The 57,671-nt window shown below is 65.1% G+C and carries 50 protein-coding genes (1 of these 50 running past the window's edge); 12 read left to right on the top strand and 38 right to left on the bottom strand.

Annotation, left to right across the window (positions count from 1 at the left end):
* The 5 genes from BZL41_RS04435 to BZL41_RS04415 all read left to right on the top strand — a co-directional run.
* Positions 1-808, top strand: partial view of a TrlF family AAA-like ATPase gene (locus BZL41_RS04435; protein ID WP_095598172.1) — the 3' end only. 1,988 nt of this gene lie to the left of the window's left edge; only the last 808 of its 2,796 coding nucleotides appear in the window; its start codon lies beyond the left edge, outside the window; the stop codon is at positions 806-808.
* 1 nt (position 809) lies between these two features.
* Positions 810-2,081: an ATP-binding protein gene (locus BZL41_RS04430; protein ID WP_095598171.1), complete on the top strand. Its 1,272-nt coding sequence runs from the start codon at positions 810-812 to the stop codon at positions 2,079-2,081.
* A gap of 5 nt (positions 2,082-2,086) precedes the next feature.
* Positions 2,087-5,050, top strand: a complete 2,964-nt coding sequence (locus BZL41_RS04425) for an anti-phage-associated DUF1156 domain-containing protein (RefSeq protein ID WP_256578070.1) — start codon at positions 2,087-2,089, stop codon at positions 5,048-5,050.
* Positions 5,051-5,061: 11 nt separating this feature from the next.
* On the top strand, positions 5,062-7,797 hold the full coding sequence (locus tag BZL41_RS04420) for a phospholipase D-like domain-containing anti-phage protein (protein WP_095598170.1): 2,736 nt from the start codon (positions 5,062-5,064) through the stop codon (positions 7,795-7,797).
* 127 nt (positions 7,798-7,924) lie between these two features.
* Positions 7,925-9,688, top strand: a complete 1,764-nt coding sequence (locus BZL41_RS04415; RefSeq protein ID WP_095598169.1) for an ATP-binding protein — start codon at positions 7,925-7,927, stop codon at positions 9,686-9,688.
* Between the two features lie 56 nt (positions 9,689-9,744).
* Here the strand turns inward: BZL41_RS04415 and BZL41_RS04410 are convergent, their stop codons facing one another.
* From BZL41_RS04410 to BZL41_RS04380, 7 genes are all read right to left on the bottom strand, one after another.
* Positions 9,745-10,494, bottom strand: coding sequence for a TIGR03747 family integrating conjugative element membrane protein (locus BZL41_RS04410; protein ID WP_095598168.1), 750 nt, complete (start codon positions 10,492-10,494; stop codon positions 9,745-9,747).
* Positions 10,491-12,653: a type IV conjugative transfer system coupling protein TraD gene (gene traD / locus BZL41_RS04405; protein WP_095598167.1), complete on the bottom strand. Its 2,163-nt coding sequence runs from the start codon at positions 12,651-12,653 to the stop codon at positions 10,491-10,493. The genes BZL41_RS04410 and traD overlap by 4 nt, the downstream gene beginning before the upstream one ends.
* A 4-nt stretch (positions 12,654-12,657) precedes the next feature.
* A complete protein-coding gene (locus tag BZL41_RS04400) occupies positions 12,658-13,191 on the bottom strand; it encodes an integrating conjugative element protein (RefSeq protein ID WP_095598166.1) in 534 nt (177 codons plus the stop codon).
* Positions 13,188-13,805, bottom strand: coding sequence for a lytic transglycosylase (locus BZL41_RS04395; protein WP_095598165.1), 618 nt, complete (start codon positions 13,803-13,805; stop codon positions 13,188-13,190). Before BZL41_RS04395 ends, BZL41_RS04400 begins: the two co-directional genes overlap by 4 nt.
* Positions 13,790-14,509 (bottom strand): TIGR03759 family integrating conjugative element protein, encoded by a 720-nt coding sequence (locus tag BZL41_RS04390; protein ID WP_095598164.1) that lies wholly within the window; start codon positions 14,507-14,509, stop codon positions 13,790-13,792. The genes BZL41_RS04395 and BZL41_RS04390 overlap by 16 nt, the downstream gene beginning before the upstream one ends.
* An 86-nt stretch (positions 14,510-14,595) precedes the next feature.
* Complete coding sequence (locus tag BZL41_RS04385) at positions 14,596-15,243, bottom strand: hypothetical protein (RefSeq protein WP_095598163.1); 648 nt, start codon at positions 15,241-15,243, stop codon at positions 14,596-14,598.
* Positions 15,240-15,812 carry a PilL N-terminal domain-containing protein gene (locus BZL41_RS04380; protein ID WP_095598162.1) on the bottom strand — a complete coding sequence of 191 codons (573 nt, stop codon included), beginning with the start codon at positions 15,810-15,812 and terminating at the stop codon, positions 15,240-15,242. Before BZL41_RS04380 ends, BZL41_RS04385 begins: the two co-directional genes overlap by 4 nt.
* A gap of 219 nt (positions 15,813-16,031) precedes the next feature.
* Between BZL41_RS04380 and BZL41_RS04375 the strand changes: the two genes are divergently transcribed.
* The 4 genes from BZL41_RS04375 (at position 16,032) to BZL41_RS04365 (ending at position 24,610) form a co-directional block, all read left to right on the top strand.
* Positions 16,032-16,847, top strand: coding sequence for a type IV toxin-antitoxin system AbiEi family antitoxin (locus BZL41_RS04375; protein ID WP_012584753.1), 816 nt, complete (start codon positions 16,032-16,034; stop codon positions 16,845-16,847).
* On the top strand, positions 16,844-17,701 hold the full coding sequence (locus tag BZL41_RS04370) for a nucleotidyl transferase AbiEii/AbiGii toxin family protein (protein ID WP_095598161.1): 858 nt from the start codon (positions 16,844-16,846) through the stop codon (positions 17,699-17,701). The genes BZL41_RS04375 and BZL41_RS04370 overlap by 4 nt, the downstream gene beginning before the upstream one ends.
* 97 nt (positions 17,702-17,798) lie before the next feature.
* Positions 17,799-18,029, top strand: a complete 231-nt coding sequence (locus tag BZL41_RS27725) for a hypothetical protein (protein WP_143518017.1) — start codon at positions 17,799-17,801, stop codon at positions 18,027-18,029.
* A gap of 2 nt (positions 18,030-18,031) precedes the next feature.
* On the top strand, positions 18,032-24,610 hold the full coding sequence (locus BZL41_RS04365) for a hypothetical protein (RefSeq protein WP_095598160.1): 6,579 nt from the start codon (positions 18,032-18,034) through the stop codon (positions 24,608-24,610).
* Between the two features lie 187 nt (positions 24,611-24,797).
* On the opposite strand, the gene BZL41_RS04360 is transcribed toward BZL41_RS04365, so the two are convergent.
* The 25 genes from BZL41_RS04360 to BZL41_RS04230 all read right to left on the bottom strand — a co-directional run bounded on the left by BZL41_RS04360 (position 24,798) and on the right by BZL41_RS04230 (position 47,723).
* A complete protein-coding gene (locus tag BZL41_RS04360) occupies positions 24,798-27,068 on the bottom strand; it encodes a helicase-related protein (RefSeq protein ID WP_168190945.1) in 2,271 nt (756 codons plus the stop codon).
* A gap of 99 nt (positions 27,069-27,167) precedes the next feature.
* Entirely contained in the window at positions 27,168-27,473 is a 306-nt protein-coding gene (locus BZL41_RS04355; protein WP_095598158.1) for a hypothetical protein, read from the bottom strand.
* A 101-nt stretch (positions 27,474-27,574) separates the two neighbouring features.
* Positions 27,575-28,684: a DUF6094 domain-containing protein gene (locus tag BZL41_RS04350; protein WP_095598157.1), complete on the bottom strand. Its 1,110-nt coding sequence runs from the start codon at positions 28,682-28,684 to the stop codon at positions 27,575-27,577.
* Positions 28,685-28,748: 64 nt separating this feature from the next.
* The gene (locus BZL41_RS04345) at positions 28,749-29,399 is read right to left on the bottom strand and encodes a hypothetical protein (protein ID WP_095598156.1); all 651 of its coding nucleotides are present in this window, start codon (positions 29,397-29,399) and stop codon (positions 28,749-28,751) included.
* A gap of 84 nt (positions 29,400-29,483) precedes the next feature.
* Positions 29,484-29,849 carry a hypothetical protein gene (locus tag BZL41_RS04340; RefSeq protein WP_009461172.1) on the bottom strand — a complete coding sequence of 122 codons (366 nt, stop codon included), beginning with the start codon at positions 29,847-29,849 and terminating at the stop codon, positions 29,484-29,486.
* An 89-nt stretch (positions 29,850-29,938) separates the two neighbouring features.
* Positions 29,939-30,550: a DUF3275 family protein gene (locus BZL41_RS04335; protein ID WP_031755001.1), complete on the bottom strand. Its 612-nt coding sequence runs from the start codon at positions 30,548-30,550 to the stop codon at positions 29,939-29,941.
* A gap of 55 nt (positions 30,551-30,605) precedes the next feature.
* Complete coding sequence (locus tag BZL41_RS04330) at positions 30,606-31,157, bottom strand: STY4534 family ICE replication protein (protein WP_031755002.1); 552 nt, start codon at positions 31,155-31,157, stop codon at positions 30,606-30,608.
* 344 nt (positions 31,158-31,501) lie between these two features.
* A complete protein-coding gene (locus BZL41_RS04325) occupies positions 31,502-31,867 on the bottom strand; it encodes a DUF3085 domain-containing protein (RefSeq protein WP_095598155.1) in 366 nt (121 codons plus the stop codon).
* Positions 31,868-31,933: 66 nt separating this feature from the next.
* The gene (locus BZL41_RS04320; protein ID WP_095598154.1) at positions 31,934-32,734 is read right to left on the bottom strand and encodes a GTPase; all 801 of its coding nucleotides are present in this window, start codon (positions 32,732-32,734) and stop codon (positions 31,934-31,936) included.
* A gap of 290 nt (positions 32,735-33,024) precedes the next feature.
* Positions 33,025-33,741: an ABC transporter substrate-binding protein gene (locus BZL41_RS04315; protein WP_077566059.1), complete on the bottom strand. Its 717-nt coding sequence runs from the start codon at positions 33,739-33,741 to the stop codon at positions 33,025-33,027.
* 251 nt (positions 33,742-33,992) lie between these two features.
* Positions 33,993-34,385: a hypothetical protein gene (locus BZL41_RS04310; RefSeq protein ID WP_003141051.1), complete on the bottom strand. Its 393-nt coding sequence runs from the start codon at positions 34,383-34,385 to the stop codon at positions 33,993-33,995.
* Positions 34,386-34,410: 25 nt separating this feature from the next.
* On the bottom strand, positions 34,411-34,647 hold the full coding sequence (locus BZL41_RS04305) for a hypothetical protein (RefSeq protein WP_095598153.1): 237 nt from the start codon (positions 34,645-34,647) through the stop codon (positions 34,411-34,413).
* A 781-nt stretch (positions 34,648-35,428) separates the two neighbouring features.
* Positions 35,429-37,444 carry a DNA topoisomerase III gene (locus BZL41_RS04295; protein WP_095598151.1) on the bottom strand — a complete coding sequence of 672 codons (2,016 nt, stop codon included), beginning with the start codon at positions 37,442-37,444 and terminating at the stop codon, positions 35,429-35,431.
* A gap of 292 nt (positions 37,445-37,736) precedes the next feature.
* Complete coding sequence (locus BZL41_RS04290) at positions 37,737-38,120, bottom strand: single-stranded DNA-binding protein (RefSeq protein WP_095598150.1); 384 nt, start codon at positions 38,118-38,120, stop codon at positions 37,737-37,739.
* Positions 38,117-38,665, bottom strand: coding sequence for a DUF3158 family protein (locus BZL41_RS04285; protein WP_095598149.1), 549 nt, complete (start codon positions 38,663-38,665; stop codon positions 38,117-38,119). The genes BZL41_RS04290 and BZL41_RS04285 overlap by 4 nt, the downstream gene beginning before the upstream one ends.
* On the bottom strand, positions 38,662-39,450 hold the full coding sequence (locus BZL41_RS04280; RefSeq protein WP_095598148.1) for a PFL_4669 family integrating conjugative element protein: 789 nt from the start codon (positions 39,448-39,450) through the stop codon (positions 38,662-38,664). Before BZL41_RS04280 ends, BZL41_RS04285 begins: the two co-directional genes overlap by 4 nt.
* Positions 39,451-39,638: 188 nt before the next feature.
* Entirely contained in the window at positions 39,639-40,391 is a 753-nt protein-coding gene (locus tag BZL41_RS04275) for an OST-HTH/LOTUS domain-containing protein (RefSeq protein WP_168190944.1), read from the bottom strand.
* Positions 40,392-40,629: 238 nt separating this feature from the next.
* The gene (locus BZL41_RS04270) at positions 40,630-41,823 is read right to left on the bottom strand and encodes an STY4528 family pathogenicity island replication protein (protein WP_095598146.1); all 1,194 of its coding nucleotides are present in this window, start codon (positions 41,821-41,823) and stop codon (positions 40,630-40,632) included.
* A 2-nt stretch (positions 41,824-41,825) separates the two neighbouring features.
* Positions 41,826-42,386 (bottom strand): DUF2857 domain-containing protein, encoded by a 561-nt coding sequence (locus BZL41_RS04265; RefSeq protein ID WP_016446180.1) that lies wholly within the window; start codon positions 42,384-42,386, stop codon positions 41,826-41,828.
* Between the two features lie 17 nt (positions 42,387-42,403).
* Positions 42,404-44,062 (bottom strand): ParB family protein, encoded by a 1,659-nt coding sequence (locus tag BZL41_RS04260; protein WP_095598145.1) that lies wholly within the window; start codon positions 44,060-44,062, stop codon positions 42,404-42,406.
* Positions 44,055-44,291, bottom strand: a complete 237-nt coding sequence (locus BZL41_RS04255) for a hypothetical protein (RefSeq protein WP_012584779.1) — start codon at positions 44,289-44,291, stop codon at positions 44,055-44,057. The genes BZL41_RS04260 and BZL41_RS04255 overlap by 8 nt, the downstream gene beginning before the upstream one ends.
* Positions 44,275-45,141 (bottom strand): ParA family protein, encoded by an 867-nt coding sequence (locus BZL41_RS04250; RefSeq protein ID WP_095598202.1) that lies wholly within the window; start codon positions 45,139-45,141, stop codon positions 44,275-44,277. Before BZL41_RS04250 ends, BZL41_RS04255 begins: the two co-directional genes overlap by 17 nt.
* A 40-nt stretch (positions 45,142-45,181) precedes the next feature.
* Positions 45,182-45,400: an AlpA family transcriptional regulator gene (locus tag BZL41_RS04245; RefSeq protein WP_016446183.1), complete on the bottom strand. Its 219-nt coding sequence runs from the start codon at positions 45,398-45,400 to the stop codon at positions 45,182-45,184.
* Positions 45,401-45,518: 118 nt separating this feature from the next.
* Positions 45,519-46,280: an ATP-binding protein gene (locus tag BZL41_RS04240; protein ID WP_168190943.1), complete on the bottom strand. Its 762-nt coding sequence runs from the start codon at positions 46,278-46,280 to the stop codon at positions 45,519-45,521.
* A 531-nt stretch (positions 46,281-46,811) separates the two neighbouring features.
* Complete coding sequence (locus BZL41_RS04230; RefSeq protein ID WP_168190942.1) at positions 46,812-47,723, bottom strand: LysR family transcriptional regulator; 912 nt, start codon at positions 47,721-47,723, stop codon at positions 46,812-46,814.
* A gap of 625 nt (positions 47,724-48,348) precedes the next feature.
* On the opposite strand from BZL41_RS04230, the gene BZL41_RS04225 reads away from it, so the two are divergent.
* On the top strand, positions 48,349-49,257 hold the full coding sequence (locus BZL41_RS04225) for a LysR family transcriptional regulator (protein WP_168190941.1): 909 nt from the start codon (positions 48,349-48,351) through the stop codon (positions 49,255-49,257).
* 516 nt (positions 49,258-49,773) lie between these two features.
* Here BZL41_RS04225 and BZL41_RS04220 read toward each other — a convergent pair.
* From BZL41_RS04220 to BZL41_RS04200, 5 genes are all read right to left on the bottom strand, one after another.
* On the bottom strand, positions 49,774-51,030 hold the full coding sequence (locus BZL41_RS04220; RefSeq protein WP_095598141.1) for an MFS transporter: 1,257 nt from the start codon (positions 51,028-51,030) through the stop codon (positions 49,774-49,776).
* 8 nt (positions 51,031-51,038) lie between these two features.
* Entirely contained in the window at positions 51,039-52,094 is a 1,056-nt protein-coding gene (locus tag BZL41_RS04215) for an alcohol dehydrogenase (protein ID WP_095598140.1), read from the bottom strand.
* Entirely contained in the window at positions 52,091-53,242 is a 1,152-nt protein-coding gene (locus tag BZL41_RS04210) for an FAD-dependent oxidoreductase (RefSeq protein ID WP_174706131.1), read from the bottom strand. Before BZL41_RS04210 ends, BZL41_RS04215 begins: the two co-directional genes overlap by 4 nt.
* 2 nt (positions 53,243-53,244) lie before the next feature.
* The gene (locus tag BZL41_RS04205; protein WP_095598139.1) at positions 53,245-53,913 is read right to left on the bottom strand and encodes a cupin domain-containing protein; all 669 of its coding nucleotides are present in this window, start codon (positions 53,911-53,913) and stop codon (positions 53,245-53,247) included.
* A 95-nt stretch (positions 53,914-54,008) separates the two neighbouring features.
* Positions 54,009-54,290, bottom strand: coding sequence for a hypothetical protein (locus BZL41_RS04200; RefSeq protein WP_095598138.1), 282 nt, complete (start codon positions 54,288-54,290; stop codon positions 54,009-54,011).
* A gap of 213 nt (positions 54,291-54,503) precedes the next feature.
* Here BZL41_RS04200 and gcvA point away from each other — a divergent pair, with 213 nt between their 5' ends.
* A complete protein-coding gene (gene gcvA, locus BZL41_RS04195) occupies positions 54,504-55,430 on the top strand; it encodes a transcriptional regulator GcvA (protein WP_095598137.1) in 927 nt (308 codons plus the stop codon).
* A 53-nt stretch (positions 55,431-55,483) separates the two neighbouring features.
* On the opposite strand, the gene BZL41_RS04190 is transcribed toward gcvA, so the two are convergent.
* The gene (locus tag BZL41_RS04190; protein WP_095598136.1) at positions 55,484-56,185 is read right to left on the bottom strand and encodes a type 1 glutamine amidotransferase domain-containing protein; all 702 of its coding nucleotides are present in this window, start codon (positions 56,183-56,185) and stop codon (positions 55,484-55,486) included.
* Positions 56,186-57,191: 1,006 nt separating this feature from the next.
* Here BZL41_RS04190 and BZL41_RS04185 point away from each other — a divergent pair.
* On the top strand, positions 57,192-57,548 hold the full coding sequence (locus tag BZL41_RS04185; RefSeq protein WP_095598135.1) for a hypothetical protein: 357 nt from the start codon (positions 57,192-57,194) through the stop codon (positions 57,546-57,548).
* Positions 57,549-57,671: the final 123 nt, after the last annotated feature.

Genomic DNA, 57,671 nt, shown 5'->3' with positions numbered 1-57,671 from the left:
GCGCGTGGCGCAGGCGCGTGTCGCCATCAGCCAGGCACGTTCCGCCTTTCTGGGGGATGCGCTGCGTGCCAACGAGTTCGTGCGCATGGAGGTGGTGCCGTACGGCTTCGACGCGAGGATCATCGAGCGCGATCTGCGCGAGCTGCTCGATGTCGCCGGCGACCGCTTCGAAGGGGACATCCTGCAACTGCGTGACGATGAACCGGTGGGCGGTTTGGCCTTTGATCTGGCGCAGGCCGATGACCGTGCGCGAACCTTGCAGGCCATCAAGCAGCGGCTGATCGACATCGATGGCGGTTTCGGCGGTCATTTCCGCAACTACCTGCAGCGCAAGCTGGAAAAGCCCGAGTTCGCCGATCACATTCGCTGCTGGTTCCCGACGGACGACCTGCGCATCGAATACAGCCGCACCGGCAATGGGCGAGACTGGGCCGCCATCTCGCAGGGCTCGCAAGGTCAGCGTTCGGCGGCATTACTTGCGTTCCTGCTCGCATTCGGCGATGAGCCGCTGGTGCTCGATCAGCCCGAGGACGATCTGGACAACCACCTGATCTACGACCTGATCGTGCGCCAGATCCGGGCCAACAAGCTGCGCCGGCAACTGATCATCGTGACCCACAATCCCAACGTCGTCGTCAATGGCGACGCCGAGATGGTCCACGCCTTCGATTTTCGCGGAGGCCAGTGCCGGGTCGTCGAGCGCGGTGCGTTACAAGAGCTGACGGTGCGCGAAGAAGTGTGTCGCGTGATGGAAGGCGGCCACGAGGCCTTTGCACGCCGCTGGGCGCGCTTGGGCCGGGAGCTTTGAGATGCTGGCGACCAGAAGCGAACTCATCGACAAGATCCGCCTCGGCGAAGACAGCTTCCTGGAGCTGAAAGAAGTGCGTTTCGCCGGGGGCAAGATCAGGGGACCCGAGCAGAACGATCTGGCCGACGAGCTGGCGGCCTTCGCCAACAGCCGCGGCGGGGTGTTGTTGCTCGGCGTGCATGACAAGTCGCGTGAGGTCCTGGGCATCCCCGTGGACCGCCTCGATGCGGTCGAAGCCTTGGTGCGCCAGGCTTGCGAAGACTCCATCCGGCCGCCGCTGGCGCCCGTCATCGAACGCACGACCCTGCCCGACGCGGCGGGCGTCGAACAGCCGGTGCTGCGCATGGAGGTCTCGCCCAGCCTGTTCGTCCACCAGAGCCCCGGAGGTTACTTCCACCGGGTAGGCTCCTCCAAGCGCCCTATCCCACCCGAACAGCTTGCACGGCTGTTCCAGCAGCGCAGCCAATCGCGCCTGATCCGTTTCGATGAAACGCCCGTCGCGCAGGCAACGCTGGATGAGCAGGAAGAGGCGTTGTGGCGGCGCTTCGCGAGCAGCGCTACCCGAGAGCCCCCTGAGCGGCTGTTGTCCAAGCTGGCGATGGCGGCGCAGGACGACGCTGGCACCTGGCGGCCGACGGTGGCCGGTATTCTGCTGGCCAGCCGTGATCCCCAGCGCCATATCCCGGGCGCTTTCATCCAGGCGGTCGCCTATGCTGGCGTGGGCGTCACGCCGCAGACCGCAGCCGCCTACCAACGCGACGCGTTGGACATCACCGGGCCGCTGGACCAGCAAATCTTCGGCGCCTGCGATTTCGTGCGCAGGAACATGCGCATGGCGGCCCGCAAGGGGGCTGGCGGCGGACGGGAAGATCTGCCGCAGTACGACCTGTTGGCAGTATTCGAAGCCGTGACCAACGCAGTTGCCCACCGCGACTACTCGATGGCGGGCAGCAAGGTACGGCTCCGGCTGTTCGACGATCGTCTAGAAATCTACACGCCGGGCATGCTGCCAAACACCATGACGCCGGAAAGCCTGCCCTACCGTCAGGCCGCGCGCAACGAGGCGATCACCAGCCTCTTGGCGCGCTGCCCGGTGGAGCGAGACGACGTGGCTGCCCATCGGACCCACATCATGGACAAGCGCGGCGAAGGCGTGCCGATCATCCTGGAGCGCAGCGAGGCGTTGTCGGGCAAGACGCCGGAATATCGGTTGATCGACGACAGTGAACTGCTGCTGACCATCTACGCCGCCGCAGAACCGGAACAAGAGTGATGAGCATGCTCGATGAAACCTTGATGCAACAACCCGAACCAACGGTGACCGGAACCGCCTTGCAACCCCTGGCTCTTAAAGATGCGCCCGCGCTGATCGAGACGGTTTTCCCGGCGCAGAAGGTTTCGTTCGAAGCGCAGAAGGAACGCAAGGCGAATCTCGGCCAGACCCTGACTGGGCTTGGCTCGTACTGGAAAGGCCGCAAGCCGCTGATTCTGGTGCGCGCCATCGTGCTGGGCAGCCTGCTGCCGCCCACGGACGACGCAGAAGCCGACCTCGCCATCTTCGAGAAGCTGATGGCCTTCGACGACGAAGGCTTGGCGCGCCGCGCGCTGGCCGCCAATGCCTTCTCGGCAGCCAAGTTGCAGGAATTGATCCCAATCTCCGACCCGGAACGCTACTTCGGCGGGCGCGGCTGGCGGCGCGACATCACTGACGACGACAAGCTCGTCCTGTACCGGCAGGCACTGGCGACATTGCCCGGCTACGAAGAAAAGGCAGGCATCAGCAAGCGTCCGGAAGAACTGGATCAGGATTGGCTCTATGCGCCGGTGTGGGCGGAGGTCAATTGCCATTACGCGCACTTGGGCGTGAATGTGCAGTCGTTGCCGGAGCTGGTCGAGCAGTTCGGCATCCTGCGCTACGGGCACCGCCCGCGTGTGGGCGACACCTTCAGCGGTGGTGGCTCCATTCCGTTCGAGGCGGCGCGCATCGGTTGCGATGTCTATGCCTCCGACCTCAACCCCGTCGCCTGCATGTTGACGTGGGGCGCTTTGAACATCATCGGCGCCAGCCCGGAGCGGCGAACAGAAATCGCGAAGGCGCAGGAACGTGTCGCCAAGGCTGTGGACGCCGAGATCACCAAGCTCGGCATTGAGCACGACAAGCAAGGCAATCGCGCCAAGTCATACCTGTATTGCTTGGAAGCTCGTTGCCCCGAAACGGGATGGATGATTCCGCTGTCGCCCTCGTGGGTGATTTCCAAGGGCAGGAACATCGTCGCTCGGCTGAAACCGGATCACGGCAACAAGCGTTTCGACATCGAAATCGTCAGCGGCGTTTCTGCCAAAGAAGCGGCAGCCGCCGATCAGGGCACGGTGCGGGAAGGCGACATGGTCTATACGCTGGACGGTAAGACCTATCGCACGCCCATCAAGACGCTGCGCGGCGACTATCGGAATGCCGATGGCAGCACCGGCAATCGCCTGCGCCGTTGGGAGAAGAGCGACTTCAAGCCAAGGCCCGACGACATCTTTCAGGAACGGCTCTACGCCATTCACTGGATCGCCAAGGCCACGCTGAATAAGTCGCGGCAGGAAACCTGGTTCGCCGCGCCGACCGACGCCGATTGGGAACGCGAACGCCGCGTGGAGACACTCGTCGCCGAGAACCTGAGTCGCTGGCAGGACGAAGGCTTGGTGCCGGATATGGCCATCGAGACGGGTGACAAGACCGACGAGTTGATCCGCACGCGAGGTTGGTCGCACTGGCATCACCTGTTCAATGCCCGCCAGTTGCTGTTGATCTCGCGCTACTTCCAGCATCGCACGCCGGAAGACTACGTGTTCAACGCCAAGTCGCTGGATTGGAATTCCAGAATCGCCAACTGGATGAACCATTGGGAGAAGACCAACAACGTCTTCTACAACCAGGCGTTGAACACGTTCTACAACTACGGCATCCGTTGCTTCGCCAGCCATGAAGCGGGCCGGTCGTTCGGCTTCGCAAATGGTCCGCTCCCGAATATTCGCAGTCAGATCAAGTGCCTCGATGCAACGACGTTGCAAGACGATTCCGATGTCTGGATCACCGATCCGCCGTATGCCGATGCGGTGAACTACCACGAGATCACCGAGTTCTTCATCGCGTGGCTGCGCAAGAACCCGCCCAAGCCGTTCGACGAATGGGTATGGGATTCCCGGCGCGCGTTGGCGATCAAAGGCTCGGATGACGATTTTCGCCGTGGCATGGTTGGTGCCTACAAGGCGATGGCCGACCACATGCCCGACAACGGGATGCAGTGCGTGATGTTCACGCATCAGGACACCGGCGTCTGGGGTGACCTGATCGGCATCTTCTGGGCGGCGGGCTTGCAAGTGGTGGCCGCGTGGTACATCGCAACGGAAACCAATGCCGCCATCAAGAAAGGGAGCTTCGTCCAGGGTACGGTGATCCTGATGCTCAAGAAGCGCGCTGCTGGCGAGCGCACCGGTTTCAAGCAGCGCCTACTGCCTGCCGTGCGGCAGGAGGTGGCCAGCCAGATCGAAACCATGATGCACCTGAACGACACGGTGAAGGCGCATCACGGCGAGCCGGTGTTCAACGATTCCGACTTGCAGATGGCGGGCTACGCGGCGGCGCTGAAGGTGCTGACCGCCTACACCCACATCGGTGGCGAGGATGTCACCAGCTTTGCCCTGCGCCCGCGCGCGCGCGGCGAAGTGACCGTGGTGGACGAAATCGTGCAGCAGGCGGCGGAGACCGCGTCCGGCCTGTTGGTTCCCGAAGGGCTGACGGCGGATACGTGGGCCAAGCTCGCAGGGATCGAACGCTTCGTGCTGCGGATGCTGGACATGGAGACTACCGGCGCGCAGAAGCTCGACAACTACCAGAACTTCGCCAAGGCCTTCCGCGTGGAAGACTACAGCCGCGTGATGGGCGACATGCGCCCCAACCACGCGCGCCTAAAGCGCGTCACCGAGTTCGCGTCACGCGATCTCACCGAGTCCACGGAGCTGGGCGCCAGCCGCCTTGGTCGCCTCGTGATGGCCCTGCAGCAGCGCCTCAAGGACGTAGAGGCCCAGGCCATCATCGATCAGATCCGCCATGAGATGGCCGACTTCCTGGAGGTCCGCCCCTTGCTCGCGGACATGCTCGCCTTCATCGAACGCAAGTCGTCGGAGGACGAGGTCCGCACCGCAGCCGAGGTGCTGGGCGCACGGCTTAAGAACCTGCGGTTTGGTGCATAGGAGGTGCGTGGATGACGATCCGGCGCTTCTCCTCGCGCATCCACCGGCTCGATGCCAGCTTCCTGATGGGGCACCTCGCTGGGGCGCGCAGCTACAAGCGCATCGCGGGCTATTTCACCAGCTCCCTGTTCGAGGTGGCCGGTGAAGTGCTGGAAGGTATTCCCGAGGTCCGGATCGTCTGCAACGTCGATATTCATCCGGACGACCTCAAAGTCGCACAATTGCGCGAGAGCAAGATGCTCGGCCGCTGGAACGAGCGGGCTCTGGAGGCCGAGGCGCTGCTGCACCGCGACCGCTACCGGCGGCTGGATGCTTTCCTGCAGAAACACGGCCAAGCCGTGCGGGTGGCGCCGGACGAGATCTGCGGCTTCGTACATGGCAAGGCGGGTGTCATCACCCTGGCCGATGGCCGCAAGCTCGGCTTCATCGGTTCGATGAACGAGACCCGCAGCGGCTGGCAGCGCCACTACGAGATTCTGTGGGAGGATGAGTCGCCGGAGGGTGTGGCCTGGATCGAGGACGAGTTTGAGTTCCTCTGGAATGCGGCCAAGCCGCTGCCGCAGGCGGTGATTCGTGAGGTGCGCCGGCGCGGTTATCGCCGCGAGGTGGTCTTCGACGAGATCGACGAGGACGAGGACCTCGCGCCCGCAGCGCTGATCGAATCCCCGCTCTATCGCGAGGGCCAGCAGCTTCAGCCGTGGCAGCAGGGCTTCCTGACCGAGGTTCTGCGCCACCATCGTCTGCATGGTTATGCGCGCCTGCTGCTTGCTGACGAGGTCGGTCTCGGCAAGACGTTGTCGCTGGCAACGGCGGCACTGACACTTTGTCTGCTGGCGGACAAGGAAAACGGCCCGCGGCGCCCCGTAGTGATCTTCGCGCCAGCCACGCTGACCGAGCAGTGGCAGACCGAGATGTTGGACAAGCTCGGCATCCCGACCGCGCGCTGGGACACTGTGCGCAAGGTCTGGCTCGATGCGGACGAGCGCGCCATCTCGCCGCCCGGGCGCGAGCAGATTGCCCGCTGCCCGTTGCGCATCGGCATCGTGTCCACCGGCCTGATGATGCGTGACTCACTGGAAAAGCAGCACCTCCTGGGCCTGCGTTTTGGCGTCGTCATCCTCGACGAGGCGCACAAGGCCCGTGTCCGCAAGGGCTTTGGCCGGGAGGCGGGGACGCCCAACGAGCTGCTGGCCTTCATGCGCGACATCGCGGCGCGGGCGGATCACGTGCTGCTGGGTACGGCGACGCCGATCCAGACCGATCCGGCCGATCTGTGGGACTTGCTTGGAATCCTGCATCAGGGCAGCGGGCGCTTCGTGCTCGGGCACGATCTGGCGCTTTGGCATCGGGCGGACGAGGTGCTCGATATTCTCGCCGGGAGGCAGGAGGTCGTGGAATCTGGCCATGCCTGGGAGCTGCTGCGTTCACCGCTGCCACGAATGGACTCAACCGCAGAGCCGCGTGCCCGTAGGCTCTTTTCGGCCGTCCGGCAGGATCTGGGCCTCACCGGGAGCGAATGGCAGACCAATCGCCCACTGTCGGACATGACGGTCGAGACCCGCGAGATTCTCGACGAGGAACTCGAAAGGCGCATCGCGGGCGCCACCTTCTTTCAGCGCGAGAATCCCGTCGTCCGCCACGTCGTGCTGCGCAAACGCCAGCAACTGGAAGATGCAGGCCTGCTGGCACGGGTGGGGGTCGATGTTCACCCGGACCGCGCGCTGGCAAAGGAGCCACGCGCCTTCGATGCGCTTTTCGAAAGCAAGGCGCTGCGCACCAGCGAGGATTTCCGTGAGGCCTATGGGCAGGCGCGCTTGTTCGGCAAGGCGCTGACGAAACGCGGAAAGGGTAGCGGGTTCATGAAGAACCTGATGGAGCAGCGCATCTGCTCCAGCATCCACGCCGGCTTGGCAACCGCCAGACGATTGCTCTGCGGCGAGGCCCTGCACGAGGAAGGCGACGAGTTCGAGGCGGACTTGACTGTCGAAACTTCGGAAGAGCGCGAGGCCTTGGAGCGATTGATCAATCGCCTTGAGCGGCTGGATGCGGATCCGAAGATGGAAGCCGTCGTCCATTATCTGGAGAAGGAAAAGTGGCTGGAGCTAGGCGTGATCATCTTCAGCCAGTACTACGAGACCGCGCGCTGGTTGGCCAGTGCCTTGGCTGCGCGTTATCCCGATGAGGCGGTTGGTCTCTATGCGGGGGCCGGCCGTAGCCGTCTGTATCAACGCGGAGACAGCGTCACCGTCGAGCGCGAAACGCTCAAGCGCATGGTGGCCGAGCACGAGATCCGCATCATGGTGGCCACGGATGCTGCCTGCGAGGGGCTCAATCTGCAGACGCTCGGCACGCTGATCAACGTCGATCTTCCCTGGAATCCGACCCGTCTTGAACAGCGCATCGGGCGCATCAAACGCTTCGGCCAGAAGCGTGAGACCGTGGACATGCTGAACCTGGTTTTCGAGCAGACAGTGGACGAGAAGATCTATGAGCGTCTGTCCGAGCGCATGCGCAACCGCTATGACCTGTTCGGCTCACTGCCCGACACCATCAAGGACGAGTGGATCGACGATATCGAGACGCTCGGGGAAAAGCTCGACCAGTACATTGATGCGCAGAAGACCGCGACCGGGTTTGACTTGCGTTACACCGGCACGATGGCGCCGCCCGAGAAGGATTGGCGCGATTGTTCCGAGGTCCTGTCCCGGCGTGACTTTGCGACGCTGATGAGTGCGGGGTGGGGATAGTGGCTCGCGGTGGATGTGTAGTCTGCAAGAACAGATCGCCTCGCGAAAGCGCCGGAGCAGCAAGCTTGCGCCAATCTGTTCGGGTGGCCTTTAGTTCCGCACGGATTACCTTGAATGAGGAGTCTGCATGACCCGCTCTCATCTGCGTTTCCAGGTGGATTCCCGCCTCGCCACATTGCTGAGCCAGGAGTATTCCTCTTCCGAGCGGGCGTTGAAGGAACTCGTTGACAATGCTTGGGATGCCGATGCGGAAAGGGTGTCCATCGCGCTTCCAAAGCCAATGAGCGGAGACCCCATCGTTATCCAAGACGACGGCACCGGCATGACGGAGGAGGAGCTGCGCAGACATTACTTGTCCATCGCAGCGGACCGGCGTTCGCGGCGCGGCGAGCGTACAAGCGGGAAGAATCGTTTGGTCAAGGGGCGCAAGGGTATCGGCAAGTTCGCCGGGCTCATGGCCGCAGCCGTGATGACACTCGAAACCCGTGCGCGCGGCCGATTGTGTCGTATCACCTTGCGGCTGGACGCTCTCTCCCAAGTCGAAGACATTGAACAGTTGAATATCGGCCTGCAGAGCGAGCCTTGCGGGCCGGAACTGCATGGCACGACAATCACGCTGAGCGATCTGCATCAGGGCCTGGCTTATCCGGATGCCAATCGGCTGCGCCAGATCCTTTTGCAAGACTACGGGCGCCAGGATGACTTCGCCATCACAATCGACGGCAAGCGGCTCGACGTCGATGACGTATCCGGAAGCTACTCAGAGCAGGAACAAGAGCTTCCAAGTGCCGGCAAGGTAAAGCTGCGTTTCTCCATCAGCGACGGCAAGTCCGGGTTGCGTCAGCCAGGTATCACTCTGCGTGTGGACGGCAAGGCCGTTGGACGGCCTGGGTTCTTCGGCCTTGATCAACGAGATGACTTTCCATCCAAGCTGCTGCGAAAGCTCTACGGCGAGATCGAAGCAGATGGACTGCGCGACCACATCACGGCGGGCTGGGATGCGGCGGTCGAGAACAGCGAGCTTCTGAGAGAGGTTGAGGGCTACGTCCAGCCCATCTTGCGAGAAGCCTATGAGCAGCAGTACCGGCGCGAAATTCAGTTGGCGCAGGCCCGCTTGCAGAGAGCGATCCTCACGCGCCTGTCGGCTCTGCCAGAGCACAAGCGTGTATTTGCCGACCGCGCGATCAAGAAGATTCTCGACAAGTATTACGGCGAACCGGAGAGCAAAGTCGAGCCGGTGGTAAATGTGCTGTTGGAAGCGATGGAGCGTTCCGACTACCGCATCCTTCTGGAGCACATCGCAGAAGCAACGCCGGGCGATGTCGCTGGGGTAGCCGAGCGCCTGGATGAATTTGGCTTGGCAGAGATGGCCTTCCTTGTACAGCAAGCGACGGCTCGCCAGGTCTTCCTTGATCAACTGGACGCGCTCGCTCGTGACGCCGTTACGACGGAAGCCGTCGTGCACAAAGCTCTGGAGCGAAACCTGTGGGTATTCGGTCCCGAATACTCGCTATTCAGCTCGAACAGTACATTGCGGCGGCAAGTGGAAGATGTCCTCGGAAAGACCTACACAGGTGACAAGGCCGACAAGCGCCCCGACCTGCTCCTCAACGAGAACCTCGGCGGACAGTACCTGCTGATCGAGTTTAAGCGGCCGAGCCATGCTCTGAATCACGGAGATTACGTCCAGGCGATTGGCTATAGGCACGAACTGGCAAAGTATCTCGGTTCCCCGATTCAGGTTCTGCTCGTCGGCGGTAGTCGGTCTTCCGACTTTCCTACAGACAATCGCGAGCCACATGTCGAGGCTCAGATTTTCGGGCAGGTCATCTCCACCGCGCGACGGCAGATTGAGTGGCTGCTGCGCACGGCGGAGACCTGTTCAATCTGATCCACATGTCGTTCCGCACTTGATGGCGCATACTCAATCGCAGTCAAGTACCCAGATCACAAGTACTTCTTGAACGTCGCCGCCGCGATGCACACCGCCACGCCGAGCAGTGCGGCGCTGGGCAGCAGGATCAGCAGCGGGTTCACGCTCACTGGCAATGCGAGGTAGATCACCCAGGGCAGCACGGCCAGCGGCATCAGCGCGGCCTTCGCTCGGTGGTAGATGAAGCCCGACTCGCGGCCGGCGCCGAAACGGCGCACATCCCGGCGCACCAGACCGTCCACCAGCCCGACGAAGGCGGACATCAGGAACAGCGGCAAGGTCAGGCACAGCACCAGCAGCCGCACGAGGAAGACCAGCGTGGTGTAGGCGGCCGCGATCAGGTAGCTCTCCACGTTCACGTAGACCAAGCCGATGTAGTAGCGGAAATCCTTGGTCGGGCGATGGCTGCCGGCGCTGGCCTGCGTCGAGGCATCGCGTATCCAGTCCAGCAGGCCGCTCTTCACGAACAGCCAGTCGTAGCCGTGTTCGACGAGCCGGTGCGCGGTGCGCCCCGGCTCCTGCACCAGGGCGCTGCGCGTGAAGTGCGTGGAGAGCTGATCCAGCTCGTAGTGCAGCATGCCCTGCGCGTGGCGCCAGCCCTGATCGGGCCAGAAGAAGTGCATGCCGACGCATTCGATCAGGATGCACAGCAGCAGTGCGCCGCACAGCACGCCGAAGAAGCGGAACGGCAGCGTGACCAGGCCGGCGATCAGGCCTTGCTGTCGTTGCTGCTGGCGCTGTGCCGCGACGGCTGGATCGCTCATGCTTCCGGTCCGTCAGCGGCGGCCGCCATCTGCTTGAAGTCGTCCACCAGGTCGGCGGGCAATGCGCCGTCCTGCAGGCCCGGCATGCCCTGGTTCTCCCACCAGTCGCCGGCCTCGACGTAGTGCTGGCGCATGTAGCCGGCCAGCTGCTGCAGATCCTGGGGCATGGCCTCGTCGGGGTCGGGGGCCGGCAAGGGCATGCGCACCTTCCAGAGCGTGCCGCCCTCGATCAGCGCGAAGCACTGCCCCTTGGGCAAGGCCACCACATGTGCGGGCTCGATCAGCGGCACGCTGGTCGTGCTGATGCGGTCCTGGGTGCTGGACGTGAAGGCGGTGTTGCCGAGCGGATCGGAGCTGTCGGTGGCGCCGCTCATGATCGCGGTGGCGTGGACATCGACCTTGGGCAGTTGCCGCGTCAGCAGTTCCGCGGTGGCGGTCTCCCTTACCCTCAACATGAAGAGGTTGTTGAAGTTGCCGATCACCTGGCCTGCCTTGGCGCGGTTGCCGATGCGCGCCTCAATGTCGCTGAGCGTCTGCGTGTAGGCCGTCACCTGCACACCCGCGCCGCCCCCCTTGTTGACCATCGGGATGAACTCGTCGCCCATCAGTTCGTTGAACTCGTCGGCGTGGACGTTGATGGGCACCTTCACGCCGGTCGACGCACCCGGCAGGCCGTCGTCGATGCCGAACTTGTAGATGTGCCCCGCGACCGACACCAGATCGCTGAACATCGAGTTGCCGACAGCCGCGGCCACCTCCGCATCGGACAACGCATCCAGCCCCACGTAGACCACCGCGCGCTTGCGGATGATCTGCATCCAGTCGAAGATCGGCCGCGGGTCGGACAGGTCCGAATAGTTCGGTGCCAGCAGTTGCGCGATCTTGCCGGTGGTCAGCTTCTCCAGCAGCGGCAGCAGCGAGGCGACGATCTTGTCGAAGTAGGTCCGGTCGTAGCGCACGGCCGACCGCAGGCCGTCGAGCACCGGGTCGTAGACGCGCACCTGCGACAGGTACTGCTCCAGCGCCACGACGCGCTTCTCGCGCCCGATCATGTTGCGCGGGATGTTCTTGTCGTTGAGCCTGGCTTCGAGCTGGACGATGACCTCCCAGGCCTTCGGCTCGTTCTTGGCGAAGTAGTGCCGCGCGTACTCGATGAACAGCGCGTCGATGTTGATGACGTGGCGCTGGATCAGCAGGTAGTCGGGCCGCTGTCCCAGCTCGACCAGGGCGCGGGCGATGATGTTGACGAAGCGCCAGGCGAACTCGCGGAATGCGGCGCTGTTGCCTTCGCCGGAGAGCTGGCCGGCGATGCGCGTGGCGACCTCGGAGATGCGCCCGAAGCGGCCCACCGCGTTGTAGCGCGCGCTGATGTCCGGCCAGCCCAGGTGGAAGACGTAGAACTCGCCTTCGCGCCCGGCGCGCTTGGCCTCCACGTACATGCGCTTGAGCAGGTCGGCATCGCCCTTGGGGTCGAAAACGATCACCACCTCGTACTCGCCGGCCGCATTGCGGCGGCGGATGTCCTGCGTGATGAACAGCTCGGCCAGCCGCGTCTTGCCCACGCGCGTGGTGCCGAGCACCAGCGAGTGGCCCACGCGCTCGCCCAGCGGCAGCGTCACGTCGGTCTCGTGGGGTTCGATGCCGTGAAGCCGTGGCTGTCCGCCCACCGGCGGCAGCGGCCGGGCCGGGTTGAATGGGCTGTCCCAGGCCAGGACCCGCGCGAGCTTCGATAGTGGAAACGGCGCGAACTCCAGCCGCTCCTCCATCCGCCGCGCCGTGCGATAGATTGCGGTCGGCTCCACGAAGCGGCGGAACTCCGGCCGGCAGGTCTGCATCAGCCGGTGCGTGTGCCGCTGCTCCCACTTGAAACCCCGGCCGACGAACAGCCGTTGCTGGCTCACCGGCACGTTGCGGCTGGTCATCACGTAGCGCGGCAGGCGGCGGATGTTGCGCCGGTAGCGTAGGATCGCCCAGGCGTCATGCAGGCGGATGGCGCCGAAGGTCAGGAAGGCCAGCGCCGTTCCCAGGCCCAGCAGCGGATTCAGCGCGAGCGACCACGGTGCCACCAGGCACAGAAGCGCGGCGCCGGCGCAGACCGCCACGGTGTAAAGCTCCACCGCGGGACGGAGCAGAACTTCCACCGCATGCGGCTGCGCCATCGTCTCACTGCTCGATGCCGGTGGCGGTGATGAGCACCGGGTAGTGGCGCAGGCCCAGGCGCTGGGCCAGGTCGTCGCCCGACGCCGGCGCGAGGGTCAGGCCGGGCGCCAGGCGGCGCAGCTCGACCAGCGCCGCCGTCGATTCCACGTTGACCACCAGGCCCGCGGCGCCCAGCTCCCGCAGCGCGGCGTGGCGCTGCCGCAGCCAGGCGCGCGAGCGTGCATCGTCGCCGACCAGGAACAGCGGCGTCAGGCCCGGCGCGCGGATCACGCGGCGCGGCACGTCACCCGGCGACAGGTTCGCCGAGCGCACTGGCAGCATCGCGGCTTCGGCCTCGGCCGAGTTGCCCACGTGCGGGCGTGGCAGCGGGGCTGGCCGCGCGGTGTCGTCCGGCTGCGGATTCAAGGGCTGGTAGTACGGCAAGGCGGACGCGCCGCCACGGTCCTCGACGACGATCAGCGGCGCGGAGGCGGTTTGGGCAAAGACGGTGGTCGCGGACAGCAGCCCGATGGCGGCGACGAGGACGATGTGGTTCATGGCGTGGTGGCCTTGAGGGTTGGAACGGGAACGCCGGGGTCGAGCACGCGGGTCAGGTGCCGATGCACGCTGCGCCGGTAGCGCGCCGCGGGGGCGCCCCCGGCCGGGCGGTGGTAGCGGCCGATGGCGAGCAGCCAGTCCTCGCCCGGCGAGTGCTGCTCGCGCAGGATCTCGGCGGCGATGGCGAGGTTGCGGTACGGGTCCAGCAGCTCGCAGGGCTGCGTGTAGCGATGCGCGTGGTAGCCGAGATTGACCTGGCCGAGGCCGGCGTCGATGCGATTGGCCGGCGTGTAGGTGAGCGCACGGTGCAGCCCCGCGCAGGCCTCGGCGCGGGTGACATAGCGCTGCGGCGTGCCGGCGACGTTGAGCGTCCACGGCCAGGGGATCAGGCGCCCGCGCAACATGGCGCCGCTCTCCTGCAAAGCCACCGCGTACAGCACCGCCGCCGGCACGTCTGCGCGATGCGCCGCCAGTTGATAGGCCGGCGGCACTTCCCGCGCCAGGGCGGCCAACGCCCAGCCGCCGGTGGCGAGCAGCAGCACGGCGCTGGCGCAGCGGATGGCGACGCGGGATGGCCGACGCTCCCGGCCCGGAGTACCTATTGCCGCTGCCATTGACCGTTCACCTCGCGCACCACGGCCGGCAGCTCGCCGGGCAGCCCGAGCGACAGCCAGCGCCCCGCATCGTGGTTGAGCGTGATGGTGCGGGCGCGCACCCTGGCCGGGTCGATGCCCGCCTGGGTGGCCCACTGCCGGATGCGCGCGTCGTCCTGACGGCTGCCGACCACGTAGAGATCGAAGGCCGTGCCGGCCGCCTGCAACTGCTGCACGCGCTGCGCGCACGGTGCGCAGTCGGCCTTGACGAAGACCGCCAGGCGCCCGGAGCCGGTGTTGCCGGCACCCTGCGCCTTGGCGCCGGGCAGGCTCACGCGCGGCTGGCCGGGAAACAGGCGCTGCCACGCCGCGTCGTAGGCCCGCTGGTAGGCCAGCGTCTTGCCGACGCGCCGGGCCTCGGCCTGCACCTGCAACTCGGCGTAGCGCCTGCGCTCCTCCTCGCTGCGGGCCTCGATGCCCAGCGCCGTGAGCGGATCGAGGTTCGGGGAGTAGACGCCGAGCGGCCCCTGCATCAGTTGCCGATAGCGCGCCCACTCCTCGGGCTGAAGCCCCCATTCCCGCGCCTGCCTCTCGTCGAGCGCGGCATCAGTGCCCGGCTGCACCTGGGCGGGCACCATGCGCGAGTTCGTCACCGGGGCCGGCTGGGCGGATGCGCCGAAAGCGGCGAACAGAACGACGGCAGCGAGCGACGGCCGCAGGTTCATGGACAGCCTCCGCCGAGCCGCCTCAAGGAGGCTGAAGCCCCCTCGGGGGGCAGCGAACGAAGTGAGCGTGGGGGCCATGGCATCTCCTACGGCACCGCGACGCGCTGCGTCTGGCCGTTCACCTGGAACACGCCCGCCTGCGCCTCGATGGACTGCAGTTGCCAGCCGCCCTCGGCATCGCCCTCGCGCAGCAGCCGGGCGCCCGCGAGCGAGGCCGCGGCGGTGGAGGTGATCGACAGAAAGCGCTCGCATCCCCGCAGCTCCACGCCGAGCACCCGGAACGGCGGCTCCGGCACCTTGGGCTTCGTCGCAACCGGAGCGCGCGGGCGAGCGGCGGATGCCACCTGCCGGGTCTTCTCCAGACGGGTCTCGATTCCGTTCACGCGCGCCTGCAGCGTCTGCAGGTCGATCGCCAAGGCCCTCGCCTCATCGGTCTCTTCGAGGCGCGCCATCCGTTCGTCCAGCGCCTGCCGCGCGGTGGCGAATTCGGCCTGGCTGATCGGCGCCGGACGGCGCTTGTCCGCATCGGCCTGTTGTTCGAGATCGGCCACGCGCAGGCCCAGCGCATTGACCTGCGCATCCTGTGTGCTGCCCTGGGTCTGTTCGGCGAGCCGCGACAGGCCGACGCTGTTGATGAGTGCCACGGCACTGATGAGCAGCAGCCAGAAGGCCGCGGCGACCTTGAGCCAGCGCGTGCGGGAATTGCGCTCGGATGGCGCTTGGGGGAAGGTCATGGCTGCATCTCCTCGGGCCGGTCGGCGTCCGGCGCGGGCGTGGCGGTGCCGGGCGGGTTGGCGGAAAGGAAGGTGGGAGTACCGTGCCGGCTGAAGCAGACCTGGCGGGTCAAGTCATCGACCGACAGCTCCCAGGCGGGGCCGGCAAGGGTCAGCAATGCATCGCGCAGCATCAGCGGGCCCAGGCGCAGGTGTGCGGCAGGCAGCGGCAGCGCGTAGAGGGTGGCGGCCTCGGCCGCATCGCAGAGCCGGTAGCCCGAGCGCAGGAGCACATGGCGCATGGCGTCGCCCACGCTGGCATCGAGCATGGGCGGAATCGAGACCTCCACCGCCTGCTGCAAGAGATCACGCTGCGCGGGCTCCGGCACCAGCTCGACCAGGGTGTAGCGTCCGTAGCGGGCCACGGGGATCAGCGTGGGTGCTATGGCATCGGGCGGTACCCTGACCGCCTCTTCCACGAGTGGCGGGCTCGGCGGCGCCGCGGTGGTGGCACATCCGGAGGCCAGGAGGCAGACCGCCAGCAAGCCGGGCGCGACCGGGCGGCGAAGGAAACGGTTGGACAGTCGCATGTGACGGCTCCCTGGAACGTGGAACCGTCACCATCGCCGCGGCAGGTATTCGCATCAGCAAACAAAGGGAACCGCGATTCAACCGACTTCCTGGAGGGCGGATGGTCAGGCGCGGCCTCCTTGGGGATTCAGGGAAGCGGCTGGCGAAGCCGGGTGAGCAATTTGTTCGCGTTAAATCACGAATAATGATATGTTGCGCGAAACGCTTGAGGAAACTCCATGGCCGCCCCCAGCCCCTTGTCTGCCGTACTCGACGCGGCCGAACGTTCCGGCAAGCTGAACCTGCGCACAGAGGACATTCGCGCAGAGCTGCCTGGCGTCAGCCCAGCAGCACTGCACCAGGCACTGCATCGGCAGCAGCGGCGTGGCCGGCTCGTCCGCCTGTCCCGCGGCTCGGATCACTGGCTCATCGTGCCCCTGCAGCACGCCGCCTCCGGTGCCCCACCCCCGGAAGCCTGGCTGGACCGCTACATGAGCAAGACGCTGGGTGTTCCCTATTACGTCACGTTGCTGAGTGCCGCCGAAACCTATGGAGCGTCGCCTTACGCGGTGATGGTGACGCAGGTGATGGTGCCCGAACGTCGGCGTCCCATCACGGTCGGTCGCCACGAGGTGGTGTTTCACACCCGCGCACGGATCGAAGACATGCCGACCCGCTGGCACGAGACGCCGGACGGGCGCTTCAAGGTCGGTACACCGGAACTGACTGCGCTGGAACTGGTAGAGCGCGTGGCCCTGGTCGGCGGCATGGCCCGAGTTCGAGAGGTACTGCGGGAGTTGTGGGTGTCCTGCACGCCGCAGGGGTTGATCGAGGCGCTGAATGCCCTGCAGGAAGTCCCGACCGCACAACGTCTCGGGGCCTTGCTTGCCCTGGAGGACCAGGGCGCCCTCGGGTCGCGGGTCGCCGAATGGTTGCGCGACAAGGCGCTGCGTCTCATCCCCCTGGAGCGAGGACAAGCGCCGGATACATCGTCTGAAGTCGATACCACTTTCAAGGTGCGACTGACCTTTGATGCCAGGAGCGCCAATACATGATCCAGCATGCCCACCTGACGGCCTGGCAGAGCCATGCGCCGTGGCCCAAGCGCAGTCAGATCGAGCAGGATCTGCGGCTATCCCGTGGTGTGGCGGCCATCTTCGCCGATCCTGTCCTGGGCGAACATTTGGCGATGCGCGGTGGCACGGTCCTACACAAGGCGCACCTGGCACCGGCCGCACGCTATTCGGAAGACATCGATCTGGTGCTCGTCAAGGCGATGGATACGGAAACGCTGGATCAACATCTGCGCCGCGTGCTGACGCCGGTGCTGGGACAGCCGGCCGACTCGCTGATCGCCGACGCCTGGCTGGCGATTCGCAACGTACTGCGGCCGTCGAAGATTCTGCGCACCGCCTATCGATTCGTGCCAGTGGGCCTGCGGCGCGAGGAAACCATCAAGGTCGAGGTCAACCTCAACGAAAGCGCGTCGCTGTACCCGCTGGTTGGCGTCGAACTGGACACGCTGGACGAAGAAGGCGAGCGCATTCGTGCCGTCGTGCGCTCCTACGACATCAATGAAATGTTGGGCACCAAGACGCGGGCGTTGATGCAGCGCGAGCAGGGACGCGATCTCTTCGATCTTTTTCATGCCTTGCAACTCAGTGAGGCGGGTACCACCCCCTATCCGGTGGACGGCGCCATGGCGATGGAAGCCTTCGCCTGGTATCTGGACAAGGAAGGAACTCGAATGGACTGCGACGAAGCCAATGCACTGCTTGATGCCAGGCTGCGTAAGGCGGCGTTTCGTCGCGACATGGACACGCTGTTGCGGCCGGGATTGCCCAAATTCGATGTTGATCAAGGTGCCGTAATTGTGCGGGCGGCTTATTTCAAGCACTTGAAGCCATAGTGTTATGGCACGGGAGATTAGGTTCTCTACCGAGTTGCACGAAGCATTGAACGACCTTTCACGGCGACCGGAGGCCGAAATAACCGGGGACATCAGCATGCCATGGCTGCCTTGGAATGCTTGCGACGCGATGTCACTGGCAGCAAAGATATGCTCGGGCAAACGCATCAGCAAACAATGGGAAGCCTATGCGCCTTGGCCAACGCGCAGTCAGATCAAGCAGAACCTGCGCCCGCCCCGAGGTGTCGCCGCCGTCTTCGGCGACGAAGTACTGCGCGAGCAGACGCTTACAGTGGTTGCACCAATTTGGCCAAATGAATCGAACTGATTATGAGTGATGATGACGCTGGCGCAGCACCAATAACCATCGACAAAGTTCGAGCATCAAAGGCGGGCCATGCCTTTCATGAAGCTTGGGCCGCGCGCTCCGCTCTTGAACTCCTGCCGCCGTCGACCGACCTTACCGCTATCACGCTCGAGGGTTTCGATGAGCGAGACGAACAGAGCTTGGGAACTGGTGCGGTCGAGATTGCCGATCTCGTCCGGTACCACGGTGCCACCGATGTCGCCCGGGCGCATCGAGTCACGGTCGTTCAGTTCAAATACTCGATCGCAAGCGCCGACACGGCAGTGCGAGCTGCTGACTTGGCATCAACTCTTGCCAAGTTTGCCGCGACCGATGCCGAGCTTCGGGCGATGCATGGGGATGATCATGTTCTCGCCGTGGTCCGGTATGAATTTGCTACGAACAGGCCCATCCACGAGAACTTGGGGAAGGCGATCGCAGCGGTTGTCGCAGGCACGCAAGAAGCCGGTGATGTAGCCCGCCAAGCAGGCCAGATCAGTGAAGCTCTGAAAGAGTATCCCCATCCCTTTGCAGACCTACTGCGGCGAATGGAAATGGTCGGTAGCAAGGGAAGCTTGATAGAGGCTGAGCGTGCGATTTCAACAACGCTCGCCGCATGGAGCGAGCCAGGGGATCCGGATGCGGAGAAACGCCTGCTGAAGTTGCGGAATCTCATCAGGATCAAGGCCGGTCCCGGTAGCGAGACGGACAAACGCGTTGACCGGGTAGCGGTTTTGGCTGAGTTGGAAGTGGAGCACGAGGATCGGCTGTATCCCACGCCCGACGCGTTCCCCGAGGTTGAGGTAGTCATTCAGCGCGATGTTCTTGGCGACATTGCGACCCTCGCCCGCGAAGCTGGTCTTCCTCTCGTTGTCCATGCTGCGGGCGGGATGGGCAAGACTGTCTTGATGCAAGGCCTCGCCGACCGATTGCGAGCCGATGGCCCCGTGGTGCTCTTCGATGGCTTCGGCGCCGGTCGCTGGCGGGATCCTGCTGACGGTCGGCACCTCCCGGAAAGGACGCTTGTCCACCTTGCCAATCTCATGGCCGGACAAGGCCTGTGCGACATTCTGTTGCCAGTGGCGGACGTTACGGGCTTGCTCAGGGCATTCCGCCGACGGCTCGCTCAATCGGTGGAGACGGCTCGGCGAACTCGCAACGATGCATGTGTATCACTAGTGCTCGATGCGATCGACCACGCCGGGCTTGCCGCGCGGGAAACCGCGACATCATCCTTCGCACACCTTCTCATGCGCAGCATCAGCGTAGAGCCAATCGACGGCGTTCGCATCGTCGTATCGTGCCGGACTGAACGGCTCGCGCTGGCAACCGGCGATACCTCGCATCGTCCTTTCACAATTCCACTGTTCACTGACGCGGAAGTACGAGCCCTCGTCGAGCGGCGTGTGCCGGATGCTTCGGCCGACGAGATCGCCGCTTTGCTGACACGGTCAGGTCGCAACCCACGCTGTCTCGACAACCTGATCGCGGCCGGACGGCCGTTTGATCCCGTGTCTTTCCCTGACGCCCCGGGAGAGCCGCAAGATCTGCTCGACGTGCTGCTTCGCAAGCGTCTCACCGAAGCGCGCGAAACCGCACGCGCTCGTGGTGCAAGCGATGCGGACATTGACCTCCTGCTCACAGGCATCGCCTTGCTGGCGCCCCCAGTTCCTATTGAAGAGCTTGCTGCGGCTCACGGCTTGATCGCGGAGCAGGTTGAGAGCTTCGCGGCCGACCTCGCCCCCTTGCTTGAGCGAACGCCACACGGCCTGATGTTCCGCGACGAGCCGACCGAAACCCTGATCCGATCGAGCTACGGCGCGAGCCAGGCCGGTCGAGATCGCGTTATCGCCGCTCTCCAAGAACGCCAACTCACTTCAAACTATGCAGCCCGGGCACTGCCCGCGTTGCTCACCTCGCTACGCGATGCCGATCAGCTCATCCAACTCGCCTACGACTTGCGTGTTCCCCGAGGCGCTTCACAGGTAAGCGCACGCGACATCCGTCTGTCGCGGATCACTGCCGCGATAGCGCTGGTGGGAGAGCTGAAGCGGCGCGATGATCTTCTCCGTCTGCTGCTGGAAGCATCGCTCGTTGCCGCGGGCCATGAGCGATCCGACCGCTTCCTATACCAGTATCCTGATCTCACCGCGGTAGCGGGTGACCCAGAAGCCTTGCGACGGCTTTTCGCGACCAATGTTGGCTGGCCTGGAGGGAAACACGCCGCGCTTGCACTTGTGAACGCCTTCGCCGGTGACCGAGACGAAGCCCGTCGCCATGCTCGGCGATCAATCGATTGGCACAATTGGGCCGCGCATAGCAAACGTAGCGCGCGCTTTAGCGAATCGAGCACCTCAAGGCAATGGGACGACATTGGCTTCGCCTATGTCGAGATGCTGGCGGGCAATGACGTGCGCGTTGCAGAGTTCTTCGCCCGTCGAGAGGACGGTGTGGCCTTCGCCAAGTTTAGCGACTTGTTCGATCTTCTGGATCGACACCAGTGTTCGGCGCATCCGCCCAAGACGCGCGTCGCAACGCGGCTGTTGCGTTGTCGACTGCCATCTCGCGCACTCTACGCCGCCGCGCTTCCATTCGTCGGCCGTGAACCATCCCACGCCAGAAGGCTTGTCACGGCACTTGCAGCCGCATCTTCTGGGACTGGCAAAAGCGAAGCCTTGGCGATGGCCAGCGTACTGGCATCGGCCCTGGCGATAGTGCTCGGCATGGAGAAAGAGGCAGCAAGCATCCTCGCTGGAGCTGCACTTACACCACCAAGCGTTTATGACTATTCCAGTCACTATCCGAGCGACCGTGCGATCCACGCGACCGTACTGGCCGCCGGTGTTCGAGCCGCCTTGAGCCGGAAGCGCGCCGCCTTGGCTGACATAGCGCCAGCGGAATTCATCGGGTTGGTGCCTGCAAGTGCTCGATCGCGGGGCGCAGCAACCTTCAGTCGGGTGCTTAACCAGAAGCTAGCGGCTCCCAAGTTCGATGGAACTCGGCACCGACGGAAGAGGCGCAATGAACTCGACGAGGAAAAACGATCAAATTACTCGCGTGCGCTTGGCAGCCGAATCCTGCCGATGCTGAACTATGCGCAGGATGTCGCCGACATCATTCGACCGCCAAATGGAAAGGCGCGGGACGAGATGGTGGCCTCGGCCTTTGACCGACTTGTCCATGAAGTCGCGCAGTCATCCGACTATCCGTATCGGGACGGGAAGGCATATCTCGCGCGAAACGGCTTCCGAGTGATTTTCGAACTTGCCGACTCGTTAGGTGCGCTCAATGCCGCGATGGCGAAGCGCATGGTCGAGTGGGCAGCGAGCGCGCCGGGCCTATTCACGCCGGAACTTACCCAGGCGGTTGCTCGACTATCGCGCCTCCCACAGTGCCATGATGCAGCGCTCCTCCTTGCTGGCCATGTCGAGCGCAAGATCCAACTCGATACCGATGTCGGATCCCGCATCTCATCCTACGGTGATCTCGCTCGCGCAGCCTGGCGAGTGAGCACCGAAGAGGCTGCGGCCTATTTTCGCCGTGCGCTCGATCTTGCCGAGGCCATTGGATCGGATGACTTCGATCGTACCAATCACTTGCTGGAGCTGACCGGCCACTATTCGGGTCCCGAACTATCGCCGGCGGCGGTGCACACCCTGGCGCGTATCCTCGAACTGAATCAGAACGAGGATGGCAAATTCCCCTGGACGGAGTACGCGAAAACGATGGTGCCGATTGCTGGTCGGGCGATGTTGGCTACGTTGGCACGGCTGGATGATCGTGACGCTGCTCGGCTCGGACTGTCGCTCGGCCCAGCGTTGACTGTCCTCGTTCGTGATTCGAAGCTTTCAGTTGAAGCCGCCGTCGCGCTATTTGGTTTGGCTGCTCCAGTCGAAACGTGGACGTGGCACATCTCGGGCTTCGCGTCAGAGGTCATTGGTCGCCTACCTCAAGAGCGGCGGGAATGGTTCTTCGACCTCCTTCTGGTCGAGATCGATCGTGAGGATCAACTGTCTCCCGCACGGGAGACGATCGAAGGGCTACATGACCTCGCTGAGCGCAGTCTTCCTGCCACTTCTCATGCTCGAACACGAATTGAGGGCCTGCTCACTCGCCTTGGACCCCAATCCGAATCGCGAACGGTCATCTCCCCGTCAACCGCGATGGAGCCGCCGGTCGTCTTCCCGGTGGACCTCACGGACTCGGACGACATTGACCGCCAGATTCTCAGCGAGGAGATTGATCAGTCGGGACGGCGCTGGCCGGTTCGGACACTGATTGATCTGGCCAAGCGAGCAAACTCTCTCGCCGAACGCCTCGGGTTCGTCCGCGCGGTCGTTGAAGCAACCGCTGCCACGCTTGCCGACAAAATCCACGCGCTGGACGACTACTTGGAGGAATGGGGTAGGTCGTCGGCGGCTATGCGCGATGCTCTGCCTGACTTGGGACTGCGCCTTGCCACCAAGCACGCCGCCGAACTTGCCAGTTCAAGCACCGACGCGTGGGGCAACTGGCGGGGGCTGGAGCAGCATTTTCATGCCGACCGTGCAGTTCTTGTCGAGCACGTAGTTGCAGCGCTCCGGAGCACCGCGGACAGTCTTGGTGGTAATGCCTGGCTCGCACTCGCCGCGAGACTGGCGTCTGACGTCAGTGCCAGCGCCATTGCGGAAGGCCTCGAACGGTTTCTGGAGAACACAGATGAAAAGCTGCCGTCCGAAGTTGGGGACGGGCCGTGGGACGCGCGTTTTACGGTTCCGTCTGACGAGGCGACATTCGTGGCGGGACTCGTGTGGGCGAGGCTCGGCCATCCCATCGCAGCAATGCGCTGGCGCGCAGCCCATGCGGTGCGGCGCCTGGTGGTGGCCGGACGGTTCGATGTCATTGAACGACTGATCGAGCGATTCGGGTCTGCTTCGAGCTTGCCGTTCGGCGATGCGAAGCTGCCTTTCTACTTAATGCATGCGCAGCTCTGGCTGTTGATCGCACTCGCTCGCGTAGCGAAAGACGCTGCTTCCGCGTTTGCCTCCCATCGCGCGTTCTTCGAGCGAATCGCCTTTTCCGCTGAGTTCCCGCACGTTGTCATGCGTGCGTTCGCGATAGACGTACTTCGCGAGCTTGCGCCTGCACTCGCACCCCAAGAGCGCGAAGCTCTGATCGCCAAGCTTGGCCTCGCAAACCGGTCGCCCTTCCCATCGGCTCCTCGAACCGACTACCGCGAGTTCCGGTATGCGCCTAGGCCAGACGCCTCGCCGCGCCCAGAGGATGGCTTCCACCTCGACTACGACTTCAACAAATATCAGGTCGAGCGTTTGTGCCACGTCTTCGCTTGTCCAGGCTGGGAGGTGGAGGACCGCATCAGCGCGTGGGTGCGGCGTTGGGACACAACCGTGCGAGGAATGCATGATTGCCCGCGTGGCAGAAGCGATGACGCATCTTGGTCTTCGGGGTATGTTCCGGATCGAGATCCGTACGGGGGATATCTCGGATGGCACGCACTCATGCTTGTCGCCGGTGAGTTGCTGGCGACACGGGCGGTTGTCGGCGAAGACTGGGGCGGTGATGCTTGGGCCGCGTTCCTGGGGGAGTACACGCTGTCAAGAAGCGATGGTCTCTGGCTTGCCGATCTCACCGATCCGTTTCCGCTCGACCTTACCAAGGAGGCGGACATGCCTATGCCGGAGAGCGGTGAGAGAGGCACCGTTCGCGAAGACAGCAATCTGCTGGCACCGTTGCTCGGCTTACTGGACGGCAAGGCGGCGACGGATTGGCTTCCGGTCGCAGGACGTTGGTCGATCGGGCGAGACACAACTGTCACGCTTCAAAGCGTACTGGCGAATGCCGGCGATGCGCGAGCGGTGGTCTTGACCGTGCTATCAGCTGAAGCATTCTTTAGATGGTTGCCGGACGATGAAGATGAGATTGCCCGTCACTTCGGCGGCGACGGTCACACGGTTCAGCCATGGGTCGCAAAGACACCGAACACCGAGCGCCAGCTCGATCGGCATGATCCTTATGGTGCCGCCACCGCACTCGACAGGCCTTTCCCATCGGATTGGACGCGAGAGCTGTTGGGGACAGTCGCGGATGATGAGGTAGTCCGCAGTTGGTCAATCGGCGGGAGAACAGCGTATCGCGTAGAAGCTTGGGGTGCTGAGGGCGGACGGGGTGAATACGCCTGGAGCGAGACTGGGCACCGCTTGTTCGTCGGTCGTGACGCATTGCTTTCCCTGCTCAAGGTGTCCGAGCGTAGTCTTGTCGTCGCACTCACGCTCCAGAAATACCATAAAGGGAAATCGAGCGGACGTGCCGGAGACTCCAGCGGCTTTACCCATCGGTCGCTGGTGGTTGTCATCGATGAACGTGGCCAGATTTGGTCGCCGCGAGGCCTCTCTCGACAAGCCAAGGGAGCTCTTGCGACGCTCGACCCCGATCAGCGACGCGATTTCTATCCGCGGTTCCGCGCAATCGCGGGCCTGCCCGATGAGCGGCACCGTCGGCGCGACAACCTACTGGATCTCGAAGGCATTGACTTGGCGTTCATCAAGAATCCGAATGGAAGTTAACCGGCTCACTGCCGACCGATACTGACATCCGGTCGTATGAGCGCTGTGGCCGAGCAAGAGACGCCCTCGTGGCATCAGCCTGAACGACCGTGGTGGGTCGATTGGAGTCCCTCATTCCCGGCTCCAATCGCAAGTTGAACGAGTAAAAAACAGCGGCCCCCGAAGGGGCCGCGAAAGCTCGTCGAACTCAATGCACCAACTGCCGAGCCAGTGCCACCTCCACCGAGTCGCCGTCCTGGTTCAGGACATCGAGTCCGGACTCGGGCACGTCGCCCGACGTGCTCTGCGACACCATGATCTTCCGGGCCATCAACCCCAGGCAGGTCATCTGCGAGGAGTTGGCGTAGCCGAGGTAGATCACGCGCACCGGCTGCTTCTGGCCGATGCGCCATGAGCGCCGGGCGGCCTGCTGCAACGAATACACGTTGTAGCCGGACTGGAGGAACACGATGGTCGGGAACTCCAGCAGGTCCAGGCCGGTTTTCACCAGCTCGGGATTGGTGATGAGCACGTCGATGCCACGGTCCAACTGCTCGGCGATCCAGTCTTCCCGGCGGGAGGCATCCACGCTCGCGCGCAGTACCGCCACCTTGAAGCCTTCCTGCTCCAGCAGCACCTTCAAACGCGACGTGGTGTCGCGCGTGCCGGTGTAGACCGAATAGACCAGGGTCTTGCGACCTTCTGCTTTCTCCTGCTTGCAGATCTCGATCAGCTCGCGTTCCTTGGGCATCACTTCCAGCTCGTTGAACTGAGCCGGAACGAACGCCAAGGTGTTGCGCGTGCGCGGATGCACCACCGTTTCCGACCGGAAGCAGCAGTCCGGCCAGGCCAGCAGCACGTTGAGGACCACACCGAGCAGCGTTGTGTCGCGCTTCGCCAGGGCCTGCTTCAGCTCCTGGGTCAGGCGACCCGCCAGATCGCGATAGGCCGCAGCTTGCGCCGTGTCCATCGCGACTTCGCGGAACTCCTCGTCGTAGGGCGGCAGCACGTTGCCACCGATGTCCTTCAACTTGAGGAAGACCGTGAACGGCAGGACGCAACGCAGTACGCCCTTGGGACCGAAGCCCGGCGCCTTGACCGTGCGCACGGATACCTTGGTGCCCTTGGCCGTCTTGTGCGCCGTGCCGGTGCTCTCGGAATAGATGTCCTTGAGCACCCCGTGATCGCGCATGAACGCCATCGCGGCCGACGTCATGCTGCCGTTCTTCGTCGGCCGGTAGCCATCTTCGATCATCCGCCCCGGCAGGGCTCGGAACAGCAGGTGGAACAGGTCGTCGCCGTAGCCGCCCATCAGTGTGCCGGTGAGCAGCAGCGTCTTGCGCGCCTTGGCCGCCAACACCCCCATGGCCTGGCCCTGTGCGGAGCCGCCGTTCTTGTACTCGTGCGCCTCGTCGGCGATGAGCAGGTCGAACGTGCCTTGGGGAAGCTGCCTCTTGATGAACTCGGACGGCTGGTAGCCGCCCTCGCCGAAGCCGAACTCCATGTTGGCCATCGCACGTTCCATGCGATGGGCTTGCCGGTCCGAGAAGACCAGCTCGCCGTTGCCATCCATCAGGTTGATGAACTCGTGGATGTTGTCCCCGAGCATCGACGCGAGGAAGGCGTCGCCGAACTTCTGCATCAGCTTCTGCGCGGTGACTTCCCCGATGGTTGGAATACGCTTCAGCGCCTTGAGCACGGTCGAGGACTGGTCGCTGGCGGACAGACCTCTGGGACGGATCAACGACCACAGCGGTGCACGGCAGTGGCTGCATTTGCGGCGGGACTCCTCGGCTTCCAGCTCGACCGGGTTGATCGGCTCGCCGTCGAGGTCGGTGATGATGTGGCCGCAATCCGGGCAGGCCCCCACGTCGCCGTGAGGCGTGCGCCGCCGAACGAAGACAGGCTTCCAGTGGAACCCCATCCGCATCCGCACGCGGCCCAGGACGAAGAACTCCTGGCCCTGCGCCGGCACGCCCAACTGCTCACGCAGTTTCAGCAGCTTCACCAGCGTGTCCGGGCCGTTGAGCACCCAGACCTTGGCACCGGCCACCGTCTCCTGGATCTCGCGCCGCCACTTGTAGACCAGGTGCGGCGGAGACAGAACCAAGGTACGGCGGTAGCCTTCGGCATTGAGTACGGCGGCGGTGGCAATACCCACCGTCGTCTTGCCGCAGCCCATCTCGCCATTGACGATCGCGGCGCGTTCGCCGCGATCGACCAACAGCTCGGTGACAGCGTGGACCACATCGGCTTGCGCCGGGAACAGCTTGCGCTTGAGCGCGGCGAGGATCAGTTGCCGATGCACCCGCACCTGGCCGGTGTAGACCGGAGGATTGGCGCGGTTGAGCGAGTCGAGCAGCTCGTCGCCGAACTCGGACACGAAGTCCTGCAGGCTGAGCGTGAGGGGTGAAGCGGCCGCTTCGAGCAGGTCGCCCTGCACAGCGGTTTCGGGAACGGTTTCGAGATCGAGGGACATGGTGATGCTCCAAAGCAATGGGGCATGCACCTCCCCCACGGGGCGGTGACATGCCCCTGGGTGGGAAGAAAGAAGCGGCGCGAGGCCGCTGGATGCGGATCAGTATTCGCTGGGCAGCAGCAGTGTGGTGACGCTGCGATCCCATTCGGTGATGATCCAGAGCTTCAGGTCGCGCGTGACCTGGTAGGACGAGAACAGACGATCCTCGCCAGACTTCAGCGCGGCGTCGTTCTGCCGCCGATCGCTGTCGCTCAGGTCGCCCCATTCGCCATGAAGATGGCGGCTCAGGTACGGCGTGGGGTTGAGCCGGCCCTGTCGGACCAGCTCGTCGACGCCGGCGGTCATGACCACCTGCCCGGGCGAAAAGCGTGCTTGTGACGCGAGGTTGAGGATTGCGAGTGCCATGGTGGTTTCTCCTTTCGGAAAAGCGGGCCACGGCACCCCATCGGGGCAACGTGACCCCGGTGGGTGGATGAAAGCGACGGCGAACCGTCAGGGAACAGCGATCAGCGGATGGTCAGCACTTCGCCCCACGTGGGCGAGCCCAGCGTCAAGTCCCACGCACGAATGACCGGCACGAACTTGTCGGTGAGGATGCGCGTCTCGGCCACGGAGCCATCGTCGCGCTCGGTGTATTCCGTCTGGAGGGTCTTCTCCTTGTGGGTATCACCTTTGACGACCAGCACGCGCCCGGTCCTGGACTTCACCACGCCGGAGATCGCGCCTGCGGCCAAGGCCAGGGCGAGATGCCAGTGCGACAAGGCCCGCGCGGGCGGACGCAGCGATTGCTGCGCGGCGCCCAGGTGCGTATCGAGCGCCGGCCAGAGTCCTTGCAGCCGGCCGACTTCATCGGCGAACTGCTCGGGCTCCATCGTCACGCGATAGAAGTGCTCCGGCTCGGCCGGGCTGGCAGGGACGGTGTACGGCAGGAACGGCCATTCGAGCGGCAGTTCCTCGGCTTCGGCGTCGCCCTGTCCGATCTGCAGCAGCAGACCGCGCACGGCTTTGACCGACTCCGACGCCTGGTCGCGTTGACGAATCCTGCGACCGAAGATCACCACCTGCTTGAACTGCGTTTCCACCGCACGGTAGATGCGCAGGTCGGCGAAGTGGCGCGTCAGCCATCCGACCAGCTCGGGGTCGAGCACGTAGGACGGCACGATGAAGATCAGCACGCCGCCGTACTGCAGCAGCGGCAGCGCGCACTGATAGAACAGCTTTTCCAGCCGCGCACGGCCCTGGCCCTGATAGCCGATGTTGCCGTTCACGTCCTTGCTCAGGTCGCCATACGGCGGGTTCAGCCACAGCAGCCCGAAGGACTGGCGCGAGATCAGCGTGTCCATCAGGTCACCGTGGATGCAGCGATCGACCAGTTGCCGTGCGTGGCTGGCACGCTCGGCGTCGTACTCAACGGCGAAGGCCTGGACCTGCTCGCGCCCGAGGGCGTGGGCGGCTTCGGCAATCGCCACGCCTTCGCCGGCGCAGGGATCGAGGATGGACATGGAGCCGGGAGACGGCGCCAGTGCGGACAAGGCCCGCTCCAGCGTCGGCTCGTCGGTGGGGAAGTAGCCGTTACGAATGAAATTGCGCGCCAGGCGCGGAAACATGAGTGCCATGGATTTCTCCTGGTGATGGATGAGGGAAGGCGGGCACGCGCGCGCGCATGCCCATGGAGATGGCTCACGCCACACGCCGAAGCGGTGCGTTCGCGGCCAGTTCGTACTGCGTGGCGCCGAGGGTGCCGTTGCGGATCAGCTCGCCCAACGCCTTCGTCAGCGCCGGGACATCGAGGGCCAGCCGATGGCCTTCCAGCGGCCCGAGGGCCAAGGGAAGACCGGTCAGCATCTGCCGTGTCTGCAACAGCTCCAGCACGGTGTCACGCCAGTGGTCGAGCAGTGGCAGCGGGCAGGTGTCCTGCACCAGCGTCCACAGCCGGTCGAGCCGGTGAGCGGAATCCCTGGGCAGAAGCGCCAGCGCGCTGGCGTTGGCCTTGTCTGGCTTCACGCAGCGACGATCGAACAGCCACACATTCGTCAGCGAACCGAACAGTGTTCGCCGATAGGCGCGGGTGATGCGCTTTTCCAGGTTCTCGACGTTGCCGACGAAGACCGGGATGGATGCGCCCTGCTCAGTGATGACGTGGAACTGGTCCAGCCCCTGTTCATCCCGGCCGAGGGTCAGGCGGGCGAGGAACTCCTGAACGGCGGTGTCGCGCGCCCAGATCGAGAGAAAGACGAGATTGCCCTGCTCGTCACCAACGCAACCGTCGGCCATGAGGTCGGGGCATTCGTCGATGCGGTACAGCGGTTTCGCGGAAGAAGGTGCAGGCATGGTGATGTCCTCTTGGAAATGAAGGAGCAACCACAGCCCGCGGGGCCATGCTCGCCCCGGTTGGGTGAAGGAAGATGCGTGCCGCTAGACAGCGCGTCCCGCATGGAAGCGGTGAACCCGCTCGCGCCACTCGGGGCTTTGCACCGGCGCCATGTCGAGATAGCGCAGCGGGCACGAGTAGTAGTACGGATGCACGGACTCATCGAGGGACTTGTAGCCCCAATCGCCGCCCGAGCTTTCCAGCAGATGGCAGCCGATGTAGCAGACGGACTCACCGGCCGCGAGGCCCATGACGCCCGCCTGCCTGGCGGTGACGCGAACCACGGTCCACAGAACGTCGCCGTCCAGCGTGTGGTCGATGACTTCGCAGCAAGCGCGTTCGGACGCCTGCGGAGCGAGCAGCTCGCGGATCAACTGATCGCGCGTCTGACGAACGAAGGTCCAGCCCATGAGGGTCTCCTTGAAGAAAAGGCCGGAGCCCTCCCCGTCGGGGGAGAACCCCGGCGGGTGGCGGTATGCCGCGCGAGGCGGCGGATGGATCAGGCAGCTTGGAGGTGCCAGTCCTGGGACAGCGGAGCGAACTCGTAGCCCAGCTTGTCGAGACGGTCGCGCTGCTGACGCAGCACACGACGATCCACGGTCGCATCGAGCTTCACGGTCTCGCCCAGGGGCCACAAGGCACCGAACAGCGCCGCGTCGTCTGCCTCGGCCGAGGCCGCAGCGGACACGGGAGCCGGTTCGCTGCCGAACGGCGTGGTATCGACCAGGGGATCGCGCGGACTGCGCGGCTTCGCCTTCGGCTTGGCCGGGGGCGTTGCCGGCACGGGCGCCTGCGCCTCCTCGTCGATCGGATCGACTTCCTGCGGACTCAGCCGGCGGGCTTCGTCGCGGCTCAGGGCGTCGATGTTGGACAGCGTCATCCCGCCCAGATGGGCGCGGATCTCGATGACCATGCGGCCGTTGGCGTTGTACGTGGAGGGGCGAATCTCGACGATGGCGAAATCACCGTCGTACTTGCCCTCGCGGTACTGATCGAGTTCGGCGTTCTTCACGACGAACTCGCCGATTGAGGTCGCCAGGCGGCCGACGTTGAAGTCGCCGTTCCTGCCGTGGATGGTCTTGATGGCCAGTTGGCCGGGGATGGTGATCATGAAGGTCTCCTGCTGACGAAGAGAAGACAAGGCCCCGGGGATGGGGCCTTGCGGATCAGAACGACTCGGCAACGGCCAATGCGGGGGCATCGGCTGCGTCGTCGGCAGCATCGGCGACGGGCTCGGAAGGTTCCGGTGCCGAGGCTTGCTGCGCAGCGGGCGCGTCGGACGTCACAGGGACTTCCGGGTCCCGCTCGTCGGTCTCGGTCGGCTTGGGCTCGGCCTTGTAGACGAGCTTGCCGTCGACCTTGATCCAACTGACGAACAGCAGGCGGGCCTTGAGGCTCACACCCTGCTCGCCGGCACGCTTGCCCTTGGAGTAGGTGAAGGTGTCGGTCCACAGGTCGCCCATGCGGAAGCCGATCATCACCTTCTTCTCGGCGTCGACCGCCTGAATGCAGCGGCGCACCAGGTGCTGCGCTTCCGATCCCGATACGCGCGTGTCGAAACGCACATACGAGACGTCATCGCTGGGACCGTTCAGAGCCGCGATGTCGCAGGCCAGGAACGCATCGCCTTTCTTGGGCTTCACTTCGCGGATGCGATTGAGGTACCCGAGGCCGGTGATGTGCAGATCGAAGTAGGACTTTTCGTTGGAAGTGGTCATGGTGAATCTCCTGGGAACAATGAGGCGGAGACACACCCGACCCAAGGCGGGGAAGGTGTGGAACCCCCGCGTGGGTTGATGGAACAGCTTGGTGGCATCGCCATCGAGAACCGATGGCCGTTCGCGCATGGATGCCGGTGCGAACTGGGGTGATCAACGCGGTCGGAACCGCGTCGCAGCCTTGAAGATCGTGGCTGCCTGGGCATGTCGCTGACGGACGTCAGCGGAACATGGCCGGAAGCGTGGCGCCGGGACGGCGCGCAGGCGAGCGGCAATCGGCACTCGCGGCTGTCCGCATTGCCGGGAAGAAAGAGGCCCCCGGAGCGGGGGCCAGGGATGGGCGGTCAGTTACCGCTGGGCGTGGGAGGAACCGCCTGCAGCGACAGGTGTGTCGCGGTGGCGGACACGTCGAGGTCGTCCTCGCTGCGCAGGATGCGCGCAAACACGCCCTCCTGCGGATCGAAGAACTCGCCGAAGTCGTCGCCACCGAACTCGGCACGCGCCAGTTCCCACCAGTCGTCGAAGGCATCGACATCCGGGTTGCAACCGGCGGCATAGGCGATGGTCTTCTGGCGACCATCGGGTCGGCGCTCGCCGCACTCGGCCAGGAAGTACACGCCCTGATCCTTGACCCGGATGACGCGGCATTGATTCGCCACCGCTTCGGCGAGCACGGGCCGCAGCTCCGTGCCTTTGAATCGAACAGTCATAGGTGTGATCTCCAGGGAGGCAGGAAGAGAGGCTTCCCGCCGCGAAGGCGGGAAGCTGCTGGGAGATCAGTGCCGGACAGCCTTGCGACCCGACAACAGGCACTGCACGCGGATGCGCCGCCAACTCCCGTCGTCGATCAGCCGTTCCAGCGTCTCGCCGAGGGTGTCGAAGAACACCTCATCGACCCGTTCGATCAGCTCGCCGTCGTGGTGCAGCTCCACCGCGTAGAGGTCGAGGCCACGCTCATACAGCACGGTGACGCGACCCTGGAACTTCATCGTGGCGACGGTGAAGCCGATGGCAGGCGGCGTGCGGATGATGTCGGCGGGTAGCGGATCAACCCAGGTGATGTCCCGCGCACCGGCATCCACCAGCATGTGGGTGATGCGCCGGAAACCATCGGGAGCGGGCAACTGCTCCAGTTGGTCGACCAGCTCCTGCAGCTCGGGGCAGCGCGGCTCGGGGATCGGCAGCTTCGCCGGTGCGGACCCGAGCACGAACCGCTTCACCGTGTAGGGCTGGCCGTCGGCGGTGAACTCGGTCTGCTCCTCGGGCGTGTCCGCCCGCTGACCGTCGAAGCGGCGTCTGACATAGGGTTCGACCTGCACCTTGGCGCCTTCGTCGGGCACCTCGGTCACGAGCGTGCGATCGAGCACCGCGAACTCGGCCCGTGCCGTCTTGACGATGATGGCCTCGTCGGTGGTGGCGATGACCTTGCCCTCGAAAGGCTTCGGGTCGATGTGAAAGCCCAGCGTCGAAACCTTGGGCTGGCCGTCGAAGATGTTGAACTTGAACGAACGGACGTTGGAAGGCACATGACCGACAACGAGCGTCGGCATCTGTGCGCGGATGGCTTGGGTATCCATGGGAGACTCCTTGTGGCAACCAAGGGACTCCCGCCCGCAAGGGAGGTCTGTCCCTTGAGGGTGAGGTGGATGGACGCGGTATGCATCCGGCGAAAGAAACGACCAGCACGGCGGACCGCACCGCAGTCTCGAAGGTCTCGACTGCCTGGGCATGCTGCCGGCAACGCCAGCGAACATGCGGCCAGCGTGCGGCACATGGCGGCGGCCGTCCGCCGGGAATCGGCAATGCGCCGGCACCGCGTTCCGCGAAAAAGAAGAGCCCCGACGTGGGGGCTCGAATGGGTTGCGGGTTACTCGTCGTCGTAGAGCGTCAGTCCGTCCAGCACGGGCGCGTCGGCATCGAAGATCAGCAGCCGCACGTCGGCGAGCGCAGCCAGGTGCAACACTTCCACGAGGGACTCCGGCATGCCCTTGGCCCGGTGCTCCTGCCGCAGCTCTTCGGCGGTGATGCCCTCGACATGCTGCAGGTTCGCATCCGTCCAGGGCGTGGCGATCAGCTTCATGCCGACCGCCGGGCTGTAGGGAATGCGGAAGGCCACGAACAGAAAACCGCTCGGCGTGGCGATGTCCGCCAGTTCGGCGAGGAAGCGACCGGCCTCCTCGGTGATGTGCGCCGAACTGATTTCCCAGGCACGGCTGTAGAACCCGGTCTCGAAGCGCAGGCGGCGTACCACCTCGCGCGCGGCTTCCTCGGAGTAGGTATCGCCGACGTGCAGCGGCTGGCCGGCTTCTTCGGCCATGACGGCGTAGACGAGGTTTCGGGCGATGCCGTGGCTGGGGCACTGCGCGTCCAGCTCGGGCGGCACGTTCTGGCCCTCGGTGATCAGCGCGAAGTCGTCGCAGAAGACGCAGGCATGGCGCTCGACCTGGCTGTCCGGCAGGTGCGACTGCGAGATGTGCAGCGGCAGATAGCTCAGCGGGCAGTCGTCGTCGTAGGAAATCGCCAGCAGCCGTTGCACGGACAGGCCATCGTAGCCGCGGACGAAGGGGTTTTTGGAATGGGACATAGGATTCCTCCAGCAGAGGATGGCCGAGGCAATCCCCTGCCGGGGATTGAACCCCAGCGAGTGGATGAAGTGGCAGCCAGTCAGCCGGCCGCGGCGTCGCGCCGCCCTGGTGGCGGGCGGTGCAGGTCAGTGGAAGATGGTGATTCGGGACATGGCCGCTCCTGCGAAAAAAAGGAGGGACATGGCCCCGAACGGGGACGCATGTCCCTCGTGGGGTGGGATGAAAGAACGGGGGGGTTGCCAGGCGCGGCTCACCAGCCGTTGTAGTGCAGCGTGAGGTCGGCGATGACCTGGCGCCGTTCCAGATCGAGGCCGCCGAAGTCGGACAGCCCCTCGAAGCCGCAACGCTTGAGCATCGCGCCGCCCTCGCGGGAGTTGTAGAAGCTCACCATCGCGGACAGGAACATGCGTTGACCGCTGCTCAGCACGCCCAGGGCGTCGTTGAGCATCAGCATGTTGGGCCGCAGATCCCACTTGGTGGTGGCACGCTGCAGACCTTCGCGTGTGCCGTCGCCGAACCACTCGTGGCCGGCGATCTGCGCGCCGCGCTTCCAGGCCTCGAAGAAGGCCTGCGGTGCAGCGTCGAAGTGCGCCTGTTCCAGCGCCATCTGATCGAGCACGTCTTCGGGTAAAGACAGATTCATGAGAGAACTCCTTGAAGGGTGGGAATCAGGGGTGAGCGCGCTGTGTCCAGGCATGGGTATCCAGGGCGCGCTGTGCTGCGAGGTGGCTCGGGAAATACTCGACGGACTCCCGCGATACCGGGCCTTCGTCGTCTTGCGTGCCGATGTAGTGACCGGCCGCGCTGCGCAGCACCTGTAGCGGCAGACGCTTGCCGGTCCAGGCCAGCGCCAGCGCACCACTGCGCACTGCGGTTGCAGAGGAAGATGCGGAAGGTTCAGACATGCCGTGCTCCTTGGGGGTGGGGCGGGGAGCACGCATCCCGCAGGGGATGGGGTTCCCCTCGGGTGGTTGAGAAAAGTGCATCGTCGCCAGGCCGGCGAGCGTCCGCGGTGGGCGATGCGAAGCGGACTGGATCGGTCAACTCGGCGAACCGCGTTGCAGTCTTGAAGACCGAGACTGCCAGGGCATGCCGCTGACGACTGTCAGCAACGCATGGCGTGAGGATGGGCGCGAAGCATGGCTGCCGTCGCAGGGAAAACCGAATCGCGGACGGCCCGCTTTAGGGCAGGCCCGCGTCACGGGACAAGGCAAGGACCAGGGCGCCGAAGGCCACGCGGGCCTTCGGCTGGAGAGGAAGGAAAACCACCTGTGGGCTGCGTCAGCGCAGGCCGTCGTCAAAGCCGTTCGCTGCGTCAGCAATCGCACCCGGCCCGTTTCGTGGCTGGGGCCGGAAACCGCTGGCGTGCATCCACACACAAAGGGAGCCCGTTGTTCCGCCGGCGGGCACCGGCACGGAATACCCTCGGCCCAAGGGGCCTCCTCACGGCTCACGCGGCGGCAAGGCGTCAGGAAGCCCCTCGTGGCCGAGGCAAGGCACACCGATCAAGGGAATGGCGGCGGGCGCGATTCGTGGAGCAATGACCTTCTCGCCCCGTCGCCCGATGGTGGGCAGACGGGGCGCGCACACCGTTGCAGAAGGAGACGCGCGCTTTGGAGTCCCGCGCGGTGCGGGACGTTTGCCTCGCCGCCAGTGAAGGGCCGGCGCGGCAGGGGGAAGCGAGGATCAGGACGCCTTGGAGGCAGCGCGCCGCTTGCGCGGTGCGCTGCGCCGGCCCGTCGGGGACTCGATCGGCAACGTGCCCTTGCAGTCCGGGTAGCGCGAGCAGGACCAGAACGCGCCGCTTTTGCCCGTGCGCTGCTGCATCGGTGCGCCGCACTGCGGGCAGGCCGGCGCCGGCGGCAGCTTGAGCGAGAGCGTTGCGCCGCGGTACTGCTGCACGAGCTGGCCGACCCACACGGACTGCTTCTCGATGAAGGTGTCCAGCGCCATCTGGCCGGCCTCGATCATGTCGAGCGCCTGCTCCCACACCGCCGTGGTGCCGGGGTCGGCGATGGCCGAGGGCACCGCGTCGATGAGCGTGAATGCCGCGTCGGAAGCGCGGACGGCGCGGCCTTTCTTGACCAGGTAGCCGCGACCGATCAGACCGTTGATGATGTTAGCGCGTGTCGCCTCGGTGCCGATGCCGGTAGTATCTCGCAGCTTCTGTTTCAGGCGCGGGTCGGTCACGAACTTGGCGACGGTCTTCATGGCCTTGATCAGCTCGCCCTGCGTGTAGGGTTTGGGCGGCAGCGTCTTCAGCGCCTTGAGATCCACCTTTCCGACCGGGCAGGACAGGCCCGCATGCAGAGCGGGCAGCACCTGGCTGCGCTGCGCATCCTCGCCATCGGCATCGTCCGGCCCCGGCGTCGCCAGCACCTCACGCCAGCCGGTGACGGCGATCTGCTTGCCCACGGCCGCCACCGACTGACTGCCGCACGAGAACTGCGCTACCGTCCGGTCGAACTCATGGTGCGGGAGGAACTGCGCGAGGTAATGGGCGCGGATCAGCCGGTAGACGGCCAGTTCCTTCTCGTTCATGGCCGACAGGTTGGCGGGCTCCAGCGTCGGGATGATGCCGTGGTGAGCCGACACCTTGCCGTCGTTCCATGCACGCGAGCGCTGTTGGCGATCCAGGCGCTCGATCAGCGGCCGCAGGCTGGGGTCGGTCTTGACCAGACTGTCGAGTACGGTCGGCACCTCGGCCAGCATGCTCTCGGGTAGGTAGCCCGAATCCGAGCGCGGATACGTTGTCGCCTTGTGCGTCTCGTACAGCGCCTGGGCAATGTCCAGCGTCTCCTGCACGTCGAGGCCCAACTGCTTGGAGCACACCTCCTGCAGCGTGCCCAGGTCGAACGGCAGCGGCGGACCTTCGCGCATACGCTCCGTCTCGACCGACACCACCTGGGCGCTGCCGGCGGCGCGCAGGCGGTCGGCGGCCTGCTGGGCGACCGGCTGTTGCAAGCAACGGCCAGCATCGTCAATACAACCCTGCGGCGGCGTCCAACTGGCGATGAAGGATTGGCCGGCATGGGACAGCGTGACCTCGATCGCCCAGAACGGCACCGAGACGAAACGTGCGATCTCGCGATCACGGTCCACCACCAGCTTCAGCGTCGGCGTCTGCACCCGGCCCACCGACAGCACGCCGGTGTAGCCGGCCTGGCGCCCCAGCAGTGTGAACAAGCGGCTCAGGTTCATCCCGATCAGCCAGTCGGCGCGCGATCGGGCGAGTGCGGAGAAATACAGCGGCAGCGTCTCGGCGGACGGCTTGAGTGCACCCAGCGCCTTGCGGATCGACGCATCGTTGAGCGCCGACAGCCACAGGCGCTGAATCGGCCCGCGGTAGCCGCATAGCTCGATGATTTCGCGGGCGATCATCTCGCCCTCGCGGTCGGCGTCGGTCGCAATCACCAGCTCGCCCGCCTTGGCGACGAGCTGCTGCACGACCTTGAATTGCGCTGCGGTCGCCGCCTTGGGCTCGACACGCCAACGCTCAGGAAGAATAGGCAGTTGCTCAATGGCCCAGCGCTTGTATTGCTCGCCGTAGCCTTCGGGCGGAACCGCCTCCACCAGATGACCGATGCACCAGGTCACGACGACACCCGCGCCGCTGTAGCAGCCGTTGCCGCGTTGACCGGCACCCAGCACACGGGCGATGTCCTTGCCCTGGGACGGCTTCTCGCACAGGAACACGCGCATGAAGCCTCCTTGGAAATGTGCGGTTCATCGGATGGGCGTCAGCTTGGCGGGGCCAGGAGATGCCGGCAGCAAGGAAGCCGATTGATGCAGACACCGCTTTGTGATCGGCAGGCGCTCCGTTGCCGCAGCGGTGCGCATGGACCGCAGGAGCTGGCACAGCAGAGCTTCGTTTCGGGAGGGCGGCCGGAACTCCGTAGACGACCTTGGAGCTATCCCCTGGGGATAGCTCGCTGGTGCATCGCGGGCGTATGACGGTTGCTACAGCCGCCCTCGGGGGGTGGCGATGGGCGAACTACTGTCCGCCGGCCGGCTTGGCGCTGAGCGCCACCGACTCGATGCGGTACGGCAGGATGCCCACGCGCCGGGCCTCGACCTTGAACGTGACACGCTCGTTCTCGTCGGCGTCCTCCCATTCGTCGCGCACGGTGCGGCCCTCGACCAGCACCCGCATACCTTTCTGGTACAGCGTCTTCCAGTGCTCGGCGTCGCGGTGCCACAGCTCCACGGGCGCCCAGAAGCCGCCGCGATCTTCGTACTCGCCGTCCTTCTTCAGGATCGGGTTGTCGAAGTAGACGTTCAGGCGAAGCAGCCGGCGCGGCTCGTCGTTGCCGTTCGGGAATTCGCGGTAGTCCGGCGCAGAACCGATGTTGCCCTCGCCGACGAAGTGCGTGCTCATGGTGACTCCTTGGTGGTGGGTGGAACGGACGCGGTATGCCCGTGGACGCGCCGCAGGTAAGCCGCTTCGGCCTGGGCGGCCTTGTTGGCGCATTCCAGGGCTTGGCGAGCGATGCTGTGGGTCAGGCTGATCTGCATGTTCAGCACGATGCGCTGCAGTTCCATCGCGTACAGCTCGTCAATCAGCGAGGGCGGCGTCGCGGGGTTGGCCAGCAGGGCCTCCCACAACGCCACGCCCATGGAGGAACGGTCGAGGTTGCGCCAGCGCAGGAAGGTCGTTCCTGCGCCAGTGGCCTGCTGGGCCAGTTGCACGTCGAGCAGGCTGAAGGGGTAGGCGCGCGCCTGGGGCAGCACGCGCCGCTGCGCCAGGCCAATCACGTCGTCGCGCAGCGCTGCGCACTGGCTGGCCCAGGTCTCCAGACTCCCCTTACCCTTAAAAGGCTGTAAAAGGCCTTTTAGGTAGCCTGCGTGTTCCAGGCGCTGGAAGTCCGCCTGTTCCAGCGCCACGAAGCGCGTGGAGTGGCTGATAGGGGGCGATGCTGTCATGCGCCAGCACCCTCATCGCCCGCGGCACCATCGGCTGCGCCACCCGTGGGAGCCGGCGCATCGGGCTCGATGGCGGGCGCAGCAGGCGGCGTGCCGGGCTTGTTCGCCCGCCGCGCGATCGGTGGCGCGAAGCGCGAGCGGCGCGTGCCTTCCAGCACGTCCTGCGGCAGCTCGCCGAACTTCTCCAGCGCCGCTCGCGCCGCCGCGTTCTTCGCCGCGAAGTCGTCGCGCGTCGTGCCCGAGTAGCGGTACTGCTGGGCCAGCGAGAACAGGCTGCGCAGTGCGTGCGCGCCATCGTTGAGCCAGCGCTCCAGGGTGCTGCGGTCGATCAGCGCCGTGTGATGCGCCAGGATGAGCTTGCGCGCCAGGTCGTCGTAGTCGGCCAGCAGGTACACCGCCATGAAGCCGAGCTGTGCATTCACGAACAGCGGCAGCTTCACCGGCTGCACGTTCATGTTCTCGCCCAGCGACAGCGCCGCTGGCACGTCGGCCAAGGCCTGATCCACCTGTTCGCGCAGGGTCTGCAGGCGGGTCTTGGTGTCGGCGAGCTTGTCCTCGATGCGCAACATCCACCAATCCGAGTACGGGTCGTCCTGCTCGGCGCCGCGCTTCATCTTGTTCATCGCACTGATGAAGCCGTTGAGTCCGATGATGCCGGCGCGTCCTTCGGTCGGCGCGCGGCCGTGCCAGATGCGCGATGCGTGGTGGGTGTGCAGCGTCAGCGACATCGCGCTGCGCAGCGACCCGAGATTCAGTCGCAGGGGTTCTGTGCGTTCGTTGGCCATGGGAGCGACTCGTGATGAAGGGACGAGTCGCCAGCATCGGCATCGGCCGGAAGGCTGTCAGTCAACAAACCGCAGCCCATGCACGCCCGGTTTGTTCCGCACGGAAGGCTGCGTGTTCCGGCTATCCCCTGGGGATAGCTCGGCGGAGTTGTTCGCGGCTCGCGCGGAGGTGAGACCGCGTTGCGGGGCTATGCCTCGCGAGGTCTGTACCAGGCGGCCCGTTGCCCCTCCACCTCACGGTAGCGAAGCTCGAACAAGCGGCACTCATGCACCACCTGCCGCCAACTGCTGCAGCCGTACTTGGCTGGAAGCTGCTCGGGATGCCGGTCCGCGATCCAGCGGCCAGCGGCGACGATGGGTGTCCAGCCCTCGACGGCCAACTGCGCGGCGGCCTCGCTCAGCGCGCGAACGATGCCGGTGGCCGGCCAGTCCACCGTGCCGTCCGGCGCGATGCCATTGACCACCAGGTCGTGGAACACATCCGACTGGACGAAATCCGCCGCAAGACGCCGCGCCTGATCCATGTGCTCGGCCCAGCCGCGCAGCTGCTCGAAGTGTTGATCGATGCGCGTGTAGGCGGAACCGAGTTCGCCCTGTGCAGCGCGGCACCCGTCCACGGTCCATAGATCGTGCTGGTCGATGAAGTGGTGCACCAGGGTGTTGCGCAGCGATACCAGGTCTCTGAGGTCGGCCTGGGTCTTGGCGTAGTCCTGCGCAGACAGGCTCAGTTGCACGCGCGTGCGAAAGGAAATCACGTCGCCGGGAAGATCGTCGTCGCGTTCCTTGCCACCATTTCCATCGGTGACGACATACGAACCAAACAGTTGTCCGACCAACGTGCCCAGGGTCTTGGTCGCGGCATCTTCAATCCGCGTTGCGCGAATGGCCTCTAGCGAATGCGCCGGGCCTGAAATCTCGTGGTGCGCCACGATGGCTTTCATGAGGCGCTCGTATTGTTGAAGGCGCAACAGGCATCTGCCCAGCAAGCGTTGAACGTCTCGCTGTAGTGGTTGCAGTGCGTTTGTGGCGGGGGAAGTCGTCATGTCCATCGTCGGCCGGGCTCGTGCGTGGCTGTCCTTGTCTGATTCACAGGCGACAGTTTCGCCTGTCGTTCGGCGGGCGGCAATCGAGCACGGTGGAAGGGTGTCTGTTCCAGCTATCCCCTGGGGATAGTCAACATCAGCGATCACGCAAGGCTTCTCGGAGCTGAGCCAGGTAGGCACGTGCCACCTCGGGGTCAGCGGCACGGGATGCCGGCGGTGACGAAGGCGCAGGTGGCGGGGGCGCTGGCGGTGCCGCTGCACTTTCTCCGGCCCAGGCCTTGAACTCTCCGCGGATCGCCTTCTGGATAATGCCGAACAGATAGCCAGCCGGGTTGCGCACCGTGCTGTTGCGGCAGCGTGCGGTCCATTCGTCGAGCACAGCCTGCCGCTGGGCTTCCTCCACCTGTTGCAACGCCACCAGCGCGCCGGCCTGCTGCTCGTCCTTCAGGCGCAGGAAGCGGTCGGGCAGCCGCAGGTTCTGCAAGGCCCTCGCGCGCGGTACTGTACGTACTTCATTTATACGATCATTACGTACTGTACGGTCCTCCTTCGGATTCCGAAGTGAGCCGTCCGGCGCGGGTTTCGGCCCTGCTTCGGATTCCGAAGACGGGCGCGCGCCATTCCGAAGCAGGGCTTCATGGCCTTCTTCGGATTCGTGGTCCGCACCCTCCTGTGGATAACCTGGCGTCGTCCAGCCATGCCGCGCCATGCGCTGCGCCAGCACTTGCAGGCGGGTCGGCAGCGTGCGCCCGCTGAGCAGCGGGTCTTCGGCGATCTCCCGCAGCGTGTTCATGCCCACGATCTGTACCGCCTTGGCGGCATGGGTCAGCGCCTGGCTGACCAGGCCGAGGTAGTCGGTATCGAGCTGCATCGCCTCGAAGGGTGACAGCGGTTCGTCGTGCAGCACGTAGAGGTTGCCTTGGATGCGGCCGGTCTTCGGGTCGCGCCGTCGTCGCACCAGGCTCAGCCAGCGCGTCAGCCGCAACAGCGTCAGGGCGCGCGCCACGGTCTCGTGCGATGCCTGCGCGGCGCACGGCATCGAGGCCAGGTAGGGGCGCAATTGGTCGTAGGTGGGAAAGGCGGTCACGCCGTCGTCGTTGAGCTGCAGGCGGAACACCTGCCAGGCGTTGCGCTCCAGCGGCGTCAGGCGTCGGTCGAGGAACAGTCGGCGCGGCACGCTCTCATGGCGGTTGCCGCTGTAGAGAAAGCCGTCCTGGCTCGGCGCCGTGCCCTGCGCCGGTTCCTTCGGCTCAAGGTGCCGCAGCGCCTCGTCGAACAACGCCGACAGCGCAACCGGGCCATCGCGCCGTGATGCGCTGCCCGTGGTCATGGCTACACCAGCCCCTGGTCGATCCAGTTCCGTATCGCCGACCAGATCACCGACATGGGCAGGGTCATGGCCTCGGCCAGGTCCATGGTCAGCGCCAGCATCGCCATGTCGTCGGTCAGGGCGACATGGCGCTCGGCGACGCCGGCCTTCCAGCGCTCCCACAAGGCCACGTCCTGCGCCTCGTCGAGCACCGGATGCCGGCCCTTGCGCTTGGGCAGCCCGAGGATGTCGCGGCGCAGCGCCACTTCCTGATGCGTGAGGCCGTAGAACTTGCTGACCATCTCCGTGCTCGCCCCCAGGCGCAGCATGCGGTCCACCGTGGCGATCTCCCGCTCCACGTCGTGCACCTGGCTCAGCAGCCGCTTCAACACCTCCCGGTTCACCGACACCGAACACCACGACACCGTGGCATTCACCAGCATGCTCACGAGCTCGGGGTGTTTCAGCGCATCCAGCTCCTCCTCGCCGAAGCCCATGGCCTTGCAGCGGCGCAACTGGCCGTTGCGCAGGTCATGCAGGGCCTGGGCGATCACGGCCTGGTTGAGCGGGTGCGGTGCCGACATACGGGAGCCTCCTGCGCTCAGGAATCCTGGCTCGCTACGCCGGCTTGCAGATCCAGCAGCCGGCGCGCCAGGCGCAGCAGACGGAACAGCTTCACCAGCGCAGCATCGCTCAGGCGTGTGGCCGAGCCGCCATGGCCATGGAGCAGCGCCGCCAGCTCCTCGGCCAGCCGCGCGCGGTCCAATCCGTTCGCGGCGGGCGGCGCCGCACTCAGCGCATGCAACAGGGTCAGCACCGCCCGCGCGAACGCCGGCAGCGCCTTCGCCTGGCCCACGGCCGGCGCCACGCAGACGAAGCCGATGCCGCCGTCGCTGGCCTCGATGTGGTCGGCTACCGCTGCGTCCCCGGCGATCTCGCGCGCGAATTGCGCGATGTGCACGCGCAGGCGATCCGGCACGTCCAGGCCCGGCTCGATGTACCAGACATCCGAGATGGGAAAGAGCCCGCCAACCTGCACCGGGATCGCACGCAGCGCATCTGCCTCGAAGTCGGGTAGCTTGTCGCCGAGCTGATCCGCGACCATCCGCTGGATGGACTGCAGGCGCTCGGTGGTCGATGCCGGTGTCACGATGTGCCCTTGCAGGCGCTCGTCGCGTTGCCCGTGCTGGTCCTCCGGCGCTTTGGGCGATGCAGGCGGTGTCGCTGCTGGCGCCGAAGGCGCGACCGGCGTGGTGTCGCGCGGCACAGACGAGGCGGGTGGCTGCTGAGGCGCGGAGACCGGCGGGAGAGGACCAGCAGGCACGACAGGCGCTGCCGGTGGCGTCGGCGCCGCCGGTTCGCTGGTCAGCGCACGCTGGCGGCTTTCGCTGTCGTTGATCTCCAGCGCCAGCGTGTCGTAGTCCGCCTCCAGCAGCTCGGCCATCTGACCGACCAGCTCGTCCTGCACCCGCTGCGGCGAGAAGTCGTCCGGCTGTGTGTCGAACTGCGTCAGCACGTCCTGAAACAAGGTGGCGAAGTCCACGGTCACGGTGCGGCCCAGTGCACGCCGCTCCCAGGTGCGCTCGCACGCCTTGCGCAGCACCGCGAGCCGGTCCACCTGATGCCGGCCCAATCCGCCGTACAACAGCGTCGGGATCGCCGGCAGCAGATAGCGCACCGCATCGTTCATGCGGCTGATGTGTGACTGCGGCACCGGATAGCCGTCGGCAGTCAGCCGCCGCGCGAGTTCGCTCTGCGACAGCGCCTGGCCGCTTTCCTGCTCGTAGAACTCGCGCGCCTTCTCGATGCCCAAGGCCCGCTCGATGAAGGTCAGCCCGCCGCGCAGCTCGTTCTCGGCCAGATGCCCGGTCAGCGCCACGATTTCGCCGCGCGCCGGCCACGGGCGGAACAGGCACGCAATGCGGAAGAAGCGTTCCTCCTTGGTCTCGCTCCACAACTCGCGCAGGATCGCCAGCCGCGTGTTGCCGCCGTTGCGAATGATGTAGTGCGCCTCGCCCGGCCTGCGCGTGATCGCGGGGGGCGCGTCCAGCCCGCGTTCGCGGATGGACGCCTTGATCTCCGCATAGGCCGGGTTGCGCGTCACGCGCGGGTCGTGGTCGTAGGGTCGCAACTGGTCCAGCGTCACCACCATCGGCGTGTCGGCGATGGGGTCGCTCAAGGTCGCGGCCGAAGGGCCGCTGCGCTCGAAGCCGGTGGCCAGAAGCTTGGCAGCCATGTCCTGCGGCGTCAGCTCAGCCACGGCCGTTCTCCTGCGCCTGCCGGTCGGCGCGGCGAAGTTGCGCGCGGGCATTGCGGTCGGCACGGTGGTCGCTCGCCGTCGAACTGGTGTAGATCGACGCGCAGCCTTGCTTCGTGAATTTCAGGTGCCCGCCGGACGTGCGCACCACGCGCCAGCCTTCGCCCAGCGCGAACTCGATCAGCGCGCGCAGCCGTTCACGGCCGCGCGCCAGTTCATGTGCGCTCGCCATGGCTGGCCCCTCCCGCATCGGCCCGGCCGGTGACCAGCGCGAAGCACTCCCGCCACGCGGGGAACAGCTCGCCGGCCAGCGTGCGCATGGTCTCCAGCGCCGCGGGCGCCGTGCGCCCAGCCGGCTGCCGGTACTCCACCCGGTGCACTGGCAATCCTCGTGCCGCAGCGCGCGGATAGGCTTCGATGGCCGGCACGTCGGTGCCCAGCACCTGCACGCCGGCCTGTTCCTGGAACACCTGTCGCAGCGCCTGCTGGACCAGCCGCGCGTTCGACGACACCGGATGCACACGGTTGATGAGCAGGCGCAGCGGCGGCGGCTCGATGCCCAGGTGCCGATACGGCGCGATGTCCTCGATCAGTTGCAGCGTGCCGCGCCGCAGCTCGCGCGCCGCGAGGATTTCCGGCGTCACCGGCGACAGCGCCAGGTCGGACGCCAGCACCGCCATCTCCAGCAGCACGCTGCGCGCGCCCTGGGTGTCGATCAACAGCAGGTCATAGTGCGTGCGGAAGACGGGCAGCAAATGGCGCAGTCGCAGGCGCCCATCCGGAGCATGCAGCAGCAGCGTGTTCAGTTCGCCGCGGTCGTCGTTGGAGAGCACCAGGTCCAGGCCCGCGATCGCGGTGCGCGACACCAGTTGCTCGATGCGCCGCTCGTTGAAGGCCAGCATCTCGTAGATGCCGGCGGGCGCGCGCACGTCCAGCATGAAGTAGCTCGACAGCGTGGGCTGCACGTCCAGATCCAGCAGCAGCACGCGCAGCCCGGCATCGGCGATGAAGCCGCCCAGGTTGGCCGCCGTCGTGGTCTTGCCCACGCCGCCCTTGGTCGAAATGATGGACACCACCTGCATGAGCTTCTCCTCGTCGAATGGCATGAACCGAGAAGAAGCGTCAGGCGCGTTCTTTGAGGCGATCAGCGATCCACTGTTCGATCTCCACCGAGTCCCAGCCCACCGCGCGCACGCCCAGGCGCAGCGCCTTGGGGAACTTGCCTTCTTTCATCAGGCTGTAGATGTGCGCGCGCTTGAAGCCGGTCTTGGCTTCGACCTCGGCGCGGCGCAGGATGCGGTGCTCGGTCGGTGCCGCCGTGGCGGTGGTCTGCGAAGACATGAGGGTCACTCCTTAACGCTCAGTGGCGCTGATTGGCGTGACTCGCATTAAGAACGCCGCGTTGAAGAAAGACACCGCAAATGCGGCTTCCGCGACCGCAGATACGGTCTGGCATCGCTCAGGAAGTTGTGCTCTGGAGATTGCGCCGAGCCAGTGCGAACTTGGCCTGCAGGGTGCGCTCGGTGATGCCCATCGCGTTGCCGTGGTGCGCCACCATCGCGCTGATGATGGCTTCCTGCGTCAGGAAGCTGGAATACGGCATGCCGCTGGGAGACTTACCCAGCAGTAGCGTTAGTAACCCGCCAACGATGTTCAGGTAGGTCGATTCGCTGCGCGGCCCCAGCGTGTTCGCACGCTCCGCGTCGACCGCGCAGGCGGCGTGCGTTTTCAGCAGCGCCTCGTGCTCGGCGCGCAGCGTCTCGTGCACGCCCAGGTGTTCCACCAGCCGCGCCTTGATCGCTTCCCGCTCGGCCAGCAATGCGCCCACTGTGTCCAGGCTGATCGCCGGGTGAAGTGCACGCTCGATCTCATCGAACAGAAACGCCGGTTTCTCGCCGGGGTAGTAGTGCGCCATCCAGGATTTCAGGTCGACGTGCCGCACCGTCAGCGACGGGTCGTCCATTGCCAGGCCCTGCGTGTCCCGCACCAAGCCCTCCTTGCCATACGGCATCTCGCCGTGAGCCAGCGCATCGAAGATTCTTTCGGCGTTCAACCGCAGCATCGGCCAGCGCGGAAACTCCGTTGCCTCCGGCAGAGGCCGCTCTCCCAAGGTCGCCAGGATGCGCCGCTCGAAGCGCAGCAATCCGCTCCAGCGGATTGCCGCCTCGATCGGGCGGTAGTAGGTCTTGGCGCCATCGGCCAGGCTGCTCGACTTCGGCATATCGCGCGCCTCCATTCGTCATCGCACCGAGTCCACGCACACGCACCCGCCGTACTGGCGACGTGCGTGGCCGTCCAGAAATCTCCGGGCGAAACGAGCAAGTGGCGAAGCGGCGAAGACCGTGGCATCGACGATGCCGCCGGTTTCGTTGCGAGATGTGCGACTTGCCGCGCATGGCGCCATCACTCACAATTCGCAAGCCGCGAAACATGCTGTCACCAGCGTCATTCGCGGGCACCATGCTTGACCCGGATAACCAGGCCAAAGTCTTTGCAGGGAAAAAGGCCCAGTAAAGCGCGATCACCTCAACATGCCAGAGCCGATGCGCATACGGCAAGCACTGTTGCGCCGCGCGTCTTCGCTGTGACGCGCCACGATGGGCATGCGATTTTCATCGCAGGATGCCAACCGCAACCGCGAGCAACGCCTGGGTGCAGCGCGCCCGTGCACCGCTGCAATGGAATCCCGCTGTGGCAAAACAGGTCTGGCGCTTTGACCAAAATGGAATCGGCCAACCTGCCTGAGGCAGCCTCATGCGAGCCGTTGCGCATCCAACGGCATGTGGCCGACACGCTGCGCACGGTCGATGAAGTGGCGCAGCGGCTCCGACATCGCGCCCTCGGGATGTAGCAGGTAGGTCGTCAACGCCGCCGAGTCTTCATCCAGCGGCCGGACGATCACGTCCGCCTGCCGGCATGCCACCGCGTGCGCCGCGGTGGAAAATCCCACGCCATAGCCGGCCGCCACCAGGGCCAACATCAACGAGTGGGTCGTCACGTACTCGGCCACGACCGGCGGTGTCTCCACCAGGCGCAGCAGGCGCTCGCATTGCCGGCTGCACTCCTGACAAACCTGCGGGTGACACAGCACCAGCGGGTAGCCCACCACCTCGTCCAGCGGTACCCGCTTGTGCGCCAGCAAGGGGTGCCGCGCGGGTATGGCCACCACCAGCGGGTCTTGCCACACCGGCCTGGCGACCACCCCGGCCTCCATCTCGCCGGCCATCGCAAAGGCCGCGTCGTACAGGTCGTTGCCCAGCCCGCCCACCACCTGCGACAGCGGCGCCTCGAACAGCCGGATGCCCACTTCCGGCGCCTCCTCCCGGCACAGCGCGAGAAGCGCCGACAGGCGGGTCCGCCCGATGCCGCCGGCCAAGGCGATGCGCAGGGTGCCCCGGTGTCCCGCCGCCACCGCCCGCGCCTTGGTCTGGGCTTGCTCAAGGGTCAGCAGCACGCGCCGGGCCTCCTCCAGGAACACCTGCCCGGCCGGGGTCAGGCGCACCCCGCGCGGCGTGCGCTCCAGCAGCGTCACGCCCAGGTCCGCCTCCAGTTGGCGGATCGTCCGCGACAGGGGTGACTGCTCCACATGCAGCCGTCGCGCCGCCCGGCCAAAGTGCAACTCCTCGGCCACGGCGATGAAACAGCGAAGATGGCGTAAGTTCATGTACTTCCCCCCAGAAAGTGGAGTCCATTCCTCTGGCCGCAGGGAACCGCATGAGTGCTTCCCGGTGGCGATGCCGGTCACAGAGGCTTCCAGTCAGTTGCGCCATCCGGCCTTCAGTCGCCGGCACGAGGCGGCGAGTGTCCAGGCAAGGCCGGGTTATTCCATCGGTGTTGCCATATCACACAAAACCACGGACAATCAATAATAATTCTCATTAGCATCCGAGTCTGAATGGAGTGAAGCCGATCAAGCCCGACGTGGCGAACCTGTCCGTCACCACCCACGTCACGCCCGCCCTGACGCCGGCGTGACGTCGTCGGCTGCACCGATCGTGAACTCCAGCACGCGTGAGCGCCTGCGCGGCGTGCCCAACGGTGACCCGAAGAGCGCCTGCGCCACGACGCCGGTCTGCCCGCCTTGGCATGGCAGCAGCAGGCACTGACCATCAGCATTCAATGTCCGGGCGGTGTGCGCCGGCCTGCTCCGCGCGCGGGTCGGCGACGGGCCTGTTCCGAACGGGCATGAGGCTTTGACGCGATGCCGTCGAAGGAGGTGCTGATGGGATGCGGATGGAGATGCTGGCGCCCGAGAGGCCGAACCAGAAGAAGACAAACAGGAGGTGGCCTTGGATTTCAGATTGCTGCGTTACTTCATCGCAGTTGCGGAAGAACTGCATCTGGCCCGTGCAGCCGAGCGTCTGGGCATCGAGCAATCGCCTGTGTCGCGTGCGATGCGCGACCTGGAAAGCCAGCTTGGCGTGCAGTTGTTCGACCGCAGCACACGCCTGACGCGGCTGACCTGGGCCGGCCAGGTGTTCCTCGGCGAATGCCGGCGCGTGATGGCCACCGTGGAGCAGGCAGTCAAGAGCGCCAAGGCGGCGGCACAGGGCTACCAGGGCCATCTGCGCATCGCCATCTGCGACAGCCTGGCGCAGCCCCGCATCGCCACCCTGCTGGCACGCAGCCGTGAGGAGGAGCCCGAGCTGGAGATTCGCGTCTTCGAGCTGCCATTCGCGCAGCAGCTCAAGATGCTGCACGATGATCTGCTGGACATCGGCTTTGCCTTGTCAAACGCGGTACATGATGGCCTCGTCGCCGAGCCGGTGTGGACCGACCCGCTGTCGGTGATCGTGCCCGCACGCCATCCCTTGCTGGCACACGTGCAGGTGCCGCTGCCCGAAGCCTTGAAGTTTCCGCTGGTTCTGTGCCATCCCGAATCGGGATCGGGCTGCCGCCATCAGATTCAAGCGCTGCTGCAGGACGCAGGCACGCCGCTCAAGCTGGTCGATGAAGTGACCAGCCTCGGCGTGATGTTGACCCTGGTCGGCGCCGGCTACGGCATCGGCTTCGCCATCGCTTCGCAAGTGCAGACGCTACAGCGCCCGGACATCTCCATTCGTCCCCTGGCCGGCACCCCGCCGATGCTCTCTACCTACCTGCTGCGCCGCCGGGGCGAACCCTCGGAGCCCATGAAGCGGTTCATCGAGCGGGTGAAAGACGGGGCCGCGCCGGTCGATGATGAGCCAGTCCTTTGAGGACGGCAGCTCGCCTGTCCGTTGCGACCTGTGGCGTGGTGTGCCGGTAGACAGATAGACTTCGGAATGAAATCCGATGCTCTGGCTGTTGGCGGATGTGCTTGGCTCGCTTTGGATCACCCGCAACGGCCTGCGTTGACCAGGCCGAAGACTTGAGTCCACAATCGAGTCCATTCCGTGACGCCTGGATCGGAAAAGACGTTCGTAATAAACGAGTTAGCGACCGGGTGCTGTTCCCTTCGCCCGCTCCAGAATCCAGCAAAAAGCCCCGATTTTCGGGGCTTTTTCGTTTCCGATGCCATTCTACTGTCGACTCAAATCCTTTCCGTTCCTCGGAGGCAAGCACGATCTGTAGTGATGGCGGTCGTACAGCCTTGAAACCATCTCGCTTACCACGCCCAACGAGCCTGATAGAACAAGCCCAGCGCAGGGCTGCCAAGGGCCGGTTATTTTCAGAAGGTCGGCCATGCGGCCAGTTGCTTATTTGCAGCCCGCAATCAGGCAGCTTTGGCAAAGCTACTGACGATCCTCGAGCCTGCCGGCAAATTCGTTGATTTTGTCGCTTAGCCTCTTCGAAAGCCTCACCACCAGGTGAGGCTCCGAATCCGTCGCTAAACCCAGCCATACCAATGACGCCGCTGCCAGGCCGAGCCAGGGCATGAGCACCAGGTTCATCGTCTGCCAGCCCAGCATTTCGAGCAGGCCGCCGGCACCGAATGAGCAGACCAGCCCAACCGCGAAGATCACCATGTCATTGATGGCCTGCGCCCGCGCCTTCTCGGCCGGGCTGTAGGTACCGGTCAGCAGGGCCGTGCCGCCGATGTACATGAAGTTCCAGCCCACACCGAGCAGGACCAATGCGCTGGCGAACGAACCGAAGCCCGTTCCGGTCAGGGTCATGAGGATGTGGCCGACGAACAGCAGCACGCCGGTCAGCATGATACGCAGTACGCCGAAGCGGGCGATCAATGCGCCGGTGAAGAACGACGGCAGGAACATGCCGAGCACGTGAAGCTGGATGACCGTGGCGGCGGTGCCCAGGGCGTGGTGGTGATGGACCATGGCGATCGGCGTGGCGGTCATCGCCAGGATCATGATGCCGTAGCCCGTGGCGGCGCCGAAAAGCGCGACCAGATAGGCGGGCTGGGCGACGATCCGCTGCCACGGCCGTCCCTCATCCTGTTCGGCAGGCGCATGCACCGACGCGGGAATGTGCAGCCCCAGCAGGACGCCGGTAGCGATCAGCGACACGACAACCAGCATCAGGAACGAGCCCAGGTACTCCGGCTGCAGGAGGGGCCCGCCCAGGCGGGCCAGCAGGGGGCCGGCCAGGGCCGCGACCACGCCGCCAGCCATCACCAGCGAGATCGCTCGCGAACGATATGCCTCGTCGGCCACCTCGCTGGCGGCGAAGCGATAGAACTGGGCGAACGCCTGGTAGGCACCGATGAGGAAAGTCCCGAACGCGAGCGCGGGGAGCGATGCGCTGGCGATGCCGAAAGCGGCCACGAGACCGCCCGCCGCGCCCAGGAGGGTGCCCAACAGGAAGCCGGCGCGGCGGCCGGCACGGACCATCCACATCGAGGCCGGGAACATCGCGACAGCCGTCCCCAGGAACATCGTGGCGATGGGCAGCGTCGCCCATTGAGGGGATTTGGCGATCTGGCTGCCCGCCAGCGCGCCGACGGTCATGACCATGACCGAGACGATCTGGAACAGCGCCTGCGCGCTGGCCAGGATCAGCACCTGGCGATGCATGGTTTTCTTGTGCATGACGCTTCTTATCCGTGCCTGCTATTCGGTTGCCGAGCCCTTGCACTCCCCATGCTGAGCACCATGCGGAATTTGACGTCGCCGGACTTCATCCTCCGGTAGGCCTCGTCCGCCTGCTCCAGCGGCATGACTTCGATCATCGGGCGCACGCCGGCCAGCACGCTGAAGTCCAACGTCCTCTCGTTCTCGTAGGGCGAGCCGGTAATCGAGCCGAGTACGCTGCGCTCACCGACGACCAGGTGGCCGGCCGAGACCGGCAGCGGGTCCTTGCCGGCGCCGAGCAGCACCAGCCGCCCCTGGGGTGCCAGACCGCCCATCAGCGACGATACGGTGTCGGCATGGCTGATCGTGGTCACGATGGCCTGCGCTCCACCCATGCCTTGCAGCCTGGCGACGGCATTCTCCTGATGGGTATCGATGTAGAGGTGTGCACCTAGCGCCAGCGCATCCTCGACGATGTCACTGCCACGCCCGACCGCAACCACCTTGAAGCCCATGCGACGCGCGTACTGCACAGCCATGTGCCCCAGGCCGCCGATGCCCAGAATGACCACGACGTCGCCGGCCTGGGCACCGCATTTCTTCAGGGCGTTGAAGGTGGCGATACCGGCGCAGAGGATCGGCGCGGCCTCTTCCGAACTCAGTTCATCGGGAATCGACACCAACCCAGTGGCGCGCGCCAGCATCATTTCGGCGTAGCCGCCGTCGCAGCTGGCGCCGACGATGGGCTGGTTCTGGCAGAGCTGGAAGTGGCCCTGGCGACATTGGCTGCATTCGTTGCAGTAGCCGCCGAGGCGCCCCATGCCCACACGCTGGCCGACTTTCCAGATCGATGGGGTGTTGGCGCCGAGCGCGGCGATGCGCCCGACCACCTCGTGACCGGGCACGCGCGGCGGTTGTAGGGCCGGATCGGCCCGTTCGATATCGGCGGCGTCCGCGCCGCAGATGCCGCAGGCCTCGACCTCGATCAGCACTTCCCCGCTGCCCGGCACGGGCGTCTTGCGCTCCACCAGCTCAAGGAAGCCGGGACGGGTCACTTGCACGGCGCGGTAGGTGGTTTTCATGGTTGGGGCTCCAATGGGACAGGGTTTGTCGAGAGGGCTTCTTTTCGTGCGGCGGACGCGAGCAATGCCTGGACACCCAGGCTCGCCGCTTCGATGGCGCCGGCGACGTAGCCGGGAAACTGCGGCGACCACTCGCTGCCGATACCCATCAGGCACCCACGCCATGAGCCGGACGTAGTCCTGGCGACCGGAGCTTCGGCGTGATAGCCGGCACCATCCATATCGGCGGCGGTGGCGGTGTACGGGTCCAGCGCCCAGTCCTTGATGAATTCCGCCTTCGGCATCGCGGCCAAGGGACCGAACATCCGTGCGAGCTGCCCGCGGCAGAGCGCACGCAACTCATCCCCGGACAGGTTCTTGCGCACGCGCACCGGCACGCCGAAGAAGCCGAACAGCGCCGCGCTGCCGCCCGGTACGGAGGCGTCGTGGATCTCGCCCAACGGGCCGCGCACGCTACGGGCTACGCCGGACAGCCCCTGCTCGCGCCAGAACGGCGTGTCGTAGACAGCTAAATACTTCGCGTGGGGCGCCATCCAGGTGGACGTCGCCCGCCATTGCCGCGCCAGTGCGGGAGGCAAGGCCGGCGAGAATTCGATGCGCTCCTCGGCCAGACGGGGTGGTATCGCCAGCAGCACATGCTCGACGTACCAGGTCGAGGCTCGACCGGTGGCGTCCTCGCTGTCCAACTCCAGATGTTGATCCAGCCTTCGCAGGCGGCGCACCGTCTGGCCAACGACGATCCGCGTCGCATCGAGGCGGCAGTGCAAGGCATCGATCAGCGCCACCATCCCGCCCGCCAGGCGCATCGGCGGCGGCGAATTCACGTACCCGTGCATCCGCCTGGGAGGCTCATGGAGCGAGCGTTCCACCAGCATGTCGCCGACTTCGAATTGTTCGAAACGCGCCAGCCCCAGCTCACGGACCAGACGGTCCAACTGGTGCTGGTAGCCGGGCCAGAACCACGATGGCCCCAGGTCGAAGCGATCGATGGCCTGAGGCGTCGAAGGCGAAACGGAGAGGATGCGGCCGCCGAGACCATCGCGCGCTTCGAGCAGCACGTAGTCCCTGATACCTCTCTGCTCCAGCAGAAAGGCGGCGTACAGGCCACTCAAACCTGCTCCGACGATGGCAATGCGAGCTGTCTGCATGTCTATGCCTCCACGGCCATGCCGGCCAGATGGCCGGTCTTGAGATAAACGGTGGCGCCCTGTTGGCCTGCGGCGATTACCGGGTATTTCCCTTCGGGCAGGCGCATCCAAGTGCCCCGCTCGTAGAATCGGCCCTGCTCCAGCATCTCCCCGGTCAGCACCAGGAACTCCGCGCCGCCTACCGGACCGGCGAACAGAAGCGCCCCCGGCGCCAGACGCTGCAGGCAGACCTGCTCGGCTGCGCCCGAGAACAGCGGGCAGATCTCGCGATCCCGCTGGCGCTGCCAGGAAGACGGATCGCGGCTATCGACGCGTACGCGGCAGCACTCGCCCATCCTCATTTGCCGAAGCTTGACGAAGATGACGGCGCCCTCACGGCTGGACGGCCGATGGCTCGAACCCGGGGGATTGCGCAAGTACCAGCCCGCCGGATAGTGCTCGTCCTCTTCGGAGAAGGTGCCGGACAGGACGAGGACTTCCTCGCCCCCTGGATGCAGGTGATGCGGGAAGCTGGAACCGGGGGCGTAGCGCACGATGCTGGTCGCGCGGGCTTTTTCCTCGCCCAGCCGATCCAGCATCACGCGCTCGACACCCTCTTGAGGCGAGGCCACCCACCGGTACTGGTGAGGCGCGACGATTGCACGGCGCGAGAAATCTGCGTTGAGGAACATGACAGGTCCAGACATCGTGGGAGCGGCCGGCTTGACCGGCACGCCCCGATACAACGTGCTATCAGCCAGTGCCGCGTGGACGTCGCAACGAGGGATCAAGCGGTTTGATAGATGCGCACGTCGGGCGCGGCATCCAGCAGCGGCGCGAGGCCGCCGACCACATCGGCGGTGAACAGCTCGCTTTGCAGGTAGGCGTTCGCGTTCTCCTGGCTATCGAAGCCATGCAGTACCTGCACATCTTCGTCACGCACCAGCAGCTCCTTCGACTTCGCACCCGCGATGGTGTTGAGGAACGGCGCCTTGTACTTCTGGTAGATCCCGGCGGCGGCAGTCCGGTTGGCAGCGGCGATCTTGAGGGTGATTTGCAGATAGACCATTTGCACTCTCCTGGCGAGTGGATGAATCGTTGAACGGGCAGCGCCAGCAGCGCTGGAAGAAAAACTATTCATGCGGCCTGCCTTCGGAAGCTGTCCGAAGCAACAGCGGGCTTTCCAACAGTGCTCGCACCCAACGGCCTGGATTCTTTGCCGATTTTCTTCCGCCGACAAACGAGATAATGTGTTCAAAACTGAAAGAAAAACTTTATCGCCATGAAATCACCCGTCCACCTGAACGCCCTGCGCGCATTCGAGGCCAGCGCCCGCCACCAGAGCTTTTCCGCGGCGGCGGCCGAACTCAACGTCACCCCCGCCGCCGTCGGCCAGCTCGTGCGCACCCTGGAGGAATGGCTGGGCACGCCCCTGTTCCACCGCAGCACCAGCGGCCGGGTTCGGCTCGTTGCCACCGAGGCGGCCGAGCGGGCGTTACCGGACATCCGGGCGGGTTTCGACAGGCTTGCGCTGGGCCTGGAACGGCTCAAGGAGGGCTCGACCAGCGGGGTGCTTACCGTGACCGTCAGCCCGGCCTTCGCCGCCAAGTGGTTGCTGCCCCGTATCGAAAGCTTCCATACCGCCTGGCCCGACACGGACGTGCGCCTGGACACCAACCTCAAGCCGGTGGATTTCGTTGCCCAGCGCGTCGATATCGGCGTGCGCTACGGCACGGGAAGCTGGCCGGGACTGATCGCGGACAAGCTGATGGACGAGGAGGTCTACCCGGTGTGCTCCCCCCGGTTACTGGAGCCCGGACGCTTGCAGGAGCCGAATGACCTGGCCCGAGAAACCCTGATCCACGACCTGTCGATGGACAGCCACACCGGTTTTCCCACGTGGAGCACATGGCTGCAGAAGGCCGGCGTGACGGACGTCGCCGCCACACGCGGCATGAAGATCAACAACTCCGCGGCCGTCTTGCAGGCCGCGATCGACGGACACGGCGTGGCCCTGGCGCGTAGCGTCATGGCACGCGACGATCTGGCCGCGAGCCGGTTGGTGCGGCTGTTTCCACAGATTACCTTCGCGTCGACCCTGGCCTACTATGTGGTCTATCGGCCCGAGTGCGCCAGCCTGCCGAGATTGACGGCGTTCCGCGATTGGCTGTTCGAGGTGGCGGCCAACCAGACTCCGCAGAGGCAGTAGTCAGGCGTGGCATCCAGCCGCGCCTGACCATCAGACACAAACGGAGCCGCGCCTCAGCCCTTCAGGCGCTCGCGCAGCGCTTCGGCAAGCGGCACGGCCGAGGCCGGGCTCTGGCCGGACATCAGCACGCCGTCGATGACCACATGCGGCTGCCAATTTTCCACGTAGCTGTACTGGGCACCACGCCCTTTCAGCTCATCCTCGAGCGAGAACAGCAGGTGGTGCAGCAGTTCGATCTCGCTGTCTTCGGCGTTCTTGAATCCGGTGACATTAAGACCTTTCACCAAGTACTCGCCATCGCTTTTCTTGACGTCGCGCAGGATGGCCGGAGCATGGCAGACCATGGCGATCGGGCGGTTCGACTCGTAGAAGTCGCGGACCAGTTTGATCACATGGGAATCGGATGCCAGGTCCCACAACAGGCCGTAACCACCCGGGAAGAACACCGCATCGAAGCCGCTGTAGTCGATGTTGCGTAGCTTGCGGGTGTTCTTGGCGGCGAACAGCGCGACCGGGTCGGCGAGGAAGCGATCGGTGTATTCGGTGGTGAACGGCGACTTCATGCTCAGCAGGTCGATCGGTGCTTCGCCACCGGTCGGGGAAGCGAAGACCACTTCGTAGCCGGCTTCGATCAGGATGTAGTACGGCGCAGCCAATTCGTGGAACCAGGTGCCGGTCTGCTTGCCGCTGGCACCCATCTCGTCGAGCGACGACATGATGAGAAGGATGCGCTTTTGTTGATTGATGTGGCTCATGGTGGTGCTCCTGTGAGGGATTGAAGGAACGAAGCGGGGCGCGTCGATTCAGCAAGGCATTCGCCCCCGACCGAAGCCAGTGCCATGCAATAAAAACTATCCATATTGACCAGTAGTGCTTTCTTCTACCAGCCGCGAGCCGCATGGCTATTGGCGTCGGCTTGATAGAGATTTTTCCCGATCAACCAGGCAGCCAACAAACGAGATTAAATATTCTTTTTTGAAAGAAAAACTTTATCGATGGTCGATACCGATAGGCGCGGGTGCGGTATGGAAGGGGTGAACAGGCGGGCGAATGAATCCCCTACGGTTGGACAGGGTCCGTAGACCGGATAAGCGCAGCGCAATCCGGGCGACAGCTAACGCCAAACCGCACGATTCGCGCCCGCCCTCAACCGATACCCGCCGATAAAACCGTTTCGACTACGCAGAGACGGAACCATGTCACAAATAAATCCGATACCGGAGAACCAGTCACAACGGTAGGAACCACGCGTTGCGTCTGCACTCAGGGCTATGGAATCGTTGCGCCACTTCGGCAGCGACAGCGCCGGAGCGCCCCGCTGGGGCTCGCTCGGGCCGTGAAGGACAGCCCGGCGCATCCAGGGACGAGTACCCAATATCACGCCGAGGTTTCGGGCATGAAGGCGCGGTCTCATCCCTTCCCGGCAGCCGGATGGGACGGAGTTCCCGTTGGTATCCGCACGCCAGACATGGGCCACGGCCCTGACGACTTTCCAGTGATCGCGACCGCCTCGGGCGGATTGTGCGGGGCTTGCATCGCCCCCGCACAGGTAGCGCTTTGCCCGAATGCGGGGCGCTTCGCCAGACGTGATGCGAGGTGAACACGGTTGGATGCCGAAGCCGTGACGTATCAATGCCCGCTGTGCCCGTCGCCCGCCATACTCGGAACCGTTGCCGGGCCGCTCGCCCCTCCCTCCTCTTCTCCCTCTGGTTTTCGCCTTCCCGAGGCGAACGCCCTCTTCACTGCGACAGGAACACCTACATGGCAAAAGTGAATCTCGAACCCTTGCGCGATATTGCCGGCTTCATGGCGGCGGCGCTGGTGGATAGCGAAAGCGGCCTGCTGCTCGCCGTCGACGGCGTTCTGATGGGGCTGGAGGCGACCGCGGCCGCCAATGCCGAGGTAATCCGGACCAAGCGCAAGGTGATCGAGACGTTAGGACTGGACGATTCGATCGAAGACATTCTGATCAGCCTGTCCGGGCAATATCACCTGCTCCGTCCGCTCGAATGCAACGAGAAGCTATTCCTCTATCTGGTACTGGATCGCACCAAGGCCAACCTGGCCATGGCACGCCATGAATTGCGCTCGTATGAGCGGACCCTTGTATTGGCCTGAACGCCTTCTTCGGCGAGGCCGTTTGGGCGAATGAATTGGCTATGTCTGCGTTAAGTGTTGCTAGCTCCTAAACTTACTGTACGGCGTCCCCTTTCTGGAGGTCTGTCATGCGTGCAACAGAGT

The sequence above is a fragment of the Pseudomonas sp. PIC25 genome (assembly GCF_002286785.1).
Taxonomy (GTDB): domain Bacteria; phylum Pseudomonadota; class Gammaproteobacteria; order Pseudomonadales; family Pseudomonadaceae; genus Pseudomonas_M.
Note: the sequence above shows the minus strand (reverse complement) of the source record. Positions and strands in the feature narration are given on the sequence as shown.

Bases quoted from the DNA above. Each gene is read 5' to 3' on its own strand.
- BZL41_RS04430 (WP_095598171.1), top strand. From the start codon at position 810: ATGCTGGCGACCAGAAGCGAACTCATCGACAAGATCCGCCTCGGCGAA.
- BZL41_RS04425 (WP_256578070.1), top strand. From the start codon at position 2,087: ATGCTCGATGAAACCTTGATGCAACAACCCGAACCAACGGTGACCGGA.
- BZL41_RS04420 (WP_095598170.1), top strand. From the start codon at position 5,062: ATGACGATCCGGCGCTTCTCCTCGCGCATCCACCGGCTCGATGCCAGC.
- BZL41_RS04415 (WP_095598169.1), top strand. From the start codon at position 7,925: ATGACCCGCTCTCATCTGCGTTTCCAGGTGGATTCCCGCCTCGCCACA.
- BZL41_RS04410 (WP_095598168.1), bottom strand. From the start codon at position 10,494: ATGAGCGATCCAGCCGTCGCGGCACAGCGCCAGCAGCAACGACAGCAA.
- traD (WP_095598167.1), bottom strand. From the start codon at position 12,653: ATGGCGCAGCCGCATGCGGTGGAAGTTCTGCTCCGTCCCGCGGTGGAG.
- BZL41_RS04400 (WP_095598166.1), bottom strand. From the start codon at position 13,191: ATGAACCACATCGTCCTCGTCGCCGCCATCGGGCTGCTGTCCGCGACC.
- BZL41_RS04395 (WP_095598165.1), bottom strand. From the start codon at position 13,805: ATGGCAGCGGCAATAGGTACTCCGGGCCGGGAGCGTCGGCCATCCCGC.
- BZL41_RS04390 (WP_095598164.1), bottom strand. From the start codon at position 14,509: ATGAACCTGCGGCCGTCGCTCGCTGCCGTCGTTCTGTTCGCCGCTTTC.
- BZL41_RS04385 (WP_095598163.1), bottom strand. From the start codon at position 15,243: ATGACCTTCCCCCAAGCGCCATCCGAGCGCAATTCCCGCACGCGCTGG.
- BZL41_RS04380 (WP_095598162.1), bottom strand. From the start codon at position 15,812: ATGCGACTGTCCAACCGTTTCCTTCGCCGCCCGGTCGCGCCCGGCTTG.
- BZL41_RS04375 (WP_012584753.1), top strand. From the start codon at position 16,032: ATGGCCGCCCCCAGCCCCTTGTCTGCCGTACTCGACGCGGCCGAACGT.
- BZL41_RS04370 (WP_095598161.1), top strand. From the start codon at position 16,844: ATGATCCAGCATGCCCACCTGACGGCCTGGCAGAGCCATGCGCCGTGG.
- BZL41_RS27725 (WP_143518017.1), top strand. From the start codon at position 17,799: ATGCCATGGCTGCCTTGGAATGCTTGCGACGCGATGTCACTGGCAGCA.
- BZL41_RS04365 (WP_095598160.1), top strand. From the start codon at position 18,032: ATGAGTGATGATGACGCTGGCGCAGCACCAATAACCATCGACAAAGTT.
- BZL41_RS04360 (WP_168190945.1), bottom strand. From the start codon at position 27,068: ATGTCCCTCGATCTCGAAACCGTTCCCGAAACCGCTGTGCAGGGCGAC.
- BZL41_RS04355 (WP_095598158.1), bottom strand. From the start codon at position 27,473: ATGGCACTCGCAATCCTCAACCTCGCGTCACAAGCACGCTTTTCGCCC.
- BZL41_RS04350 (WP_095598157.1), bottom strand. From the start codon at position 28,684: ATGGCACTCATGTTTCCGCGCCTGGCGCGCAATTTCATTCGTAACGGC.
- BZL41_RS04345 (WP_095598156.1), bottom strand. From the start codon at position 29,399: ATGCCTGCACCTTCTTCCGCGAAACCGCTGTACCGCATCGACGAATGC.
- BZL41_RS04340 (WP_009461172.1), bottom strand. From the start codon at position 29,849: ATGGGCTGGACCTTCGTTCGTCAGACGCGCGATCAGTTGATCCGCGAG.
- BZL41_RS04335 (WP_031755001.1), bottom strand. From the start codon at position 30,550: ATGATCACCATCCCCGGCCAACTGGCCATCAAGACCATCCACGGCAGG.
- BZL41_RS04330 (WP_031755002.1), bottom strand. From the start codon at position 31,157: ATGACCACTTCCAACGAAAAGTCCTACTTCGATCTGCACATCACCGGC.
- BZL41_RS04325 (WP_095598155.1), bottom strand. From the start codon at position 31,867: ATGACTGTTCGATTCAAAGGCACGGAGCTGCGGCCCGTGCTCGCCGAA.
- BZL41_RS04320 (WP_095598154.1), bottom strand. From the start codon at position 32,734: ATGGATACCCAAGCCATCCGCGCACAGATGCCGACGCTCGTTGTCGGT.
- BZL41_RS04315 (WP_077566059.1), bottom strand. From the start codon at position 33,741: ATGTCCCATTCCAAAAACCCCTTCGTCCGCGGCTACGATGGCCTGTCC.
- BZL41_RS04310 (WP_003141051.1), bottom strand. From the start codon at position 34,385: ATGAATCTGTCTTTACCCGAAGACGTGCTCGATCAGATGGCGCTGGAA.
- BZL41_RS04305 (WP_095598153.1), bottom strand. From the start codon at position 34,647: ATGTCTGAACCTTCCGCATCTTCCTCTGCAACCGCAGTGCGCAGTGGT.
- BZL41_RS04295 (WP_095598151.1), bottom strand. From the start codon at position 37,444: ATGCGCGTGTTCCTGTGCGAGAAGCCGTCCCAGGGCAAGGACATCGCC.
- BZL41_RS04290 (WP_095598150.1), bottom strand. From the start codon at position 38,120: ATGAGCACGCACTTCGTCGGCGAGGGCAACATCGGTTCTGCGCCGGAC.
- BZL41_RS04285 (WP_095598149.1), bottom strand. From the start codon at position 38,665: ATGACAGCATCGCCCCCTATCAGCCACTCCACGCGCTTCGTGGCGCTG.
- BZL41_RS04280 (WP_095598148.1), bottom strand. From the start codon at position 39,450: ATGGCCAACGAACGCACAGAACCCCTGCGACTGAATCTCGGGTCGCTG.
- BZL41_RS04275 (WP_168190944.1), bottom strand. From the start codon at position 40,391: ATGAAAGCCATCGTGGCGCACCACGAGATTTCAGGCCCGGCGCATTCG.
- BZL41_RS04270 (WP_095598146.1), bottom strand. From the start codon at position 41,823: ATGACCACGGGCAGCGCATCACGGCGCGATGGCCCGGTTGCGCTGTCG.
- BZL41_RS04265 (WP_016446180.1), bottom strand. From the start codon at position 42,386: ATGTCGGCACCGCACCCGCTCAACCAGGCCGTGATCGCCCAGGCCCTG.
- BZL41_RS04255 (WP_012584779.1), bottom strand. From the start codon at position 44,291: ATGGCGAGCGCACATGAACTGGCGCGCGGCCGTGAACGGCTGCGCGCG.
- BZL41_RS04250 (WP_095598202.1), bottom strand. From the start codon at position 45,141: ATGCAGGTGGTGTCCATCATTTCGACCAAGGGCGGCGTGGGCAAGACC.
- BZL41_RS04245 (WP_016446183.1), bottom strand. From the start codon at position 45,400: ATGTCTTCGCAGACCACCGCCACGGCGGCACCGACCGAGCACCGCATC.
- BZL41_RS04240 (WP_168190943.1), bottom strand. From the start codon at position 46,280: ATGCCGAAGTCGAGCAGCCTGGCCGATGGCGCCAAGACCTACTACCGC.
- BZL41_RS04230 (WP_168190942.1), bottom strand. From the start codon at position 47,723: ATGAACTTACGCCATCTTCGCTGTTTCATCGCCGTGGCCGAGGAGTTG.
- BZL41_RS04220 (WP_095598141.1), bottom strand. From the start codon at position 51,030: ATGCACAAGAAAACCATGCATCGCCAGGTGCTGATCCTGGCCAGCGCG.
- BZL41_RS04215 (WP_095598140.1), bottom strand. From the start codon at position 52,094: ATGAAAACCACCTACCGCGCCGTGCAAGTGACCCGTCCCGGCTTCCTT.
- BZL41_RS04210 (WP_174706131.1), bottom strand. From the start codon at position 53,242: ATGCAGACAGCTCGCATTGCCATCGTCGGAGCAGGTTTGAGTGGCCTG.
- BZL41_RS04205 (WP_095598139.1), bottom strand. From the start codon at position 53,913: ATGTTCCTCAACGCAGATTTCTCGCGCCGTGCAATCGTCGCGCCTCAC.
- BZL41_RS04200 (WP_095598138.1), bottom strand. From the start codon at position 54,290: ATGGTCTATCTGCAAATCACCCTCAAGATCGCCGCTGCCAACCGGACT.
- gcvA (WP_095598137.1), top strand. From the start codon at position 54,504: ATGAAATCACCCGTCCACCTGAACGCCCTGCGCGCATTCGAGGCCAGC.
- BZL41_RS04190 (WP_095598136.1), bottom strand. From the start codon at position 56,185: ATGAGCCACATCAATCAACAAAAGCGCATCCTTCTCATCATGTCGTCG.
- BZL41_RS04185 (WP_095598135.1), top strand. From the start codon at position 57,192: ATGGCAAAAGTGAATCTCGAACCCTTGCGCGATATTGCCGGCTTCATG.